61 protein-coding genes (2 of these 61 running past the window's edge) are annotated in these 54,500 nt (G+C 63.2%); 37 read left to right on the top strand and 24 right to left on the bottom strand.

Going from position 1 to position 54,500, the window contains the following annotated elements:
* Both C7I87_RS10475 and C7I87_RS10470 read left to right on the top strand, forming a co-directional pair.
* Nucleotides 1-387: the 3' portion of a cupin domain-containing protein gene (locus C7I87_RS10475; RefSeq protein WP_149904116.1), read on the top strand. The gene continues 222 nt to the left of window position 1, outside the view; 387 of the gene's 609 nt are visible here — the last part of the coding sequence; the start codon falls outside the window, past its left edge; the stop codon is at nt 385-387.
* The gene (locus tag C7I87_RS10470) at nt 377-1,462 is read left to right on the top strand and encodes an ABC transporter ATP-binding protein (protein WP_149904115.1); all 1,086 of its coding nucleotides are present in this window, start codon (nt 377-379) and stop codon (nt 1,460-1,462) included. Before C7I87_RS10475 ends, C7I87_RS10470 begins: the two co-directional genes overlap by 11 nt.
* 471 nt (nt 1,463-1,933) lie before the next feature.
* On the opposite strand, the gene C7I87_RS10460 is transcribed toward C7I87_RS10470, so the two are convergent.
* Entirely contained in the window at nt 1,934-2,638 is a 705-nt protein-coding gene (locus C7I87_RS10460; protein ID WP_149904113.1) for an SOS response-associated peptidase, read from the bottom strand.
* Nucleotides 2,639-2,804: 166 nt separating this feature from the next.
* Here C7I87_RS10460 and C7I87_RS10455 point away from each other — a divergent pair, with 166 nt between their 5' ends.
* Nucleotides 2,805-3,158, top strand: coding sequence for a nuclear transport factor 2 family protein (locus C7I87_RS10455; RefSeq protein WP_149904112.1), 354 nt, complete (start codon nt 2,805-2,807; stop codon nt 3,156-3,158).
* Nucleotides 3,159-3,275: 117 nt separating this feature from the next.
* Nucleotides 3,276-3,629 carry an ArsC family reductase gene (locus C7I87_RS10450; protein WP_149904111.1) on the top strand — a complete coding sequence of 118 codons (354 nt, stop codon included), beginning with the start codon at nt 3,276-3,278 and terminating at the stop codon, nt 3,627-3,629.
* Here the strand turns inward: C7I87_RS10450 and C7I87_RS10445 are convergent, their stop codons facing one another.
* The 3 genes from C7I87_RS10445 to C7I87_RS10435 are packed head-to-tail and all read right to left on the bottom strand — an operon-like array spanning nt 3,630 to nt 6,252.
* Entirely contained in the window at nt 3,630-3,986 is a 357-nt protein-coding gene (locus C7I87_RS10445; RefSeq protein WP_149904110.1) for a DUF488 domain-containing protein, read from the bottom strand.
* A 14-nt stretch (nt 3,987-4,000) separates the two neighbouring features.
* Nucleotides 4,001-5,266 carry an aminopeptidase gene (locus C7I87_RS10440; protein ID WP_149904109.1) on the bottom strand — a complete coding sequence of 422 codons (1,266 nt, stop codon included), beginning with the start codon at nt 5,264-5,266 and terminating at the stop codon, nt 4,001-4,003.
* On the bottom strand, nt 5,263-6,252 hold the full coding sequence (locus tag C7I87_RS10435) for a LysR substrate-binding domain-containing protein (RefSeq protein WP_149904108.1): 990 nt from the start codon (nt 6,250-6,252) through the stop codon (nt 5,263-5,265). Before C7I87_RS10435 ends, C7I87_RS10440 begins: the two co-directional genes overlap by 4 nt.
* A gap of 388 nt (nt 6,253-6,640) precedes the next feature.
* On the opposite strand from C7I87_RS10435, the gene C7I87_RS10425 reads away from it, so the two are divergent.
* Together C7I87_RS10425 and sbmA are read left to right on the top strand one after the other, a co-directional pair.
* Nucleotides 6,641-7,801, top strand: coding sequence for a YbfB/YjiJ family MFS transporter (locus tag C7I87_RS10425; protein WP_149904107.1), 1,161 nt, complete (start codon nt 6,641-6,643; stop codon nt 7,799-7,801).
* Between the two features lie 114 nt (nt 7,802-7,915).
* Nucleotides 7,916-9,178, top strand: coding sequence for a peptide antibiotic transporter SbmA (sbmA, locus tag C7I87_RS10420; protein ID WP_149904106.1), 1,263 nt, complete (start codon nt 7,916-7,918; stop codon nt 9,176-9,178).
* 26 nt (nt 9,179-9,204) lie between these two features.
* Here the strand turns inward: sbmA and C7I87_RS10415 are convergent, their stop codons facing one another.
* Complete coding sequence (locus tag C7I87_RS10415; protein ID WP_149904105.1) at nt 9,205-10,212, bottom strand: polysaccharide deacetylase family protein; 1,008 nt, start codon at nt 10,210-10,212, stop codon at nt 9,205-9,207.
* Nucleotides 10,213-10,404: 192 nt separating this feature from the next.
* Here C7I87_RS10415 and C7I87_RS10410 point away from each other — a divergent pair, with 192 nt between their 5' ends.
* Nucleotides 10,405-11,070: a tetratricopeptide repeat protein gene (locus tag C7I87_RS10410; protein ID WP_149904104.1), complete on the top strand. Its 666-nt coding sequence runs from the start codon at nt 10,405-10,407 to the stop codon at nt 11,068-11,070.
* On the top strand, nt 11,067-12,497 hold the full coding sequence (gene der / locus C7I87_RS10405; RefSeq protein ID WP_149904103.1) for a ribosome biogenesis GTPase Der: 1,431 nt from the start codon (nt 11,067-11,069) through the stop codon (nt 12,495-12,497). Before C7I87_RS10410 ends, der begins: the two co-directional genes overlap by 4 nt.
* 17 nt (nt 12,498-12,514) lie before the next feature.
* On the opposite strand, the gene C7I87_RS10400 is transcribed toward der, so the two are convergent.
* Nucleotides 12,515-13,435 carry a LysR substrate-binding domain-containing protein gene (locus tag C7I87_RS10400; RefSeq protein ID WP_149904102.1) on the bottom strand — a complete coding sequence of 307 codons (921 nt, stop codon included), beginning with the start codon at nt 13,433-13,435 and terminating at the stop codon, nt 12,515-12,517.
* A 116-nt stretch (nt 13,436-13,551) separates the two neighbouring features.
* Between C7I87_RS10400 and C7I87_RS10395 the strand changes: the two genes are divergently transcribed.
* From C7I87_RS10395 to C7I87_RS10365, 7 genes are all read left to right on the top strand, one after another.
* Nucleotides 13,552-14,838: an MFS transporter gene (locus C7I87_RS10395; RefSeq protein ID WP_149904101.1), complete on the top strand. Its 1,287-nt coding sequence runs from the start codon at nt 13,552-13,554 to the stop codon at nt 14,836-14,838.
* A gap of 144 nt (nt 14,839-14,982) precedes the next feature.
* Nucleotides 14,983-16,164 (top strand): cell wall hydrolase, encoded by a 1,182-nt coding sequence (locus tag C7I87_RS10390; protein ID WP_149904100.1) that lies wholly within the window; start codon nt 14,983-14,985, stop codon nt 16,162-16,164.
* 257 nt (nt 16,165-16,421) lie between these two features.
* Nucleotides 16,422-16,811: an AtpZ/AtpI family protein gene (locus tag C7I87_RS10385; RefSeq protein ID WP_149904099.1), complete on the top strand. Its 390-nt coding sequence runs from the start codon at nt 16,422-16,424 to the stop codon at nt 16,809-16,811.
* Nucleotides 16,812-16,880: 69 nt separating this feature from the next.
* The gene (locus tag C7I87_RS10380; protein ID WP_149904098.1) at nt 16,881-17,639 is read left to right on the top strand and encodes a F0F1 ATP synthase subunit A; all 759 of its coding nucleotides are present in this window, start codon (nt 16,881-16,883) and stop codon (nt 17,637-17,639) included.
* Between the two features lie 63 nt (nt 17,640-17,702).
* Nucleotides 17,703-17,927, top strand: a complete 225-nt coding sequence (locus tag C7I87_RS10375; protein WP_010914827.1) for a F0F1 ATP synthase subunit C — start codon at nt 17,703-17,705, stop codon at nt 17,925-17,927.
* A gap of 62 nt (nt 17,928-17,989) precedes the next feature.
* Entirely contained in the window at nt 17,990-18,571 is a 582-nt protein-coding gene (locus C7I87_RS10370) for a F0F1 ATP synthase subunit B (protein ID WP_149904097.1), read from the top strand.
* A 10-nt stretch (nt 18,572-18,581) separates the two neighbouring features.
* Nucleotides 18,582-19,073 carry a F0F1 ATP synthase subunit B gene (locus tag C7I87_RS10365; RefSeq protein ID WP_149904096.1) on the top strand — a complete coding sequence of 164 codons (492 nt, stop codon included), beginning with the start codon at nt 18,582-18,584 and terminating at the stop codon, nt 19,071-19,073.
* Nucleotides 19,074-19,200: 127 nt separating this feature from the next.
* Here the strand turns inward: C7I87_RS10365 and C7I87_RS10360 are convergent, their stop codons facing one another.
* On the bottom strand, nt 19,201-19,896 hold the full coding sequence (locus C7I87_RS10360; protein WP_149904095.1) for a ribonuclease HII: 696 nt from the start codon (nt 19,894-19,896) through the stop codon (nt 19,201-19,203).
* 151 nt (nt 19,897-20,047) lie between these two features.
* The gene (locus tag C7I87_RS10355) at nt 20,048-21,202 is read right to left on the bottom strand and encodes a PA0069 family radical SAM protein (RefSeq protein WP_149904215.1); all 1,155 of its coding nucleotides are present in this window, start codon (nt 21,200-21,202) and stop codon (nt 20,048-20,050) included.
* Nucleotides 21,203-21,352: 150 nt separating this feature from the next.
* Between C7I87_RS10355 and C7I87_RS10350 the strand changes: the two genes are divergently transcribed.
* Nucleotides 21,353-21,877 (top strand): glycosyltransferase, encoded by a 525-nt coding sequence (locus tag C7I87_RS10350; protein WP_149904214.1) that lies wholly within the window; start codon nt 21,353-21,355, stop codon nt 21,875-21,877.
* Nucleotides 21,878-21,965: 88 nt separating this feature from the next.
* Here the strand turns inward: C7I87_RS10350 and moaB are convergent, their stop codons facing one another.
* From moaB to C7I87_RS10320, 6 genes are all read right to left on the bottom strand, one after another.
* Nucleotides 21,966-22,520: a molybdenum cofactor biosynthesis protein B gene (gene moaB, locus C7I87_RS10345; protein ID WP_149904094.1), complete on the bottom strand. Its 555-nt coding sequence runs from the start codon at nt 22,518-22,520 to the stop codon at nt 21,966-21,968.
* A gap of 1 nt (nt 22,521) precedes the next feature.
* Complete coding sequence (locus C7I87_RS10340) at nt 22,522-23,409, bottom strand: 4-(cytidine 5'-diphospho)-2-C-methyl-D-erythritol kinase (RefSeq protein ID WP_373424663.1); 888 nt, start codon at nt 23,407-23,409, stop codon at nt 22,522-22,524.
* Between the two features lie 26 nt (nt 23,410-23,435).
* Nucleotides 23,436-23,618, bottom strand: a complete 183-nt coding sequence (locus C7I87_RS10335) for a hypothetical protein (protein WP_149904092.1) — start codon at nt 23,616-23,618, stop codon at nt 23,436-23,438.
* Between the two features lie 83 nt (nt 23,619-23,701).
* Entirely contained in the window at nt 23,702-24,565 is an 864-nt protein-coding gene (locus C7I87_RS10330) for a S49 family peptidase (RefSeq protein WP_149904213.1), read from the bottom strand.
* Nucleotides 24,566-24,642: 77 nt separating this feature from the next.
* Nucleotides 24,643-25,443, bottom strand: a complete 801-nt coding sequence (locus C7I87_RS10325) for a tRNA1(Val) (adenine(37)-N6)-methyltransferase (RefSeq protein WP_149904091.1) — start codon at nt 25,441-25,443, stop codon at nt 24,643-24,645.
* Nucleotides 25,443-25,667 carry a putative signal transducing protein gene (locus C7I87_RS10320; RefSeq protein WP_015318845.1) on the bottom strand — a complete coding sequence of 75 codons (225 nt, stop codon included), beginning with the start codon at nt 25,665-25,667 and terminating at the stop codon, nt 25,443-25,445. The genes C7I87_RS10325 and C7I87_RS10320 overlap by 1 nt, the downstream gene beginning before the upstream one ends.
* 187 nt (nt 25,668-25,854) lie before the next feature.
* Here C7I87_RS10320 and C7I87_RS10315 point away from each other — a divergent pair, with 187 nt between their 5' ends.
* The 5 genes from C7I87_RS10315 to C7I87_RS10295 all read left to right on the top strand — a co-directional run bounded on the left by C7I87_RS10315 (nt 25,855) and on the right by C7I87_RS10295 (nt 30,707).
* Nucleotides 25,855-26,871: a polyprenyl synthetase family protein gene (locus tag C7I87_RS10315; protein ID WP_149904090.1), complete on the top strand. Its 1,017-nt coding sequence runs from the start codon at nt 25,855-25,857 to the stop codon at nt 26,869-26,871.
* A gap of 102 nt (nt 26,872-26,973) precedes the next feature.
* Nucleotides 26,974-27,642, top strand: coding sequence for a GntR family transcriptional regulator (locus C7I87_RS10310; RefSeq protein ID WP_149904089.1), 669 nt, complete (start codon nt 26,974-26,976; stop codon nt 27,640-27,642).
* Nucleotides 27,643-27,749: 107 nt separating this feature from the next.
* The gene (locus tag C7I87_RS10305; RefSeq protein WP_149904088.1) at nt 27,750-28,331 is read left to right on the top strand and encodes a biotin transporter BioY; all 582 of its coding nucleotides are present in this window, start codon (nt 27,750-27,752) and stop codon (nt 28,329-28,331) included.
* Between the two features lie 8 nt (nt 28,332-28,339).
* Nucleotides 28,340-28,789, top strand: coding sequence for a DUF1284 domain-containing protein (locus tag C7I87_RS10300; protein WP_149904087.1), 450 nt, complete (start codon nt 28,340-28,342; stop codon nt 28,787-28,789).
* 142 nt (nt 28,790-28,931) lie between these two features.
* Complete coding sequence (locus C7I87_RS10295; RefSeq protein ID WP_149904212.1) at nt 28,932-30,707, top strand: tetratricopeptide repeat protein; 1,776 nt, start codon at nt 28,932-28,934, stop codon at nt 30,705-30,707.
* 95 nt (nt 30,708-30,802) lie between these two features.
* On the opposite strand, the gene C7I87_RS10290 is transcribed toward C7I87_RS10295, so the two are convergent.
* Nucleotides 30,803-31,264 (bottom strand): GNAT family N-acetyltransferase, encoded by a 462-nt coding sequence (locus C7I87_RS10290; protein WP_149904086.1) that lies wholly within the window; start codon nt 31,262-31,264, stop codon nt 30,803-30,805.
* 227 nt (nt 31,265-31,491) lie between these two features.
* On the opposite strand from C7I87_RS10290, the gene C7I87_RS10285 reads away from it, so the two are divergent.
* A complete protein-coding gene (locus tag C7I87_RS10285; RefSeq protein ID WP_188393802.1) occupies nt 31,492-32,412 on the top strand; it encodes a glycine--tRNA ligase subunit alpha in 921 nt (306 codons plus the stop codon).
* 3 nt (nt 32,413-32,415) lie between these two features.
* Here the strand turns inward: C7I87_RS10285 and C7I87_RS35180 are convergent, their stop codons facing one another.
* Nucleotides 32,416-32,592 carry a hypothetical protein gene (locus C7I87_RS35180; RefSeq protein WP_181178669.1) on the bottom strand — a complete coding sequence of 59 codons (177 nt, stop codon included), beginning with the start codon at nt 32,590-32,592 and terminating at the stop codon, nt 32,416-32,418.
* Between the two features lie 194 nt (nt 32,593-32,786).
* Here C7I87_RS35180 and glyS point away from each other — a divergent pair, with 194 nt between their 5' ends.
* Together glyS and C7I87_RS10275 are read left to right on the top strand one after the other, a co-directional pair.
* Nucleotides 32,787-34,943 carry a glycine--tRNA ligase subunit beta gene (gene glyS, locus C7I87_RS10280; RefSeq protein ID WP_149904084.1) on the top strand — a complete coding sequence of 719 codons (2,157 nt, stop codon included), beginning with the start codon at nt 32,787-32,789 and terminating at the stop codon, nt 34,941-34,943.
* Nucleotides 34,944-35,086: 143 nt separating this feature from the next.
* On the top strand, nt 35,087-35,377 hold the full coding sequence (locus C7I87_RS10275) for an ATPase (protein WP_149904083.1): 291 nt from the start codon (nt 35,087-35,089) through the stop codon (nt 35,375-35,377).
* Between the two features lie 80 nt (nt 35,378-35,457).
* On the opposite strand, the gene C7I87_RS10270 is transcribed toward C7I87_RS10275, so the two are convergent.
* Nucleotides 35,458-35,844 carry a hypothetical protein gene (locus C7I87_RS10270; RefSeq protein WP_149904082.1) on the bottom strand — a complete coding sequence of 129 codons (387 nt, stop codon included), beginning with the start codon at nt 35,842-35,844 and terminating at the stop codon, nt 35,458-35,460.
* A gap of 174 nt (nt 35,845-36,018) precedes the next feature.
* Nucleotides 36,019-36,477, bottom strand: a complete 459-nt coding sequence (locus C7I87_RS10265; RefSeq protein WP_246696242.1) for a hypothetical protein — start codon at nt 36,475-36,477, stop codon at nt 36,019-36,021.
* A gap of 153 nt (nt 36,478-36,630) precedes the next feature.
* Here C7I87_RS10265 and C7I87_RS10260 point away from each other — a divergent pair, with 153 nt between their 5' ends.
* The 3 genes from C7I87_RS10260 (at nt 36,631) to C7I87_RS10250 (ending at nt 39,796) form a co-directional block, all read left to right on the top strand.
* Complete coding sequence (locus C7I87_RS10260; protein WP_188393801.1) at nt 36,631-37,605, top strand: L-threonylcarbamoyladenylate synthase; 975 nt, start codon at nt 36,631-36,633, stop codon at nt 37,603-37,605.
* Between the two features lie 9 nt (nt 37,606-37,614).
* Entirely contained in the window at nt 37,615-39,045 is a 1,431-nt protein-coding gene (locus C7I87_RS10255) for an FAD-binding oxidoreductase (protein WP_149904079.1), read from the top strand.
* A gap of 184 nt (nt 39,046-39,229) precedes the next feature.
* The gene (locus C7I87_RS10250; protein WP_149904078.1) at nt 39,230-39,796 is read left to right on the top strand and encodes a DUF6101 family protein; all 567 of its coding nucleotides are present in this window, start codon (nt 39,230-39,232) and stop codon (nt 39,794-39,796) included.
* Between the two features lie 46 nt (nt 39,797-39,842).
* On the opposite strand, the gene ubiA is transcribed toward C7I87_RS10250, so the two are convergent.
* Nucleotides 39,843-40,826 carry a 4-hydroxybenzoate octaprenyltransferase gene (ubiA, locus tag C7I87_RS10245; protein ID WP_188393800.1) on the bottom strand — a complete coding sequence of 328 codons (984 nt, stop codon included), beginning with the start codon at nt 40,824-40,826 and terminating at the stop codon, nt 39,843-39,845.
* Between the two features lie 68 nt (nt 40,827-40,894).
* Entirely contained in the window at nt 40,895-41,806 is a 912-nt protein-coding gene (locus C7I87_RS10240) for a LysR family transcriptional regulator (protein ID WP_149904077.1), read from the bottom strand.
* 90 nt (nt 41,807-41,896) lie between these two features.
* Between C7I87_RS10240 and C7I87_RS10235 the strand changes: the two genes are divergently transcribed.
* Together C7I87_RS10235 and purD are read left to right on the top strand one after the other, a co-directional pair.
* Complete coding sequence (locus C7I87_RS10235) at nt 41,897-42,718, top strand: phytanoyl-CoA dioxygenase family protein (protein WP_149904076.1); 822 nt, start codon at nt 41,897-41,899, stop codon at nt 42,716-42,718.
* A gap of 154 nt (nt 42,719-42,872) precedes the next feature.
* Nucleotides 42,873-44,150, top strand: coding sequence for a phosphoribosylamine--glycine ligase (gene purD / locus C7I87_RS10230; RefSeq protein WP_149904075.1), 1,278 nt, complete (start codon nt 42,873-42,875; stop codon nt 44,148-44,150).
* 18 nt (nt 44,151-44,168) lie between these two features.
* On the opposite strand, the gene C7I87_RS10225 is transcribed toward purD, so the two are convergent.
* On the bottom strand, nt 44,169-45,278 hold the full coding sequence (locus C7I87_RS10225; protein WP_149904210.1) for a glycoside hydrolase family 25 protein: 1,110 nt from the start codon (nt 45,276-45,278) through the stop codon (nt 44,169-44,171).
* A gap of 140 nt (nt 45,279-45,418) precedes the next feature.
* On the bottom strand, nt 45,419-45,655 hold the full coding sequence (locus tag C7I87_RS10220) for a hypothetical protein (RefSeq protein WP_149904209.1): 237 nt from the start codon (nt 45,653-45,655) through the stop codon (nt 45,419-45,421).
* Nucleotides 45,656-45,863: 208 nt separating this feature from the next.
* Here C7I87_RS10220 and C7I87_RS10215 point away from each other — a divergent pair, with 208 nt between their 5' ends.
* The gene (locus C7I87_RS10215; RefSeq protein WP_149904074.1) at nt 45,864-47,633 is read left to right on the top strand and encodes an acyl-CoA dehydrogenase family protein; all 1,770 of its coding nucleotides are present in this window, start codon (nt 45,864-45,866) and stop codon (nt 47,631-47,633) included.
* A 19-nt stretch (nt 47,634-47,652) separates the two neighbouring features.
* Complete coding sequence (locus C7I87_RS10210) at nt 47,653-48,405, top strand: crotonase/enoyl-CoA hydratase family protein (RefSeq protein ID WP_149904073.1); 753 nt, start codon at nt 47,653-47,655, stop codon at nt 48,403-48,405.
* Between the two features lie 9 nt (nt 48,406-48,414).
* Here the strand turns inward: C7I87_RS10210 and pdxH are convergent, their stop codons facing one another.
* Nucleotides 48,415-49,032, bottom strand: coding sequence for a pyridoxamine 5'-phosphate oxidase (gene pdxH, locus C7I87_RS10205; RefSeq protein WP_149904072.1), 618 nt, complete (start codon nt 49,030-49,032; stop codon nt 48,415-48,417).
* 40 nt (nt 49,033-49,072) lie between these two features.
* Here pdxH and C7I87_RS10200 point away from each other — a divergent pair, with 40 nt between their 5' ends.
* The 4 genes from C7I87_RS10200 (at nt 49,073) to C7I87_RS10185 (ending at nt 52,127) form a co-directional block, all read left to right on the top strand.
* Entirely contained in the window at nt 49,073-49,534 is a 462-nt protein-coding gene (locus C7I87_RS10200) for an RT0821/Lpp0805 family surface protein (RefSeq protein WP_149904071.1), read from the top strand.
* 100 nt (nt 49,535-49,634) lie between these two features.
* Complete coding sequence (locus tag C7I87_RS10195) at nt 49,635-50,567, top strand: DnaJ C-terminal domain-containing protein (protein WP_149904070.1); 933 nt, start codon at nt 49,635-49,637, stop codon at nt 50,565-50,567.
* A gap of 104 nt (nt 50,568-50,671) precedes the next feature.
* A complete protein-coding gene (gene fabI / locus C7I87_RS10190; protein ID WP_015318818.1) occupies nt 50,672-51,490 on the top strand; it encodes an enoyl-ACP reductase FabI in 819 nt (272 codons plus the stop codon).
* Between the two features lie 49 nt (nt 51,491-51,539).
* A complete protein-coding gene (locus C7I87_RS10185; protein WP_149904069.1) occupies nt 51,540-52,127 on the top strand; it encodes a histidine phosphatase family protein in 588 nt (195 codons plus the stop codon).
* A gap of 22 nt (nt 52,128-52,149) precedes the next feature.
* Here the strand turns inward: C7I87_RS10185 and C7I87_RS10180 are convergent, their stop codons facing one another.
* Nucleotides 52,150-52,413, bottom strand: coding sequence for a DUF1344 domain-containing protein (locus C7I87_RS10180; RefSeq protein WP_149904068.1), 264 nt, complete (start codon nt 52,411-52,413; stop codon nt 52,150-52,152).
* Between the two features lie 184 nt (nt 52,414-52,597).
* Between C7I87_RS10180 and aroC the strand changes: the two genes are divergently transcribed.
* Together aroC and ribB are read left to right on the top strand one after the other, a co-directional pair.
* The gene (gene aroC, locus C7I87_RS10175) at nt 52,598-53,698 is read left to right on the top strand and encodes a chorismate synthase (protein ID WP_149904067.1); all 1,101 of its coding nucleotides are present in this window, start codon (nt 52,598-52,600) and stop codon (nt 53,696-53,698) included.
* Nucleotides 53,699-53,812: 114 nt separating this feature from the next.
* On the top strand, nt 53,813-54,500 hold the 5' portion of the coding sequence (gene ribB / locus C7I87_RS10170; RefSeq protein WP_149904066.1) for a 3,4-dihydroxy-2-butanone-4-phosphate synthase. It continues 413 nt past the right edge of the window; only the first 688 of its 1,101 coding nucleotides appear in the window; its start codon is at nt 53,813-53,815; its stop codon lies off the right edge, out of view.

Raw genomic sequence — 54,500 nt, 5'->3', positions numbered from 1 at the left:
TCCGCGCTGATCGCCGATGGCAGCGATGCCGGCAATGATCTCTATTGCGTGCGGGCCGACAAGCGGCGATCGATCCCCGTGAAGTCGGAAGGCATAGCCAAGGCGCTGCTGTCGCCGCCCGGCGCCACGCTGACCGGCATGCTGGTGACGGTGGAAGCCGGCGGCGGCACGGCGGAAGCCTATGCGCATGCCGGCCATGAGTTCGGCTTCGTGCTTTCGGGCGAGGTCGAACTGGTGGTGGATTCGACGAAATATTTGCTGAAGACCGGCGACAGTTTTGCCTTCAAAAGCACGTTTCTGCATGCCTTCCGCAATCCCGGCGGCGAGCAATGCCGGATCCTCTGGGTCAACACGACCAAGCCCTCCGAGGTTCGCGATGGCGCCTGATCCACTTGTGCGGCTGCAGGCGGTGTCGAAGATATTTCCGGGCGGCATCGTCGGGCTCGATGCCGTCGATCTCGATATCGTCGGTGGTGAGTTCCTGACCCTTCTGGGCCCGTCGGGCTGCGGCAAGACCACCAGCCTGCGCGTCATCGCCGGCTTCGAAAGCCCGTCAAGCGGCAAGGTGCTGCTCGACGGCCGCGACATCACCGCGCTGCGGCCCTTCGACCGGCCGGTCAACACCGTGTTCCAGGACTATGCGCTGTTTCCCCATATGAACGTCGCCGAAAATGTCGGCTTCGGCCTGTCGCTGCGCAAGCTGGCCGGCGGCGAACAGGCAAGACGTGTCGCCGAGGCCCTCGACATGGTCGGCCTTGCCGACAAGCTTCGCGCCCGCGTCTCCGAACTGTCGGGCGGCCAGCGCCAGCGTGTCGCGCTTGCGCGCGCCATCGTCTGCGAGCCGCGCGTGCTCTTGCTCGACGAGCCGCTGTCGGCGCTGGACGCGCATTTGCGCGAACAGATGCAGGTCGAATTGAAGCGGCTGCAGTCGCGGCTCGGCACTACCTTCGTCATGGTCACGCATGACCAGACTGAAGCGCTGTCGATCTCCGACCGCATCGTCGTCATGAACAAGGGCCGCATCGAGCAGACCGCACCGCCGGCGACACTTTACGACCGCCCCGCCACCAAGTTCGTGGCAAGTTTCATCGGCACCATGAACCTGCTGCAGTCGCGCTTTGTCGGCAGCGATGGCGATCGCCTGCGTTTCACCGCTGGCGCCTTGCCGCTGGAAGCTGTCCCGGACAGCGGCGATCGGCCTCGCGAAGGCGAGATGCGCACCTTAGGTGTGCGCCCGGAGGATTTGCTGGCGGTCGCCGAGGCCACGCCCGGCACGGCGCCGGCGCGGGTCAACAGCATCGTCTTCCATGGCCGCACGTTGCGGCTTCACGCGGAACTGGAGCAAGGCATGCCCGTTGTCGTAGACGCGCCGCGCCAGGCCGAGGGCCTTCAATTCAGCGCCGGCGACGTGGCGCATATCAGCCTTCGCCGTGGCGCCAATTGCCCTATGTTACCTGGGTAGTTGTTGGTCGCCGCTTTGGGCCGGATTCCTCACGGCAACCCGGTTCCATGTGGTCAACGCAGTGGAACAAAGAACATTGGAATTAAGTAGGAATTGACTCCTCAAGGAATGAATTCCTATTTTGGCGGATGCCCGAACCCAGCGGCCGGCCGCGCCGAAATGTGCAAACCCTTTGCTTGGCTCACGAAGTCGGGCAGCTGATTCGTGTCCGATGCAGGAACTGTAACATCACTCGGCACTATCTGCCGGGCGATCTGGCGAAGCTGGTCGGTGACATCCCCTTCTGGGACGTTGAACGGCACATGCGATGCGAGCGCTGCAAACTCCGCGAGCTTGACGCGGGCATCATTCTGCCAAGCGCGGCCGAACGTTTGAAAATTCGCATCAGGCGCCTTGTCGAGATCCGGATGGTTCGCCGAGTGATTTGGCGAGACGACGACTGAAGGAGCGGCAGACGAGGTAATCCTTGGCTTAGAAAAGAGACCCTTGGGCTGGCGTCTGCTGCGGGAACTTGATCTGTGTGGGTGGCTTCTCGACGATCACCAACGCGTCGTCGGGAGCGGTCCGCTGCAAATGCCGGGCTTCCGTCCACGGCGCTGTCAGCCAGGTCTCCGTCTCGTCCGGTGTGGTCAGGATCACAGGCATGGCCTTCTCATGGATCGGCGCGATAAGGGCGTTCGGCTTGGTTGTCATAAAGGCGTATAGTTCAAACTCGCCGGGGCCATCCTTGACTTTTCGCACGCCCTGCCAGCGGGTCCAGAAGCCAGCGAAGAAGAATAAAGATCGGCTTTCGTCACGGGCAAACCAGTAATTTCGCTGGATCCCTGTTTCTGGGTCCTTGTCGTTCGAGGTAGGGCTGGGTTCGGCAAAGCTGGTCACTGGCACGACACACCTGTGTTCGATGCCGACATACTGTTGCCAGTGCGAATATTGCGGATTGCGAACGTTCGTGGTGCCGTAATCGGCCTTACCTTTCATACGCTCTGGCGGTGTCGGCAAACCCCAAAGCAGTTTCGCTAGCTCCCGATTCCCCTCCGGCGTGTTGCGAACAACCGGACCGGGCTGATTGGGATAGATGTCCACTGAAGGCTCGAGATTGCCGATGACGTCGCGCAGTGTGCGTGTCCATTGGCGGACCGCCTCTTGCGTCGTGGTGATGTTGTAGAGGTTGCACATGCGCCTAGCATTGCGGAATCGGCTTATGTCCGCAACCGAAGTCGGTCCGCGATAGGATGGGCAGGCATCCATCCTGACAGCGCCATGTCAGCTATCGACCGGTCAGCCGATGGCAGGCCAGCGAGGTGTTTCCTACTTGGAATGGGTCAGAACAGGAGGAACACAAATGACTACAGCGGAAATAGCCAAGGATTTCACTGAGCTTCTCAAGCAGGGTGACAACGGAGGCGCTGCCGAGAAGTACAATGCTGATGATATCACCAGCTACGAAGCCATGGAGGGGCCAATGGCCGTCTGTCATGGCAAAGCGGCGCTCAAGGAGAAGAGCCAGTGGTGGCAAGAGAACAACGAAGTGCATGGCGGCTCGGTCGAGGGTCCCTATGTCAATGGCGATCAGTTCGCGGTGCGCTTCACCTTTGACATAACGCCCAAGGCCACCGGCCAGCGTGTCGCCATGGACGAGGTTGGCCTGTACACGGTCAAGAACGGCAAAATCACTGAAGAGCGTTTCTACTATTGAGCTACCGGGCCGGAACGATCGGCTTCCGGCCCACTTCGCGCCTACGATTTGCTGGCAAAGCGGGAAGGGTGGTTTTAGGCTGTGGGCGGATTCGACTGTCAGCCAGAGGACCACGCTTTGACGACCACCATGTACGGCATCACCACCTGCGATACGATCAAGAAGGCGCGCGTCTGGCTGGAGAGCCGTGACGTTCCCTATCGTTTCCACGACTATCGCGCCGAAGGAATCGAGGCAGACAGGTTGAATGGCTGGGTCGGCAAGGTCGGCTGGGAAAAGCTGCTCAACAAGGGCAGCACGACATTTCGCGAACTGCCGGAGGCGGAAAAGCAAGGCCTCGACGAGAAGAAAGCCAAGGCCCTGATGCTGGCCAGGCCGACGATGATCAAGCGGCCGGTGCTGGAAGTCGGCGACAGCATCCTCGTCGGGTTTAAACCGGATGTTTATGAGGGGGCGGTTGGCGGGAAGTAGTTACGCGTGGGCTCGCAAATACCCCGCCAGCGCCACGGCGTTGTTATGCGCTTCATCATGGGCGCCATAGAGCAGCGTCACCTTGCCCTCGCCGAGGAGGGCGCGCAGTTGCGCCACCGCCTTTTCATTCCCATCCAGTTCGCCGCGATAGCGCTTCTGAAACTCCGCCCAGCGCTCCGGCTCGTGCCCGAACCATTTGCGCAGTTCGTCGCTTGGCGCGATCTCCTTGAGCCACAGCGTCAGCGCCGCATCCTTCTTGGCGATGCCGCGCGGCCATATCCGATCCACCAGCACCCGCTGGCCATCGGCCTTCCCGGGTGCTTCGTAGACGCGCTTGACCGCGATATCGAGGGCCATCACACCCCTGCCGGCTAGAGCCCTTGGGCCCACTCGCCCTTGCGCATGACCGGCACGCGGCTGCCATCCTTGTTCACGCCGTCAATGTCGATCTTGTCCGACCCGATCATCCAGTCGATGTGGATGAAGCTCTTGTTGCCGCCGCGCGCCGCGATTTCGTCCTGGCTTAGCGAGGCGCCGTCGACGAAGCATTTCGAATAGCATTGGCCGAGTGCGATGTGGCAGGCGGCGTTTTCATCGAATAGCGTGTTGAAGAACAAGAGGCCGCTGGCCGAGATCGGCGAGGAATGCGGCACCAGCGCCACTTCGCCCAGCCGACGCGCGCCTTCGTCGGTGTCGAGCACTTTCTTCAGCACGTCCTCGCCTTTCGAAGCCTTGGCCTCGACGATCCTGCCGTCCTCGAAGCGCACCGAGATGTCGTCGATCAGCGTGCCCTGATAGGACAACGGCTTGGTCGACGACACGTGGCCCTCGACCCGCCTGGCATGCGGCGTGGTGAAGACCTCCTCGGTCGGGATGTTGGGGTTGCAGGTGACGCCGTTCTTGGCGGTCGAGGCGCCGCCCATCCACTCGTGGCCGTCCGCCAGCCCGACTGTCAGGTCCGTGCCTGGTCCAGTGAAATGCAGTGCATGGAAATTATGGCCGTTGAGCCATTCGGTGCGACCGCGCAACGCTGCATTGTGCGCCTTCCAGTTGCCGATCGGATCCTCCACATCCACCCGCGAGGCGGCGAAGATGGCATCGGCGAGCTTCGCCACCGCCATGTCGTCGGCATCGCCGGGGAAAACCTGCCTGGCCCAGGCCAGGTCCGGATAGGCGACGATGTTCCAGTTGATGTCGAATCCGGTGATCTTCTCCAGCGCCGGCCGGTAAGCCATCGAATTGGCCTTGTTGGCGCGCGCCACCTTCGCCGGATCCTGCGCCGACAACAGCGAGGGATCCTCGCCGCGCACGGCGAGCCTCGCCGCATTGTTGGAAAAGGCCTTCGCCATGCCTTCATAGAGCCAGCCGGCGGCGCGGTCGAAGCCGGCATCGGCGCCGAAGCGGTAGCGCGCCAGCGTCATCTCGTCATCGTTGAAGATCGGCGTCACCAATCCCGCGCCGGCCTTGTAGGCATGCTCGACGATGCGCCTGGTCAGCGGCAGCGCCGCGATCGAGGAGGTCAGCACCAGGTCCTGTCCGGGCTGCAATTGCAGCCCGACCTTGATGGCGACTTCCGCCAGCCTGTCGAGCTTCACCGGGTCGATCGTTGCGGAAACGCCGCGCGAATGTGTGGTCATGATCCTGCCTGTCGTAATGGGATATCTGATTGAACATAGACCGGTGCCGCGGTGCTTTCCACCGCGATCGCGCCGCCGGGCTCCGCGGCCAACGATCCGAACTGCGCCATCGTCGCCGCGATCTCTTCCTTGATCCAGGCCTTGAAGTCCCGAACCTTGCGGCTTTCGGCCTTGGTGGCGGAGGTCACCAGCCAGTAGCCGAGCCCGCTCTGGGCGCGGATTCCGAACGGCGCCACCAGCCGCCCATCGGCCAGCGCGTCGGCGGTCAGCAATTGCCAGCCCAGCATCACGCCATGGCCGGCGATCGCCGATTCCAGGCACAGCATCGGGTCGGTGAAGCGCGCGCCTTTCTGGAAGGTGACGGATTGAACGCCGGCTGCCGCGAACCAGCTCTCCCAATTGATCATCGCCCGCTCGTCGGTGATGGCGCAGGTCCGCGCAAGGTCGCCGATCGACGTCAGTTTTCTTGCAATGCCAGGCGCGCAGACCGGAAAGACTTCCTGCGCCAGAAGCAGTTCCGCCTTCCCCGGCCATTTGCCGTCCCCAAGCCGGATGGCAATGTCGATGTCGGAATGATCGAGATTGGCCAGCCGCACTGAGGCGTCGATACGCAGCAGCACGTTGGGGTGCCGGTCGAAGTGCCGCGACAGCCGTGGCAGCAGCCATTTGGAGGCAAAGGCAGGTGCCGCCGAAACGACCAATGTGCATTGGGTCGCCTCGTCGGCCAGTGCCACGGCTTGGGCAAGCTCGCGAAATCCAGCGCCAAGGCGGGCCGCGAAGATGGTGCCGAATTCGGTCGGCACGAGACCGCTTGTCGTGCGCTCGAACAGTGCCTGGCCGAGCTGTTTTTCGGTGCGGCTGATCTGCTGGCTGACGGCGCTGACGGAAACATTGAGTTCGCTGGCGGCGGTCGCGAGCGAGCCGAGACGGGCGACGGTTTCCACGGCGCGAAGGCCGTTGAGATGAACGCGGTTGAGCATGGCCATTTGAGATTTTCTAAACCGTTCCGGCCGAAATCTCAATTGAAAGAGATGGCGAAACGGCGGACTTTATCGATGGGAGCCAGACCCGCGGAGCCGGAAATGCTGAGCATGCTGTCGTCGCTGAAAGCCCTGTTCACCACTTCGTCGGATGACGCCCGCACCGACATAGAGACGCCGAGGTGGCTGACCGATCCGCTCGCGCATCCCGCGCTGGACGCGATGTCGGAGCGCGAACTCGGTGATGTGCCGTTCCGGTTGACGGCGCGCCGGACCGTGCATGAGACCGTTTCACTAAACGCCGGTTTCGGCGGCGCTGCTGAGCGCGCGATCCGGGCACTGGCCAACACAAGGCGGATTGTTTCACCCGCCAGCGCATTTATTGTGCACTGCAATGAACTCGGCCCCATCGACAGCGCTTCGCTGCGCCTTCGCCGGCATGATCGCCATGGCCGTCGCCATGGGCATCGGCCGCTTCGTCTACACGCCGATCCTGCCCGGCATGATGGAGGAACTGCATCTGTCGCCGGCGGATGCCGGCTGGATCGCCTCGGCCAACTATCTCGGCTACCTCGTCGGCGCGTTGGTGGCGGCGGGCAACTGGGCGCATGGACGCGAGCGTTTGCTGATGCTGGGCGCGCTTGCTGCCAGCGCCGTGCTGGCCGCCCTGATGGGGCTGACCGACGCCATGGGCGCCTTTCTCGCCATTCGTTTTCTGGCCGGCCTGGCCAGCGCCTTCGTCATGGTGTTCATGGCCAGCATCGTTTTCAGCTATATCGCGGCGGCCGGGCGCGGCGACCTGCAGGCATGGCATTTCGGCGGCGTCGGCCTCGGCATCGCGATATCGGCGGCGATGATGGCCGTGCTGGTTACCGAGCACGCCGGTTGGGCGCAGGGCTGGCTGTGGTCGGGTGCGATTTCGGCTTGCGGCTTCGTAGCCGTGGCGCTGCTGGCGAACCAGGGTCCGCTCACCAATGGCGAAGCCCGCCGTGAACCGGCGCTGCCGAAAGACCGGCCGCTGATGAAGGTGATCGTCGCCTATGGCCTGTTCGGTTTCGGCTATGTGGTGACGGCGACCTTCCTCGTCGCCATCGTCCGGCAAGGCGGCGGCAGCCGTGTCTTCGAGGCCGTGGTTTGGATGGTTGCCGGCCTTGCCGGTTTCCCTTCGGTCTGGCTGTGGCAGAAGATAGCGGCGCGGATCGGGCTCTATGCCGCCTATGCCTTGGGATGCTTCGTCGAAGTTGTCGGCGTTACCGCGAGCGTCGCCGCCGGCGGGCGTACGGGGCCGCTGCTTGGCGGCGTGCTGCTCGGCGGCACCTTCATTGCCATCACGGCACTTGGCCTGCAGGCCGCACGGCAGCAGGCGCCGAAGTCACCGCGGCGCGTCTTTGCCTTGATGACCGCTTCCTTCGGTCTTGGCCAGATCATCGGCCCGATCGCGGCCGGGCTTCTGGCCCAGGCGTCGGGCGATTTCTTCCTCGCCTCCATCGTCGCCGCCGCCGTCCTGGTCGTCTCCGGCGCCGTCACATGGTCGGCCGCGCCAAAATCGCCATGATTTGTGGTCTTGCTCTGCGCCTTAGATCGGGCAGGCATTTTCTTTCCCCCTAATGTGTGACCTTATGCCCGCCGAACCCACCTGATTTGCGCATAGATCGAGGAATTCGCCACAGTGTTCGTATCCTTCTTCCCGCAGCCGAAGCTCTTCTTCTCTTCGGCCGCCATCTGGAGCCTTGCGGCGATCCTGTTCTGGTTCTTTGGTGGCGAACAGATCGGCGCTTTTTTTGGGTTGCCACCCAATGCTCCTGATGTCGCGAAGATCGTGGGCGTGTCGGTTTTCTGGTCGAAGCCGTTTCTTTGGTTTTATGTGTATTTTTCCTTGGTGGTTATCGTTTTCTACGGATTTTGGGCCTGGTACCGGCCCCACCCGTGGCAGAATTGGTCCATTCTTGGGTCGTCTCTAATTCTTTTTGTGATTTATTATCAGGTTCAGGTAAGCGTCGCTTTCAACGATTGGTATGGCCCGTTCTATGATTTGATCCAAAAGGCGCTCGGTACCCCATTTTCTACGACTCCATGGGATTTCTACTCGCAGCTTCTCACGATTACGTGGATAGCGCTTTTGGCAGTTACGGTGGGGGTCCTCAATAGATTCTTCGTTAGTCATTGGATCTTCCGCTGGCGCACCGCAATGAATGATTACTACATGGCCAATTGGAGCAGGCTGCGCCATATCGAAGGTGCATCGCAACGCGTCCAGGATGACACGATGCGGTTTTCCAACATGATGGAGGGTCTGGGAGTTAGTCTGGTAAGTTCGATCATGACATTGATCGCATTCCTGCCGCTTCTGATGCGATTTTCTGCGGTTGTCACGGAACTCCCTCTTGTGGGTGAGGTGCCGCACTCACTTGTAGTGGTTGCGATACTGTGGTCGATTTTCGGCACTACTTTCCTTTGGCTGGTTGGCATTAAGTTGCCAGGGCTCGAGTTTCGGAATCAGCGTGTCGAGGCCGCTTACCGCAAGGAACTTGTTTATGGTGAGGACGATGCAAATCGTGCACAGCCGCAGACTGTCAGGGAGCTATTCGCTAGCGTTCGAAAGAATTATTTTAGGCTATATTTCAACTATGTATACTTTAACATCGCCAGAATATTTTATCTGCAGATCGACAATATATTTCCGTATATCGTCCTTGTTCCTACGATGGTGGCGGGGAAAATTAAGCTTGGAGCGCTTAATCAAATCCTTAACTCATTTGATCAGGTCCGTTCTTCGTTCCAATACCTCGTCAATTCTTGGAGCGAGATCGTCGTGCTGACGTCCATATATAAACGCTTGCGCGCTTTTGAAGCGACTTTGGATGGCGAGCCGCTTCCCAGCATAGATCGCCGCTTTATTGAACGTCACGCTCAGCAGTCCGACCCTGCTTAACAGAAGAGGGATCAGTGGTTGGCGGTTCAACCGCCAACTGTCGCCTGCTTCTGGCCGCCACCCCGCCGCGAAACATAGTCGCGAAAACTGATGCATTCGACATCTGATTTGACGCAGACCTCGCCGGCAAAGCGTTCCAGCGCGTTCCAGTAGGCGCCGTCATTCATCAGCGTGAAGTGGAAGCCGAGTTCCAGCGGAATGCGCTTGCCCTGATATTGTGCGTCGAAGGCAGCGCGAAACGCCTGATAGGTCCGGTCGGCGAACTCGCCGGCCTCGCTCGGCCGCTCGAAGCCGCCGGAATGCCTGATATAGAGATTGTAGTCCATGGCGATCACCGGCCGCGAGGTCGGCCCTTCCGGGATTTGCGGCAAGGAAAAGCGGGTGATGCCGCCGATGGTCGGCGGCAGGGCAGGGCCCTTTGAAACGCCGCTGGCGTCGAACTGATAGCCGGCCGCCGGCAGTGCCTCGTAGAGCGCCTTGCTTGTCGACAGATACGGCGCCCGGAATCCCACCACCGCATGCCGCGCGAAATCACGCCAGCCCTCGGGTTCGGGCGCGATGCCGTTGATTGCATAGGCATTCTCGAGAATGTGGTCGAAGGAGGCGAACTCTTGCAGCCAGTCGGCCTTGGTCCAGTCCTTGCCGTCGAAATGGCCGCAGGCGTGGCTGGCGATGTCGTGGCCCTCATGGGCGGCGAGGCCGATCTGTTCCAGCCGCTCGGCCACTTCCTGTCTGGAGGCGGCAAAGCCGATGTTGGATTTGCCCGCGCTCTTGCCAGGCGCGGTGTATTGGCCGCGTGTCTCGGGCGACAGCAGGAAGACGCATGACAGGAAATAAGTGAAATGCGCGCCGGTGCGCTGGGCCAGCGCCCTGCTGCGCTTCCACTGCGAGACGTCGCGCGCGCTGTCGAAGGAGATGATGACGACCTGCTTCGGCCTTGCCGGTGCTGGTGGCGCGGGCGGATCGGCCAGGGCCGCGCCGGCGGTGGCGAGCGAGGCAAGCGAGAACGCAACAACGCGGGACAAACAAGGCATCGGCAAATTCATGGGCTCCGGGTGGTCGGCAAGCCGGCTATCGCGCAAATGTGGCGCCGGTGCGATTGGTGTTTTCGTTGGTTTGGCCCGGGAACAGCCGATTTTCCGCTCGAACCCCTTCCATGCCGACAAAATTTCGCTAAAACGCGGGCTCAAGAACCGCCCCGGCCCGGGGCAGGAATGGTTTGATTGATGTCCGACGACAGTTTTATCCGTGAAGTCAATGACGAGATGCGTCGCGAACAGGCGCAGAAGCTGTGGGACCGTTTCGGCCCGGCCTTGCTTGTGGTTGCCGTCCTCGTGGTGCTCGGCACCGCCGCCGTCGTCGGCTATCGCTATTGGGACGAGACGCGCGCCAACCGCTCCGGCGATGCCTTCTCGCAGGCGCTAAAGCTTGCCAATGATGGCAAGAGCGATGACGCGCTGGCCGCGCTCGATCAACTCGAAAAGGATGGCTACGGCGCCTATCCGCTGCTCGCCCGCATGCGCGCCGCGACCGTCAAGGCCAACAAGGGCGACGTCGATGCCGCCGTCAAGGATTTCGACGATGTCGCCGCCGATACCGCCATTCCCCAGGGCCTGCGCGACATGGCGCGGCTGAGGGCGGCGCTCCTGCTCGTCGATCACGGCTCCTTCGCCGATGTGTCGAGCCGCGTCGAGGCGCTCACGTCGGACACCAATCCGTTGCGCCACAGCGCGCGCGAGGCGCTCGGGCTTGCGGCCTGGAAGGAAGGCAAGACTCAGGACGCGCTGAAACTGTTCGACCAGATCGCCTCCGATGACGGCGCCCCGCGCAACGCGCGCGAGCGGGCGACCTTGATGTCCGAACTGATCCGCGGGTCGGGCAGTGCATCGTGACCTTCAAAGTCGCCATCATCGGCAGACCTAACGTCGGCAAATCGACTCTTTTCAATCGGCTGGTGGGAAGGAAGCTGGCGCTTGTCGACGACACGCCGGGCGTCACCCGTGACCGCCGCGTCCATGCCGCCAAGCTTTACGATCTGCATTTCGATGTCATCGACACCGCGGGCTTTGAGGATGCCGGCGCTTCGACCTTGCCGGGCCGCATGCGCGCGCAGACCGAAATCGCCATCCGCGAGGCGGATTTGATCTTCTTCACGGTCGACGCCAAGTCCGGCCTGCTGCCCGATGACAGGACCTTTGCCGAGATCGTGCGCAAATCCGGCAAGCCTGTGGTGCTGGTCGCCAACAAGGCCGAGGCGCGCGGTGCGCAAGGTGGCATGCTGGAAGCATGGGAGCTCGGGCTTGGCGAGCCGATCCCGGTTTCGGCCGAGCACGGCCAGGGCATGCCCGACCTGCGCGACGCCGTGATCGAAGCGCTTGGCGAGGCGCGCGCTTTCGGTGAAGACCAAGACGGCGAAGACGAAGAAGCCGCCGCCGGCGAAGTGCTGATCGGCGAGGACATAGCCGATCCCGATGCCGAGCCGGCCTATGACGACACCAAGCCGATGCGCATTGCCGTCGTCGGACGGCCGAATGCCGGCAAATCGACGCTGATCAACGCCCTGATCGGCGAGGAACGGCTGCTGACCGGACCGGAAGCCGGCATCACCCGCGATTCCATTTCCGTCGACTGGGACTGGCGCGGCCGCCGGATAAAACTGTTCGACACGGCCGGCATGCGCCGCAAGGCCAGGATTCACGAGAAGCTGGAAGTGATGTCGGTGCAGGATGGCTTGCGCGCCATCCGCTTCGCCGAGATCGTCATCATCGTGCTCGACGCCACCATTCCCTTCGAGAAGCAGGATCTGCAGATTGCCGACCTGATCATCCGCGAGGGCCGGGCGCCGGTGATCGCCTTCAACAAATGGGACCTGATCGATAACCCGCAGGAGCTGTTGGCCGAACTGCGCGAGAAGACCGAGCGGCTCTTGCCGCAGGCGCGCGGCATCCAGGCCGTGCCGGTCTCGGCCGAGACCGGACGTGGCCTCGACAAGCTGATGGATGCGGTGCTGAAGACGCACAAGGTCTGGAACAGCCGTGTTTCGACCGGCAAGCTCAACCGCTGGCTCGAAGCCATACTGACGCATCATCCGCCGCCCGCCGTGGCGGGGCGGCGGCTGAAGGTCAAGTACGTCACCCAAGCCAAGACGCGGCCGCCGGGTTTCGTGGTCCAGTGTTCGCGGCCGGATGCGATGCCGCAAAGCTACGTCCGCTATCTCTCGAACAGCCTGCGCGAAGCCTTCGACATGCCGGGCGTGCCGATCCGCATCGCGTTGAGGACGTCCGATAACCCCTTTGCCGGTCGGGCGAAGAAGCGCTGAGGCTCGGGCGGCAACCCTTAAGCGACTTTCAGTAGGTTCTCTTTCGTCTCGGCGCCTTCAGGCAACGCCTCGAACGCCGATCGCAGCAGGATGTCGGCCAGCCGTGCCGCGACGGGATCGAGCTCGGCATCCTTCTGATGCAGGTGCAGCGCCATCTTCGGCAGCGGCGGCAGTCCGAGCACTCCGGGTGCGAGCGCCCTGACATTTGCGGGCAGGCCGATATCGGTGCGGATCGTCAGTCCGAGGCCTGCCGCCACCGCCGCCCATATGCCGCCAAGGCTGGGGCTGGAAAACGCCATGCGCCAGGGCCGCCCTGCACGATCCAGCGTCTCGGTCGCCACGGTGCGCAGCAGGCAAGGCGCCTCGAACACCACCAGTTGCAGTGCCTCGTCAGTGTGGGGGCCTGCCTCGATCGGTTTTGCCGGGCCGATCCAGCGCGCCTGCACGTCGGCGACATGCCGGCTGTATGGCGGCGTCGTGCCATCATGCCAGGCGAGCGCGATGTCGAGATTGCCGGAAAGGACACGCTCGGCCAATTCGTGGCTGCGCCCGATCCGTGCTTCGATCCGAACCTTGGGGTGGGCGCGGGCGAAGCGCCCGAGCACTTCGGGCAACACGGCCTCGCCGAAATCCTCCTGCAGGCCGAGCCGCACCCAGCCCTCCAGTTCGACGTCGCGGATGGCGAAGGCCGCCTCGTCATTGAGCTCGATCAGGCGCCGCGCATAGCCGAGCATCGTCTCGCCGGCTTCGGTCAGGGACAGGCCGCGCCCCGCCTTGCGGAAGATCGGCGTATCGGCTTGCTCCTGCAGTTTCTTCAGCTGTGCACTGACGGCGGAGGTCGAGCGGCCAAGCCGCTCGGCTGCCCTGGCGAAACTTCCCAGCTCCATGCCGGTGACGAAAGTCCTCAGCACGTCGAGATCGAATGTGACGCGTCGCATGGGATCGTCCTTATTTCCGGGATCATCGCTCAAAAACTTCCTGATTTTATGGATGAAGCTATGGCGCTACATCCGCCCCGTCAAGGCCGCTCGACCGGCGTCACGGGAATGGAATCATGTCTGCCACCGTCACTCGCAATGATTGCCAGCCATGCGGGCGAGGCACCGCCACCACCGCGGCTGGCCGGACCTTCGGCCCCAACCACCGCTGGAAGGTCCTGGGCGTCGGGGTTGCCGCGAATGCCGGTTTCTCGGCGACATTCTCGGGCATACCGACAACGGCGGTCGTGCTTCGCCAGAGCTATCATTTGAGCAATGCCGAACTTGGCCTGGCGCTTGGCTTGCTCGGGCTGGGGGTTGCCCTCAGCGAATTGCCATGGGGTCTGCTCACCGACCGCTGGGGGGATCGACGCGTGCTTCTGATCGGGCTTGGCGCGACGGCGGCGTGGCTGCTTGCGATGGCGATGCTTGTCGTGCCGAGAGGGTCAGCCATTCCCGATGTCATGCTGCTGGCGGCAAGCCTGCTCGTCACGGGACTGCTCGGCGGCAGTGTCAACGGCTCGAGCGGCCGCGCCATCATGGCCTGGTTCAGGGAGAATGAGCGCGGTTTTGCCATGAGCATCAGGCAGACGGCGGTGCCGCTTGGCGGCGGCCTCGGTGCGCTCGTCCTGCCGTCGCTTGCCCAGGCTTTCGGCTTCACCGCGGTGTTCGGGCTTCTGGCGGCGGCATCCGCTCTCTCCGCCTTGTTCGCCTGGCGTTGGCTGCACGAACCGCCGGCGGCGGGTGATGGGCACGTCGTTTCATCCGGTGGACCGGCGCCATTGCGCAGCGTCGAGGTCTGGCGCATCTCGACCGCGATCGGTCTGCTCTGCTTTCCACAAGTGGCGGTCCTCACTTTCGCGTCGGTGTTCCTGCACGACTTCGCCGGACTTGGCACAACGGCGACCAGCGGGAGCCTTGCCGCCGTACAGGTCGGCGCCATGGTCATGCGCGTCTGGAGCGGCCGCTATACCGACCGACATGGCAACCGCCGTCAGTTCCTGCGCTTGTGCTGTGCGCTGAGCGCGCTGGCCTTCATGATGCTTTGGCTGCTAGTTCTGGCCATTCCCGCAATGCCTGGCAGCCAATCCTTCCTGATCGCTGTGCTGCCCCTGGTTCTTGTCGCCGCCGGCATCTCGGTCTCCGCCTGGCACGGCGTTGCCTATACCGAGCTTGCCACGCTGGCCGGTGCCGGCCATGTCGGCACGGCACTCAGCCTTGCCAACAGCTTTGTCTTCGTCGGCTTCTTCCTGGTTCCCGTGGCCATTCCAGGGCTGCTGCACCTCTGGTCATGGCCCGGCGTCTGGCTGTCGGCCGCGGCCTGCGCCCTGGTCGCCTGGCCGATCTTCCTGAAACGCGCCTGAGCCTCCCGCCGCAAAATCGCCCGACTTCGAAACCACGACCTTGAGCCGACTGAGAAAACCCGACCGACCCCGTTAACGTCCCATCAAGGTTAATGCATCATTTTGCTCTCCAGTGGGGTCAGTTGCGTTCCTGGAGAGAGTTCCGTGCATCGACGTGTGTTGAAGCGGCTGATGGCCGCCGCCGGTGAGAAACGCAGCCTTGTGTCTCCGTTCATCATCGGTCTCGGCATCTGGATCGGCTTTCCGACCGTCGCCGCCTACCAGGACATGACAAGCCTTGTGTCCGGCCTCGAAGCGCCGACCGCGCGCTGGAACTCCTATGTCGAGAAATCCGTTGCCGGTTCGGTCCATGCGGCCGAGATGCCGTTCGTCGATTCCGACGTCACCGGCTCGATCTCGGGTTCCGGCGTTCGCCTTCCCGGTATCGGCTCCGTCTCGTTCCGTGGCAAGGGGGGCAAGGTCAGCGGGTCGCCCGACGAGGATCGCGTCGTACGCGCCGACAAGAAGGGCCGCATCGTCCAGGTCTCTCCGGTGGCACCGCCGAAGAACTTCAATGCCGGCTCGATCTTCCAGCGGACCTCCTCGCTGACGCGGCCGAGCATGGACAGCGAGCTGAAGATGGCCTTTGCCAAGCCTCGGATCAAAGGCAAGGAAATCCAGATCGCCGCGGCCTTCCATGCGCGTGAGGACAAGAAGCCGGATCCCGGCGTGCCGGCGATGCTTGCGGCCCTGGTCAACAACGACCATCCCGATGTGCTGGCGACCGCCTATGCGCAATCCGCGCCGGACTACGCCAAGGCCTCACCCTTTGAAGCCCTGCTTCAGGACGAGCAGCCCAACAGCGGCCGCTTCATTCCGCCGATGGCCAAGGGCGACCACGCCTGGATCCAGAATCCGCTTCCGGCCAGCGTCTTCTCCAAGCCGGAGCAGAAATGCCTGGCCAACGGCATCTATTTCGAGGCACGAGGCGAAACCGTGCGCGGCCAGGCCGCCGTTGCCCAGGTGATCCTCAACCGGGTCCGCAATCCCGCTTATCCCAATTCGATCTGCGGCGTCGTCTATCAGAACGACAGCTGGTTCAACCGCTGTCAGTTTTCATTCGCTTGCGACGGCAGGAAGAAGCGCATCGACAATCCTGTCGCCTACAAGACCGCGCAGGACATCGGCATGGCCGTCACCGCCGGCAAGATCTTCATTCCGGAGGTCGGGTCGTCGACCCATTACTATGCCAACTATGTCCATCCCGGCTGGGCGCGCACGATGCAGAAGATGACCAAGATCGGCCTGCATATTTTCTACCGGACTTATGGTGGCGGCTGGAGTTGAGCGAGCCGCCGGTCGCCGGACTTTTCAGGAGGTCGGGCGGTCGATCAGCGAGCCATTGCCGGGGGGATTCGCGCGATGCATCCCCATCATCACGGCGGGCACGATGTCGCACCTTGCTAATCGTTTGATTTCATTGTCTAAAATACATGACAATGAACTTCCGCCCGTGGCTTGACGGGCGCAAACCCTCTAACTATGTTGCCGGCGACTTTAGAAGCGGACGGACGGTGACGGTCTGACCGGGCAGGGGGGTTGCGATGGCCAATAAAAACAGGCCAGACGGAACCGGAGAAACCGGCCGCGGCAAGCAGCATGAAACCGACATCCGCGACGACGATCTTGAGCGCCGTCGGCGTGAACTTGAAGCATCGCTTGCGACAAGGATGCCGAGCCGGCTTGAGGGGAAAGACGACGCTAAAGCGAGGGCCGGATATGGTCAGGCGCTCAAGCTGTCCAGCGAATTCATCGCCGGGATAGTGGTGGGTGTGGGCCTTGGCTGGTTTTTGGATCACGTGGCGGGAACATCGCCATGGGGTCTGATCGTCGGTGTTATGCTGGGATTTGGTGCCGCCGTGCTCAATGTCCTGCGTTCGGCAGGTGTCGTGGCGGAATTCGGACAGCGCAAACCGCGCGATCCGAAAGAATGAATTGAGGCGCCGTCACAGGCGCGATGAACAGGACACGAGAGCCGCGTGCGGCTTTGACGGGGATGTAAAGTGGCTGCTGACAAGGTCGATCCGATCCACCAGTTCCATATCATCAAGCTGATTCCGATCAAGATCGGCAGCTATGATCTGTCCTTCACGAATTCGGCATTGTTCATGGTCCTGACCGTGTTGGTCGCGGCAGCTTTCCTCTATCTCACCACGTCGAGCCGCAGCCTTGTTCCCGGTCGGCTGCAGTCGGTCTCCGAAATGGCTTACGAGTTCGTCGGCAACATGTTGCGCGACGCCGCCGGCACGCAGGGCATGAAGTTCTTCCCGCTCGTGTTTTCGCTGTTCATGTTCGTGCTGGTTGCCAATCTGCTCGGCCTGATCCCCTATTTCTTCACCGTCACCAGCCATATCATCGTCACCTTCGGCCTTGCCATTCTGGTAATCGGAACCGTGATCGCCTACGGCTTCATGAAGCATGGTCTGGGCTTCCTCAAGCTGTTCGTGCCGCAAGGCGTACCGATTTACCTGATGCCGCTCGTCGTGGCGATCGAGGTGATTTCCTTCGTTTCGCGCCCGGTCAGCCTCTCGGTTCGTCTGTTCGCCAACATGTTGGCCGGCCACATCACACTGAAGGTGTTCTCGGGCTTTGTCGTCAGCCTAAGCGCTTTCGGCGCCATCGGCATTGCGGGCTCGGTGCTGCCGCTGGCCATGGCGGTTGCGCTGACGGCGCTGGAGCTGCTCGTCGCCTTCCTGCAAGCCTACGTCTTTGCGGTGTTGACCTGCATGTACCTCAACGACGCCCTGCACCCCAGTCACTAAATTTCACCGGCGCATGACGCCAACTACCAACTGCAACGACAACGGAACCACAAGGAGTTTGACATGGAAGTAAATGCAGCAGCTGCAATCGGCGCCGGCATCGCTTGCCTGGGCATGGGTGGCGCGGGCATTGGCCTCGGCAACATCTTCGGCAGCTATCTCTCGGGCGCGCTGCGCAATCCGTCGGCTGCCGATGGCCAGTTCGGCCGTCTGATCTTCGGCTTCGCCGTGACGGAAGCCCTGGGCATCTTCTCGCTCCTGATCGCGCTTCTCCTGGTGTTCAAGTAAGAACTACGGGCTGACGAAGGGGGGCGCATAGTGCGACCTTACCTTATGGACAGGGGAATGAGATGTTTGTGACATCTGCCTTTGCGCAAGAGACCGCGCCCGCCGCGACGGAAGGCGACACGCACTCCGGCACCGGCGTGCCTGCCGAAGCGCACGGCACGTTCCCGCCATTCGATCCGGCGACGTTTCCGTCGCAGCTTCTGTGGCTGGCGATCACTTTCGGGCTTTTCTACCTGTTCCTGAAGCGGGTGGCGATGCCGCGCCTCGGCGGCATCATCGATGTCCGCAACGATCGCATCAGCCAGGATCTCGACCAGGCAGCCAAGTTGAAGAGCGAGGCAGACGCCGCTGTTGCCGCTTACGAGCAGGAACTGGCGGAAGCCAAGAAGAACGCCAACTCGATCGGCCAGCAGGCTGCCGATGCGGCCAAGGCTGAAGCCGACACCGCACGCAAGAAGATCGAGGCAGCGCTTGACGAGAAGCTTGGCGAGGCCGAGGCGCGCATTTCTTCCATCAAGGCCAACGCCATGAAGGAAGTCGGCAGCATCGCCGAGGACACCGCTTCGGCGATCGTCGAGGCACTGGTTGGCGACAAGGCCGGCAAGGCCGAGATCGCGGCCGCGGTCAAATCCGTGGCCCGGTGAGGAGCGCATCATGGACGCTACATCTCTCGCAACGCTCTGGGCCACGATAGCCCTGATCATCTTCCTGGGCGTCGCCATCTATATCAAGGTGCCTGGTATGCTCGCCAAGGCGCTCGACGCGCGCGCCGCCCGGATCAGCAGCGAACTCGACGAGGCACGCAAGTTGCGCGACGAGGCCCAGCAACTGCTCGGCTTGTACAAAAAGAAGCGCAAGGAAGCCGAGCAGGAAGCTGCCGACATTGTCGCGGCCGCCAAGCGCGAAGCTGAAACACTCGCTGCCGACGCGCATAAGAAGACCGAGGACTACGTCGCCCGGCGCACCGCGCTTGCAGAGCAGAAGATCGGCCAGGCTGAGCGCGACGCCATCAGCGAAGTGCGCGCCAGCGCCGTCGACATCGCCGTCGAGGCAGCACGCGCGCTACTTGCCGCCAAGGTTGACGCCAAGGCCGGAGCCGACCTGTTCAAGTCCGCGCTGCAGGATGTGAAGGCCAAGTTGAACTGAGCTGACGGCATCAAGTAGATCAAAAGCCGCCCGGGAAACTTGGCGGCTTTTTTGTTGTGCGCTGTGTCAACGCTGCCAATCTCCCCCACGAAGAGGGAGATCGGCTGTAGTCGGCGCCGCTTTCGCCTTAATCCAGCCCGGCCAAGCTCTCTTCCTCAACCACCTCGACACCACCCAGCCGAAACGGCGCGAAAGAGACGCGGTGCAGCCGCGCCACCGGCCCATGTGCCTCGATCGCCGTGCGATGGCGGACCGTGGCATAGCCCATGTGAACCTCGAAGCCGTAGCGGTCATGGTGGCTGCCGCAGCCGCACATCATGCGGTCGCGCATGACCTTGGCCACGATCGAGGCGGCGGCGATCGACTGCGAGCGCTGGTCGCCCTTGATCAGCGCGCGCCCCTCGCAGGGGAGTCCCGGCGGCACGTCGCGCCCGTCGGCTAGCGCGAGCTTCGGCCGAACCGACAGCCCGGCCAGAGCCCGGCGCATCGCTTCGAGGCTCGCCTTGAGGATGTTGCTGCCGTCTATGCCCTCGGCGCTGATCGAGGCCATGGAGACCGCTTGCGCGGAGCCAAGAATGCGCAGGAACAGCGCTTCGCGCTGCAGGTGGCTAAGCCGCTTGGAATCGTCGAGCCCTTCGGGAATGTTGGCGGGATCGAGAACCACTGCCGCGGCGACCACCGGACCCGCCAGCGGGCCGCGCCCGGCTTCGTCCATCCCCGCGACCGGCCACAACCCATCGGCCATCGCCTTCGTCTCGAAGGAGAAATCTGGTTTCTCGACGATTTCGAAGAGAAGCGGAGAATCAGAACGCGCGCGAGCCATGTTGCGGCGAGGTTCGCATCGGCTCCGATTCTCCGCAAGTCCCTCCGGGTCGGGTGGGGCGCCGGACCGGGAGGGCACCGTCTGCAGGCCGGGGCAGGCCGGACGGGATTCTTTGCCACGGCGGCAATCAACAGCCGTGGGGATTTCAGTTTCAGAGCAGCATCAACTGCTCCTGATCCTTACCCGCGGCGACGAATTGGTCGGTCCGCAGCGTGCGCCGTTCGGCATTGAGGCCGAGCCGCTTGGCGGTGATCTCGAAGCGCCGGCCGATCTGCCATGCATAGGGTCCGGCGCCCTTCATGCGCTTGCCCCATTCCGAATCGTAGTCCTTGCCGTCGCGCATCGAACGGATCAGCGACATGACGTGGCGATAGCGGTCGGGATAGTGGCGCAGCAGCCAGTCTTTGAAGATTGGGCTGACCTCCAGCGGCAGGCGCAGCACCACATAGCCGGCCTCGCGCGCACCGGCATGGTGTGCCGAGTCGAGGATGCGCTCCATCTCTTGGTCGGTCAGACCCGGAACGATTGGCGCCACCATCACCGAAGCCGGGATACCGGCATCTGAAAGCTGCCTGATCGCCTCCAGCCGCTTGGTCGGCGTCGAGGCGCGGGGTTCCATCGTTCTCGCCAGCATGCGGTCGAGCGTCGTCACCGACAACGCCACCTTGGCGAGCCCGCGCTCGGCCATGCGCGACAGGATGTCGATGTCGCGCACCACCAGGGCCGATTTGGTGACGATGCCGACCGGATGGCCGCGCGCCTCCAGCACTTCGAGGATTTCGCGCATGATCCGGTACTGCTTCTCGATCGGCTGGTAGGGATCGGTGTTGGTGCCGATGGCGATGGTACGCGGCTGATAGCCGTCCTTCGACAATTCCTTGTCGAGCAGGCGTGCCGCGTCCGGCTTTGCGAACAGCTTGGATTCGAAATCCAGGCCCGGAGACAGCCCCATGAACGAGTGCGTCGGCCGTGCGAAGCAATAGACGCAACCGTGCTCACAGCCGCGATAGGGATTGATCGACCGGTCGAAGGAGATGTCGGGCGATTCGTTGCGAGTGATGATGGTGCGCGGCTTCTCCACCTGCACCTCGGTCTTGAACGGGGGCAGTTCCTCCAGCGAACTCCAGCCGTCATCGAAGACATGCCGGCTGACAGGTTCGAACCGGCCGGACGGATTGATGCCTGCCGACCGGCCACGGTTGCGGTCCGGACTGACCCGCATGCCACTCTGCTCGATCATCGCGTTGGCCATTTCGGCTCGTCCTGCTCCGAAGGCTGCAATGTCGGCGCGCATGATCGGTTCCATCTTCGCCCGCTCCCAGGGGCTGTCCATGTTGTGTCGAATCGCTCTGCTCATGAAATTATTCCTATTTTGTTGACGAGAACAAAGCAAGAACTTTCTATAGTGCGCTGCAAAAACTGGCGTCGGTCAATGCTTTCCGCTATTCGGCTAATGATGCTCAGTGTTCTCATCGAAACGCATAATGACGAGGAGGGCCTTGCCCGCACGCTGGCGACGCTGATTGGCGGCGCGGTCGAGGGCGTGGTGCGTGAGGTCGTCGTCTGCGACACCGGCTCCACCGACCAGACGCATCGCATCGCCGAGCATGCCGGCTGCCAGTATGTAACGAGCGGTGTCGCCGCCGGCATCCGCCAGGCCAAGGGCGACTGGCTGCTGTTTCTCGAACCGGGTGCGAGGCTGGTAGAGGGCTGGATCGACCCGGTCGTCGCTCATACGGCCAGGCAGGCCATGGCCGCTCGATTCTCCCGGGCGCGGGGCAGCCGTCCGCCTTTCCTGGCCCGGGTCTTCTCCGCAAACCGCGCTCTCGCCGACGGACTGGTGATCAGCAAGCGGCAGGCGGCATCTCTGTCCAGGAACGCTGGCAGCGCCGAGGCGTTGGCGCGCGGCTTGGCGACAAAGAAGCTCGACGCCGAGATCTGGGTGGCGCCACCGAGGCAGCAGCACCGCTCTCCGAGGTGATTTTGCCACTGCTCTGTTTTGTTGTGCATGGCACAACAACTGACGCAGTGTCTGGCAAACGCAGCTTAAGCCGGCACTTTGCCCAGGCTTACGGAGCCGACTTCCCGCGCCGCAAATGTTCGTCCAGGCGTGGCATGATCTCGACGAAGTTGCAGGGCATGTGCCGGTAGTCGAGCTGTGCCTCGATGATGCCGTCCCAGGCGTCCTTGCAGGCGCCGGGCGAGCCCGGCAGCACGAAGACGAAGGTGGCGTTGACGACGCCACCGGTCGCCCGGCTCTGGATCGTCGAGGTGCCGATCTTGTCGTAGGAGATGCGGTGGAACACTTCCGAAAAGCCGTCCATGCGCTTTTCGAAGATCGGCTCCAGCGCCTCGGGCGTCACATCGCGGCCGGTAAACCCGGTTCCGCCGGTGGTGATCACGACGTCGACGGCCTTGTCCCGCGACCACGCCAGAACGGTGTCGCGGATTTTTTCGCGATCGTCGGAGACGATATCGCGGCCGGCCAGGATGTGACCGGCCGCGGTGATGCGATCGGCCAGCGTCTGGCCGGATTTGTCGTCGGCGAGGCTGCGTGTGTCGGAAACCGTCAGCACCGCGATGCGCACTGGAATGAAGGCACGGCTCTCGTCAATCCTGGCCATCTCACTCAGCCTCCGATGCCATGCTGCGCGTTGCCGCGACGAACCAGTCGGGCTGGCGGCTGCGGATCTCGGCAGCCGCGCGCTTGGCGACATTGCCCGTCTCGAACAGACCGAAGCATGTCGCGCCAGATCCGGACATTCGTGAAAAACCCGATCCGGCCTTATCAAGCCACGACAGCGCCCTGCCTATGGCGGGCCGCATCGCAAGGGCCGCCGGTTCGAGATCGTTGCGGGTCACCTCCAGCCAGTTGCGCAGGCTGTGAAACTCGATGCTGCGCGGCAGCGGCGGCAACGGCTCATTGTCGCGGCGGGACAGTGAAGCGAAGATTTCCGCCGACAAGACCGGCGTGCCCGGATTGACCAGCACCAGACCCAGCGCCGAAAAATCCGGCACCATCGACAGCTCCTCGCCGATGCCGCGCGCCACCAGTGGCTTCGCCGCCAGGCACATCGGCACATCGGCGCCGAGTGAAAGGCCGATCCGAGCCAGCTCGGCGCTATCGATATCCAGGCCCCAGCTGTCTGCCAGCCCGCGCAGCACGGCCGCCGCGTCGCTAGACCCTCCGCCCATGCCGGACGCGACCGGAAGGTTCTTTTCGAGCCTGATCGTCACGGGCGGCGTGCTCCGAATACCGGCGGCATGCCGTAGCGCATCGCGTGCCTTCAGCACCAGATTGCCGCCATCGAGCGGAACGTCCGGCGCGTAGCGGCCGGAGACACTGAAATCGTCGGCGTCGGCCGGCGCGATCTCGATCCTGTCGCCAAAGCGCGTGAACACAGCCAGGCTTTCGATGAAATGGTAGCCGTCGGAGCGCCTGCCGGTGACGTGCAAGGCAAGGTTTATCTTGGCGGGTGCTGCCCATGTCCGGACACGCGGACCGGATCCCACAGTCTCGATTGCGAGTGAAATGAGGGTCAGTCCTTGGCCAGCCGGTATTCGCCGGTGTTGGGATCCTTGACCAGCGTTCCCATCGCGCCGTTGGCCGCCTGTTTCTCGGTGCGCCGCACCTTGGCCGTCACGCGCTCGGCCTCCCGGACAAAGGTGCGGTAGCCGAAATAGGCGGCAACGCCGACGACGGCGAAGAAAATGAGCGGCATGTCAAAACTCCTACCACGCTGGGCCGGTAAGGGCGGCCGGTCGGGTCTTTCGGGCAACCATGCTAGACGCTTTCATGGCTTTTTCAAAGCCCGAAGCGCGCCCACAATGCGCGCTCTTCCGCCGCATCGATGACGCCGCTGGCGGCCGCGGCGGCGATATCGGGCGCCGAAAAGCCCTTGCTCGAGCCGAACAGGCCGAAGCGGCCGAACAAACCGCGCGGCGCCGCCACCAGCTTGAGCTGGGTCTTCGGCCCGAAGCGGGTCTTCAGCACCGTGCGTATATCACCAAGCGCATCGACAAGCCCGAGCTCCAGGCCTCGCTTGCCGGTCCAGAACAGCCCGGTGAACAGGTCCGGATCGTCCGCCAGCTTCGTGCCGCGCCGCTCCTTGACCAGATCGATGAAAGTCTCGTGCACTTCGAGCTGCAGCACCTTCAGCCGTTCGACGTCTTCCTTCTTCTCGGGCTTGAACGGATCGAGCACCGCTTTGTTCTGGCCGGCGGTGTGGACACGGCGCTCGATGCCGATCTTCTTCATCAGTTCGGGGAAGCCGAACGAGGCCGACACCACGCCGATCGAACCTACGATGGAGGAGGGATCGGCGAAGATCTCGTCGCCGGCGACCGCGATCATGTAGCCGCCCGAGGCGGCGACATCCTCGACGAAGACAAGAACCTTTTTATTCTTCTCGACCGCAAGATCGCGGATGCGCTTGAAGATCAGCCGCGACTGCACCGGGGAGCCGCCCGGCGAATTGATCGACATCGCCACCGCAGGCGCGTCGAAGGAAAACGCCTTTTCAATCAGTCCGGCGGTGGAGGCAAGCGACAGGCTCGGCCGAAACTGGCCGCCGCCGGCCATGATGGTGCCGTGCAGCCGGATAACCGGAATGGTGACGACGGTGGAGCGCCAGGACTTCGGCAGCAGACGGTTGAAAAGACGTTTCACGATGACGTGGTCTCCGGCGATGGTTGCAGGCATGTAGGGATTTCCCGGCCAACGGCAATGTGCAGGCCGCGAACAGCTCAGTCTCCGAACAGCGAGGCGAGCCCGTTGGTGATCATTTCGCTGCGCTCGTCGGGGCCGTTGCCCGATCGCGCGTGAAGCATCAGCGGCGGACGAATGGCGAGCTTTCCTCGTGCTCCAAGTGCGGCTCGCACGACAATGCGGATTGCCGCCGCGTCCGGGCGAGGGTGCACGGCGAGCATCTCGGCTTCGCCGAAGCGGCCTGAAATCGCATCGAGAATGGCGCCGAGCTGTTCGGGCCGGGCGATGACGGCAAGCCCGCCGCGCGGCCTGACAACCGCCGCCGCACTGCGGATCCAGCTTTCGAACAGCCCATCCTCCATGACATGCGCCTCTTTTCGCAGGCGCTCCGATGTGGCGCGGTCCCGTGCGGCGTTGAAAGGCGGGTTCATGATGACGAAGTCGAAATCGTTGTCGGCAAGGCCGGCGGCGGCCCGGGCCCGGCCCGAAACGGTGACATCGGCGACGAGCACGGCCGCGCGATCGCTGAGATGCGCATTACCGGGATGGGCAAGCGTGGCCGCCGCGAAGGCCGCCATCTCGGGCGCGCGTTCGACCAGCACAGCCTGGGCGCCCGGGCAGCGCGACAGCACCGCCAGACCGGCGGCACCGGCGCCTGCGCCGAAATCGGCGAGCCGGCCGCGAAAGGTGGATGGCACGGATGCGGCCAGCATCATCGCATCCATTCCGGCGCGATGGCCGCCATGCTTGGGCTGTACGAGCCAGAACCGGCCGCGGTGGAAGGCATCGACCGTGTGGGCTGGCGTATCCGTGGCGAGGGCGGCTGGCGCGGCCGACATTATTTTCCCCGGATTTCGTTGGCGATGCCGGCGTCGGTCAGGATGCGTCGCGCAGCGTCGGCCTGGTCGGCATCGACCATCACGCGTCGCGGCAGGATGCCGAGCGAGCCGTCGAGCACGCTCATGTTCTGATCGGCGACGAAGCAGCCGATGCCGGCATCGCGCATCAGCGATTCGACAAAGGAGATGATGACGGCGTCGTTGGTGCGGATGAGCTCTATCATCGGGCGAAATTCGCAGGTTGCGGCTTGCATGTAAACGTGCGGCCGCATTCCAGCATTTCCCGGCGTTGACACTATCGCCGCCGCCGCGCCAATTCGCCTCTTGCCGTGCCCGTATCCGCCGCCCTAGAGTCCATGCCGGGACTATGGGTGCCGTCGCACGCGTTATACCAAGACGGGAGTGATTGTCGTGGGTGTCGTTCTCAACATCGAAAACGGGAAGCGGGAACCCGCCTCCATCAAGGATTTGATCGATCTGACGGCGGCCGATATGGGGCGCGTCAACGAACTGATCCTGTCCAAGGCCGGCTCCGACGTTGAGATGATTCCCGAGGTCGCAAACCATCTGATCTCGTCCGGCGGCAAGCGGCTGAGGCCAATGCTGACGCTGGCTGCGGCGCAAATGTTCGGCTATGCCGGCGAAGGCCACGTCAAGCTCGCCACTTCGGTCGAGTTCATGCATACGGCCACGCTCCTGCATGACGACGTCGTCGATGAAAGCGGCATGCGGCGCGGCAAGAAGACAGCCCGCATGATCTGGGGCAACCAGGCCAGCGTCCTTGTCGGTGACTTCCTGCTCGGCCAGGCCTTCCGCATGATGGTCGATGTCGGCTCGCTCGAAGCGCTCGACATCCTGTCGAGCGCCGCCTCGATTATCGCCGAGGGCGAGGTGATGCAGCTTGCCGCGGCCAAGAACCTCGAAACCACCGAGGACGAGCACTTCGCAGTCATCAAGGCCAAGACCGCCGCGCTGTTTTCGGCGGCCGCCGAGGTTGGCCCGGTCATCGCCCTGGCGACCCGCAACGATCGCGCGGCGCTGCGCTCCTACGGCATGAACCTAGGCCTTGCCTTCCAGCTCATCGACGACGCGCTGGACTATGGCGGCACCAGCAAGGATCTCGGCAAGAATGTCGGCGACGATTTCCGCGAGGGCAAGGTGACCTTGCCGGTCATCCTCGCCTACCGGCGCGGCAGCAAGGCCGAACGCACCTTCTGGAAGCGTGCCATCGAGGACAATGTCGTCGATGACGCCGGGCTGGAAAAGGCGATCGGCCTGATGACCCGCCACGGCGCCATTGCCGACACGATCGGGCGTGCCCGCCATTTCGGCGAGATCGCCCGCGACGCGCTGGCGCCGCTGGAAGAGACGCCGCAGAAATCGGCGCTGATCGACGTCATCGATTTCTGCATCAGCCGGGTGAACTGAGAGGCCGGCTTTCACCGGGCTTCTCGGGCGCCAGTGGAAGACGTCTGTGAATTCGCCCCCGCCGTCTCGACAAGCCGCCTTGCCGTAAATTATCTATAAATCATGGCAAAGGGCACGGACGACACCATAGCGGTGCGCATCAGCAAGGCGCTGGCCGATCGCATCATCTCCGGCGCGATCGAGCCGGGGGCGAGGCTGCGGCAGGATCATGTCGCCGAGGAATTCAACACCAGCCATGTTCCCGTGCGCGAGGCCTTCCGCCGTCTCGAGGCGCAGGGGCTCGCCGTCAGTGAGCCGCGCCGCGGCGTGCGCGTCGCTGCCTTCGATCTGGGTGAGGTCAAGGAGGTCGCCGAAATGCGAGCCGCGCTCGAAGTGCTGGCGCTGCGCCACGCCGCGCCGCATCTGACTTCGGCCATTCTCGACCAGGCCGAGGAGGCGACCAAGGCCGGCGACAAATCCCGCGACGTCAGGTCGTGGGAGGAGGCCAATCGCGCCTTTCACCAGCTGATCCTGGCGCCATGCGGCATGCCGCGCCTGCTTGCCACGATCGACGACCTGCATGCTGCAAGCGCGCGCTTCCTGTTCGCGGCATGGCGTTCGGAGTGGGAGACGCGCACCGATCAGGACCACCGGGCGATCCTCACCGCCTTGCGGCAGGGAAACACCGAATCGGCCGCGGCAACATTGGGACGGCATGTCCAATGGATTGGCCGCAAGCCGGTCAGGACAGCGTCCGGCGCCACGCGCGAAGCCTTCGCGATCGTGGGCTAAGCGGCCTTTTCCCGAGCCCGGGCTTGCTATCGATCCAAAAATGTGGATTCGATAATAGATCGAACGCGGAAATTATCTATAATTTTGGATCGACCAAAGGGAAGCTCATGACCAACCTCGCATTCTCGTCCGCCAGACCGTCCTTCAGCCCGCTACGCCTCCAGCAGCGATCGCTCGGCTGGCAGGCCGGCGCCGTCGTGCTCGGCACGCTGTTCCTGGCGCTGTCCTCCTACATCGAGGTGCCGATGGTACCGGTTCCGGTGACCATGCAGACCTTCGCGGTGACGCTTATCGGTGCGCTCTATGGCTGGCGGCTGGGGGCGGTGACGATCGCCGCATGGCTGGTCGAAGGCGCGGCCGGCTTCCCGGTCCTAGCCGGCGGCGCTGCAGGCATACAGCATTTCGTCGGCCCGACGGGCGGCTATCTCTTTGCCTTCCCCATCACCGGTGCGCTTGTCGGCTGGCTGGCAGAGCGCGGCTGGAACGGCAACAGGGTTTTGCTCGCCTTCGCCGCCATGCTGCTCGGCAACCTTGCCTGCCTGGCTCTCGGCACGGCCTGGCTTGCCGTCATGATCGGCACCGAGAAGGCCATCACCTTCGGCTTCGTGCCGTTCATCGTCGGCGGATTGCTCAAGTCGGCGCTTGGCGCGGCGACGCTGATAGCGCTCCCGCGCGGCAAGATGAACTAGCCGAAGCCGTGACGATCACGCTTCGCGCCCATCATCTCCTTTGCCTGCTCACCTATGTGGGCAAGGGATACAGCCCCGCTTTCACCGCCAACTATGACGGGATCGCGGAGCGCTTGAGCCGGGGCGAGGACATCCTCCTCGTTTCCGGCCCGGACGACATCTGCGCCCCGTTGCTTGGCGAGCCGGAACCCCACTGCTTGCGCGACAGCGCGGCCAGGCGGGACCGGCAGGCCGCGGATGACGTGGAAGCGCTGCTGGCTCGGCCGATCCGTGACGGCGTCCGCCTCGATCTCGATGCCGCGATCCTTATACGCCTACGGCAGGCCTTCTCGGCCGGCCAGGTGCGCAAGGCATGTGGGGGCTGCGAATGGAGCGGGCTGTGCAGCGCGGTGGCAAGCGGCGGCTATCGCGATACGCGGCTGCAACGGCCTGTTGACGCGCAAAACCGTCCCATTTAGCCATGGTTTATTAATCGGGTGACCCGATTGTGAATTTCAGGCAGATTGAAGCGCGACCCCAAAAAGGCCATGCTTTGCCCGAAAGATCGAGTCTGGGTCGATCCCGCTGACGCGGAGATGGCGCCTGGCTGAAAGGGATATGATGCAGCAAGGACGTACGCGCTGGCTGACAAGGCTGGCAATTGTGACGGGCATGGCGATCTCGGCTTTGCCGGCCTATGCCAAGCAATCCACCGAACCGGTCAAGATATCGTCGTTCTCGGGCGCCTATCTGGCCGCCCGGATCGCCGAAGGCGACAACGACCTCGACAGCGCCATCGCGTATTACAAGCAAGCCTTGGCTTTCAATCCGAGCGACACCGCACTGCAGCAGAGCCTGATGCTGTCGCTGATCGCGCAAGGGCGCTTCGACGAATCGCTGGTCTATGCCGACAAGCTCAAGGAAGTGCCCGATGTCGAGCGCTTCTCGCGCCTGGCGCTGGCAGTCGATTCTTTCCACAAGAAGGATTTCACCAAGGCGCAGTACTGGCTCAAGCTGTCGCTGGAATCCGATCTCGACCGGCTGATCTCCGGCGTCATGTCCGGCTGGGCCGAGCAAGGTGCCGGCCAGGCCAACGAAGCGATGGCTTCGATCGACAAGCTGCAAGGGCCGGACTGGTTCGGCCTGTTCAAATCCTTCCATCGCGCCCTGATCGCCGATGCCGCCAACATGCCCGAAAAGGCCGAGGCGATCTACGCCGCGACTCTGCAGGATACTGCCGCGGGCGGCGCGGCGCCTGAAACCTGGATGCGCAACGCGCAGGCCTATGCCTCGTTCCTGGCCCGCAAGGGCGACAAGGCCAAGGCGATCTCGGTGCTCGACCAGGCCGAGGCGTTTTCGCCCGGCAAGCTGGAAATCGTCGCCTTGCGCGCAAGGATCAGCAGGGGCGACAAGATCGCGCCCTTCGTTTCCGGCCCGTCCGACGGTGCTTCCGAAATCCTGCTCGATCTCGCCACCGCGCTCAACCGTGGCGGCGGCGAGCCGTTCGTGCGCCTCTATCTGCAATATGCATTGGCCCTGAAGCCCGACAGCGACGCGGCCCTCGTGCAGCTCGCCGCCGTCGCCGAACAGCTGAAGGACGGCGAGGGCGCCATCGCGCTCTACCGGCGCATCCCCGACTCTTCGCCGCTGAAGGAGATTTCGGACCTGCAGCTTGGCCTCAACCTTGCCGATCTCGATCGACATGACGAGGCGATCACCCATCTGAAGGCCTTCGTCGAAGCCCATCCCGACGACATGCGCGCCTATCTGGCGCTCGGCGGTGTCTACTCCTCGAAGGATGATTTCCGCTCCGCCGCCAATCTCTACGACAAGGCCGTCGAGGTGCTGAAGACACCGACTGCCGCCAACTGGAACATCTTCTATCAGCGCGGCATCGCCTATGAGCGGCTGAAGGAATGGCCGAAAGCCGAGCCGAATTTCCGCAAGGCGCTGGAATTGCAGCCAGACCAGCCGCAGGTGCTGAACTATCTCGGCTATTCCTGGGTCGACATGAACACGAACCTGAAGGAAGGCCTGGAGATGATCCAGAAGGCCGTCGATCTCAGGCCGAGTGACGGCTACATCGTCGATTCCCTGGGGTGGGCCTATTTCCGCCTAGGCCGGTTCGATGACGCCGTGCGCGAGATGGAACGCGCGGTCTCGCTGAAGCCGGAAGATCCGGTTCTGAACGACCATCTCGGCGATGCCTATTGGCGTGTCGGCCGCAAGCTGGAAGCCACCTTCCAGTGGAACCAGGCCCGCGACCTGAAGCCCGATCCCGACGTACTGGCCACCTTGCAGCAGAAGCTGATGAAGGGCCTGCCGCCGATCGAGTCCAACACGGCGCAGGAGACCCCGAAGGTCAAGCCAGAGCCGGTTCCCGCCCCGAAGGGCTGAAATCGCTTTTTTGGAATGCGAACGGGGCTCTCAGAGCCCCGTTTTCGTTTTGATATCTCGTCCGCTAAATGCCTGCCGACGCGCAGGAAACGTCCTCAAAACATCTTTCGATAGACGACGAAGCCCGAGCGTTCGCCGACTTTGTCATAGAGCTTCATCGCCGTGTGGTTGGTTTCATGCGTCAGCCAGTACACCCGGCCGGAACCGGCCGCCTGGGCGCGCTCATAGACGCCTTCGATAAGCGCGCGGCCGATGCCCTTCCCACGCGAGGCCTCTGTTGTGAAGAGATCCTGCAGATAGCAGTTCGGCGAGATCGCCGTGGTGCTGCGGTGGAACAGGTAGTGGACGAGGCCAAGAAGCTGTCCCCCGCTCTCGGCGACCAGCGCATGGACCGGCTCGTAGGCGTCGAAGAAGCGTAACCATGTCATCGCGGTGATCTCGCTTGCCAGCGCCGTCTCGCCCGAACGGCCATAGAACGCATTGTAGCCGTCCCACAGAGGCAGCCACCGGTCGAAATCCTGGCGTGTGACGGGGCGGATGGTGATCGGGTTGGACATGGCTGAACCTGCTGTGATTGACGCGGACGCTTTGTCGAATTGGATCGCGGACCCTGGCGGCGGGCAATGGGCCAGTCGCTGGCAAAGGGTTCAACATCGCCAGGCATGCTCACGGCGGCCCGTATCGAACGCGCCTTGCTTGACGCTTCGCCGCCGTGTCTCTAGGACGTGGCCGCAAGCTAGCCCGTGTCGCCGAGGCCACCGTGACGATTGAATTATCAGCTCATATGCACCCCAGCCGCTCGTTCCAGGGGCTGATCCTGACCTTGCACAATTACTGGGCGGCATATGGCTGCGTCATCCTCCAGCCCTATGACATGGAGGTCGGCGCCGGCACGTTTCATCCCGCAACGACGCTGCGCGCACTCGGCCCCAGGCGCTGGAACGCCGCCTACGTCCAGCCTTCGCGTCGTCCCAAGGATGGCCGTTACGGCGAGAACCCCAACCGGCTGCAGCACTACTACCAATACCAGGTGATCCTGAAACCCAATCCGCCGAACCTGCAGGAGCTTTACCTCGGCTCGCTCGCGGCGATCGGCGTCGATCCCCTGCTGCACGACATCCGCTTCGTCGAGGACGACTGGGAAAGCCCGACGCTGGGCGCCTGGGGCCTCGGCTGGGAATGCTGGTGCGACGGCATGGAAGTGTCGCAGTTCACCTATTTCCAGCAAGTCTGCGGCATCGAATGCGCGCCGGTGGCGGGCGAACTCACTTACGGTCTGGAACGCCTGGCCATGTATGTGCAGGGCGTCGACAATGTCTACGACCTCAACTTCAACGGCCGCGACGGCGCCGACAAGGTCACCTATGGCGACGTCTTCCTGCAGGCCGAGCAGGAATATTCGCGCCACAATTTCGAACACGCCAACACCGCGATGCTGCTCAGGCATTTCGAGGATGCCGAGACCGAGTGCAAGGCGCTGCTCGATGCCGGTGCGCCGGCATCGAACGACAATCTGCCGATGCACCGCATGGTCTTTCCAGCCTACGACCAGTGCATCAAGGCGAGCCATGTCTTCAACCTGCTCGATGCGCGCGGCGTGATCTCGGTCACCGAGCGGCAGAGCTACATTCTGCGCGTGCGCAATCTGGCGAAAGCCTGCGGCGAGGCGTTCTTGAAGACGCAGGCCGGTGGATTGGCGGCCTGAGCCTCAAGCGCCGTTGATCATTTCGAGGGAAGCGTTGATCGGCGGCAGGATCTGGCCGCTCGGACCAGACATCGTCCGCAGCGCCTGCCGCACGCCCGGCATCGAGAAGGCGCCGTGGGCCTGCGCGGTGAAGCAGGCGCTGAGCGCGAGGATCTGAAGAAGTCTGGATGCGGTTTTCATGATCGTTCAGCCAATAGTTGCCTGCCTGAGCGTGGGTCGCTTCAGCGCTGCGTTCGGTTCATGGAAATCTTTGATCCAAGGACGGGCGGGATCGCCTCATCCCGACAGCAGGGTCAAAATTTCCGGAAAGGGTGACAGCGGCCAGCCGAGTTGCTATGCCCCGCGCGGACCATTTTGCCGCGTGAGCCCCAACCATGCCTGACCTGCTTCTAGAACTTCGCTCGGAAGAGATTCCCGCTCGCATGCAGCGCAAGGCGGCGGGCGATCTGAGAAAGATGCTGACCGACGGTCTGGTCGAGGCGGGTCTGACCTACGAGGCTGCGCGTGAATATTGGACGCCGCGGCGCCTCACCCTCGATATCCGTGGCCTCAACGCACGCTCGAAGGATATTCACGAGGATATCAAGGGGCCGTCGACATCAGCGCCTGAACAGGCTGTCCAGGGCTTCCTGCGCAAGGCCGGGCTGTCTTCGATTGCCGAAGCGCATGTCCATTCCGACCCGAAGAAGGGCGACTTCTACGTCGCGCACATTTCGAAGCCGGGCAGGGCGGCTGAAGAGATCATCGCCGGACTGGTGCCTGATCTCATCCGCAATTTCCCCTGGCCAAAGTCGATGCGCTGGGGGCCGGCCTCGGCCAAGCCGGGCTCGCTGCGCTGGGTACGCCCGCTGCAATCCATCCTGTGCACCTTCGGCCCGGAGACCGAGGAGCCGGTCGTGGTCAATTTCGAGATCGACGGCATCCGTTCGGGCAACATCACCTACGGCCACCGTTTCCTCGCGCCTGGCGAAATCACCGTGCGCCGCTTCGACGATTATGTGAGCAAACTGGAAGCGGCCAAGGTGGTGCTCGACGCTGACAGGCGCAAGGAGATCATCCTTGCCGACGCCCGCAACCTCGCCTTCGCCAACGGGCTCGACCTTGTCGAGGATGAGGGCTTGCTTGAAGAAGTGTCAGGGCTGGTCGAATGGCCAGTCGTGCTGATGGGCGAGTTCGAGCAGGCTTTCCTCGCCATTCCGGCGGAAGTGATCCGCCTGACCATCCGCGCCAACCAGAAGTGCTTTGTGACGCGGCCGCAGGGGGAAAGCGACACGCTCTCCAACCGCTTCATCCTCACCGCCAACATCGAAGCCAGGGACGGCGGCAAGGAAATCGCCCACGGCAACGGCAAGGTGGTGCGCGCGCGCTTGTCCGACGCGCTCTATTTCTGGACGACCGACCAGGGCGATCTGCCTGATCTCGAGCAACTCCGGGCATCTGCGGAAAAATTCGGCCTCGATCTGAAGAAGCCGCTCGACCAGCGCATGGCCCGGCTCGACCACCTCAACGTGACCTTTCACGCCAAGCTCGGCACGCAAGGCGAGCGGGTGGAGCGGATTGCCGAGTTCGCTGAAGAACTGGCGCCGATTGTCGGCGCCGATCCCGCGCTGGCGCGTCGTGCCGCTGTCCTGGCCAAGGCCGATCTCACCACTGAAGTGGTCGGCGAATTCCCCGAATTGCAAGGCGCCATGGGCCGCAAATATGCGTTGCTGCAGGGCGAGCATCCTTCTGTCGCGACGGCGGCGGAGGAGCACTACAAGCCACAAGGGCCGTCCGATTATGTGCCGGGCGATCCCGTTTCAGTGGCAGTGGCGCTTGCCGACAAGCTCGACACTCTGAGTGGCTTCTGGGCCATCGATGAAAAGCCGACAGGGTCGAAGGATCCCTATGCGCTGCGTCGGGCGGCGCTGGGAGTGGTGAGGATTTTGGTCGAAACCCGAATTCGACTACGGCTGGCTTCCCTCTTTACGAGCGCTGGCGCACGTTATACAGGGAGTGGCGCTGAGCAGGTAAGAGACCTCCTCGCGTTCTTCCACGACCGTCTGAAAGTCTACCTCCGCGACCAGGGCGCGCGCCATGACCTGATCGATGCGGTCATCACGCCGGAATCCGACGACCTCCTGCAAATCGTGCGCCGCGTCGAAGCATTGGGCTCCTTCCTCGACACCGAGGACGGCAAAAACCTGCTCGCTGGTACCAAGCGTGCTGCCAACATCCTGACCGCCGAGGAGAAGAAGAAAACGGTGGTCGCCGAAACCGTTGAGCCGGCGTTGTTCCGCCAAGATGCGGAGAAGTCGCTGTTTGCGGCGGTGAATCAGGCCGAGAAGCAAGCCGGCGAAGCAATTCAAAACCAAGACTTTTCCGCTGCCATGCTGGCGCTTAGCGTGTTGCGTGAACCCGTTGATTCATTCTTTGAGCATGTTCTCGTGAATGATGAGGACCAGGCTGTGCGTGCCAACCGTCTGGCGCTGCTCAATCGCATTCGGACGGCTACGGGCCAAGTCGCGGATTTCTCGAAAATCGCCGGCTGAGAAGCGGATCGCACCGGAATAAAGCGGGCCGCGGGCATCGGGAAAAATATCTCCCAGCCGGTCGTTCGAGCCGGCTTACAGTCATATGACGATGATCTCTCCGTGGCAAAAGGGACATGTTCCCCAACCCAACGGAGGCTTCCATGAATTCCGATCACGAAATCGAAGTGACTGAAGAAACCTCGGCTCCTGCCGAGGCGCTTGAATCCGCTTCCGAAACCGCCCTCGATCATGCCGCCGCCGCCACGGTCGAAGCCGCCGATCTGTCTGACGAAGACGAAGATGGCGATGACGAAGAAGGCGACGACGAAGACGGCGAAGAGTCCGACGAAGACGACGCCGACGTGAAAGCCGAAGGCGACGACGCCGACGGCGAAGAAGAATCCGAGGACGACGAGTCGGAAGAAGACGACGACAAGGAAGAAGCAGCCTGAGGTTTCAGTTCGGTTCTGTCGAGAAAAGGGGCGGCGCATGGGCGCCGCCCCTTTTTTAGGTCTTTCCAAACACTGACTTTTCAGTTCTCCAGAATGCTGACGCGCACGCTGTTTTCGTAGACGTCGACCTGGATCAGCGGCTCGCCATTGATTATGGCGTGCTTGGTCGAGGAACTCATCGCGCCGGGGCGCTCCAGCATGCGCTGCAGATCGGCGCGCTGATCGTTGGTCGTGAACCACTCGTCGCCTTGGTCGTCTCTGTCGCGGCGATGGAATTTGTGCCAGTTGGCGCGGTCCTGCCGCACCATCTGCGCGGCTCCGTCCAGCGCATAGCCGTCGCTCGCCCGGTGATCGCGATCGGAAATGCGCGCGACATAGGACCCCAGCATGTCGTCCGCATGGGCCGCGCCGCCAATCAATGACGCCAGCAGAAGCCCTGCCACGGTAACGGTCTTCGATTTTTTCATGAGCAGCCCCCTTGCCTTGAACAATGCAATCCCCTCTGCCGAAGCCGCTTGGCAATTCAGGCTACGGCGCCGACCAGCGAGGTACGCCGGCCGAAATTCGCCGCACGATGGTGGACGGGGCGCCAGACCGTCGTCAAGCCGTTGAGCATTTTGGCCGACCAATTTGGCAGGTTGCTATTTGACCTTGCCGGTTCCTGAAGCAGGCTGGTGGGCTGCCGGTGGTGGCGCGGCTGCCGCCGGGGCCGCCGCTTTCCCTTGCGCTGCCGGCGCGGGGGCTGCGGAGGCGGTCGCCGTGGCGGGGGCGGTTGCCGTGGCTGGCGCCTTGGCTTGCACTGGTGTCGAGAAGGCGCCGCCGATGATGCCGCCGCGAATGATCATCGGGCTCTGCTGGAAGCCGTGCTTTGCCTCGGCCTTGTCCGGGATTGCCGCAACCTTTTCATAGGTGACGTCGGGCTCGCCGAGCGCAACGACGGACACCACGTCGCTCGCCTTGCCGTCGGTCGCCTTCAGCGTAAGGACGGAGGGCGTCGAGGTCGGCACGCCGGGAAAGACCAGCGACGAGGCCTGAGCCCCGCCGGCCATCGCAGCCAGACTGATAGCAAGCGTTCCCCATATACGCACAGACACTGACATAGCTCCCATTGCCCAGAAGCCGCACGATAGTGCTCGGCGATTGATGCCGGCTTTCATGGAAGCATGGCATTTTAGGAATTGATGAATCGCCAATGCCCGCTTGCCCCGGCGACGCCGTCGTACTACGCACCCGGCATCCGCGAGGTGACGAGAGTGGCTGAAATACTTGCCGTCGGCGAGGCGATGGAACCGGCGCTGGCACTGCTTGAGGGCGGCGATATCGTCGCCATTCCGACCGAGACCGTCTATGGACTGGCCGGCGACGCCACCAATGGCATTGGCGTGGCGCGCATTTTCGAAGCCAAGGGTCGGCCGCGTTTCAATCCGCTTATCGCCCATGTCGCCGACATGGCGATGGCCGAGCGCATCGCTCAGTTCGATCCGCTGTCGAAGAAACTCGCGCTTGCCTTCTGGCCGGGTCCGCTGACTCTGGTGCTGCCGCAGCGCCCCGGCAACGGCATTCATCCGCTGGTCACCGCCGGGCTCGACACGATCGCCTTGCGCATGCCGAGAGGTTTCGGCGGCGACTTGATCGCCAGGCTTGGCCGGCCGCTTGCTGCACCCAGCGCCAATTCATCCGGCAAGATCAGCGCGACGACGGCGCAAGCGGTGGCGGCGGATTTAGGCGCGCGCATCAAGCTGGTGGTCGATGGCGGTGCCACACCGGTCGGGCTGGAATCGACCATCGTCAAGGCCGAGGGCGAAAGATTGCGGCTGCTGAGGCCCGGCGGTATTGCCGCCGAAGAGATCGAGGCCGCCATCGGCATGGACCTGCTGCGCGGCGGCATTGCCGGCGTCGAAGCGCCGGGCATGCTTGCCTCGCACTACGCGCCGGGCGCCGCGGTGCGGCTCAATGCGCGAGCGATCGGCGAGGGCGAAGCGCTGCTCGCCTTTGGCAGCGAGAGAGCGGAAGGCTGGCGCGGCGCAACCGCTTTCCTCAACCTGTCGGTTTCAGGTGACCTGCGTGAAGCGGCAAGCAATCTCTTCACCTACATGCAGGAACTCGACCGCAGCGGCGCGCGTACCATCGCGGTCGAGAAGATTCCCTTTGACGGGCTCGGCGAGGCAATCAACGACCGGCTCTCCCGTGCTGCCGCTCCTCGTGACAACACAGAGCCCACAACGTAGTTTTCCCAGATGACCGAAACTGCAAAGACACTCGATCCCGCTCTCATCGATCGTTTCGCGGCGATCGTCGGCGACAAATATGCGCTGCGCGACCAGCAGGATATCGCGCCTTATCTGATCGAGCGACGCGGGCTCTGGCATGGCGCGACGTCGCTGGTGCTGCGCCCGGGCAGCGTCGACGAGGTCAGCCGGATCATGCGGCTGGCGACGGAGACCGGAACGCCAGTCGTGCCGCAAAGCGGCAACACCGGGCTGGTCGGCGCCCAGGTGCCGGACAGATCCGGTCACGAGATCGTCCTGTCGCTGTCGCGGCTGAACCGCATACGCGAGATCGATGTCCTCTCCAACACGGTCACAGCAGAGGCAGGCGTCATCCTGCAGACCTTGCAGGAAGCGGCCGACGCCGCCGACCGGCTGTTCCCGCTGTCGCTCGCCGCGCAAGGCTCCTGCCAGATCGGCGGCAACCTTTCGTCCAATGCCGGCGGCACCGGCGTGCTGGCCTATGGCAATGCGCGCGAGCTCTGCCTCGGCGTCGAGGTGGTGCTGCCTACCGGTGAGGTGTTCGATGATTTGCGCAAGCTGAAGAAGGACAACACCGGCTACGACCTGAAGAACCTGTTCGTCGGCGCCGAAGGCACGCTCGGCGTCATCACCGCCGCCGTTCTCAAACTGTTTCCGAAGCCCAAGGGGCGTGACGTCGCCTTCGTCGGCCTGTCGTCGCCCGAGGCCGCTCTTTCCCTGTTCAGCCTGGCCATGGAACGCGCCGGGGCAGCGCTCACCGCCTTCGAACTGATCGGCGAGCGGCCATACGATTTCACGCTGGCGCACGCCCAGGGCGTGACGCGGCCGCTGATGGAGGATTGGCCCTGGTATGTGCTGATGCAGATATCGTCCGGCCGCTCGTCGGAGGATTCGCGGGCGCTGATCGAGGATGTGCTTTCAGCAGGCCTCGAGCAGGAATTCGTCGGCGACGCCGTCATCGCCGCCAGCCTCGGGCAGGGCGACGCCTTCTGGAATTTCCGCGAGCTGTTGCCCGAGGCCCAGAAGCCGGAAGGCGCCTCGATCAAGCACGACATTTCGGTGCCGATCGCATCGATACCGCGCTTCATCGCGGAGGCCGCCGGCGCAGTCGCGTCAGTGAGCGCGGGCGCCCGCGTGGTCTGCTTCGGCCACATGGGCGACGGCAATCTCCACTATAACATCTCGCGGCCCGTCGACGGCGGCGACGAGGCGTTTCTGGCCCTCTACCATCGGATGAACAAAGCCGTGCATGACGTGGTGCGCAGCCTGCACGGTTCGATCTCGGCCGAGCACGGCATCGGCCAGTTGAAGCGCGACGAGCTGATCGCCACCGCGCCGCCCATGGCCATCGATCTGATGCGCAGGATGAAAACCGCCTTCGATCCGGCCGGCATCATGAATCCTGGTAAGGTTATCTGATCCTTACAACATCTTGTGGCTGGTGGCATTCCGATAACCATCCCTGAGATCAGCAAAATTTAACCGACTTTCTTAAGCGCGGCGGTAAGGAGCCCACGCTACTGTTTTCACATAACGAGGCCGGGAAAACTGGCCCGGAGAGAACCGGACACCGGCTCTCAGGAGACAGACAGGAAGGCACTCTATGAACACTGGACTGAAGCCAGTCTGGGCGGGACGCAACATGCGCCTCGACCCATTCCGCCTGCCGCAGGTGGTGAGCTACGCGACGCGTGACGATTATGGCGACGTAACCTTCACCATCGACCAGCGTGGCGCCGTGATCCGCCGCCTGCTCGAGATGAGCGGCCTGCCGGCGATCATCGTGCTGCCCGCCAATGCATTTCGCGGCGTCGCCGCCCGTGCGATGGAGGATCCGGAAGGCAATGTCACGGTGACCCTGGAACTCCTGCACAATGATCCGATGCTGTCGGTGCCGCTGCTGGTCGCCGACGATCTCGAAGACGTCGCCGCCGACTGGCGTGCCTGGGCTGATGCCTACCGTTTGCCGATGCTGCTCATCGAATCCGACGGCGTCGCCCGCACCTTGGAAGAATCGCTCGGCGCCGCCATAAAGACGCTGCCGCCGCAGGACCGCCGCAAGGGCCGTGTTTCGACCATGCGCCGCCCGCGCTTCCTTGCCCGCCGCAGGGCCGGTGACCTCGGCCTCAGGCTGGTCATCGACGGCCAGGAAATCATTGCGCGCGAGTGAGACCGGACTCGCCTTCTCTCCGCAAAACGGGGAGAAGGAAAAGCCGCTAAACCAGCGGCTTCAGCGCCACCCATAGCGCGCCGCCGATGAGGCCGAGGAAGATCAGCCAGCCGACCTGGTTGTTCGACCGGAACAGCCGCAGGCACTGGTCCGGATCGTTTATATCCAGCACCGCGATCTGCCGGGCCATATGGGCGCCGGCGGCGATCAGTCCGGCGAGCGCCACCACTGGGGCCTGCGCCGAGGCGAAGGCGATGGCGAAGCAGATCAGCGTACCGCCATAAAGCCCTGCGAGCCACGCCTTGGTGTTGTCGCCGAACAGCCGTGCCGTCGAACGCACGCCGACGATGGCGTCGTCTTCCTTATCCTGGTGCGCATAGATCGTGTCGTAGCCGATCACCCACAGGATCGAACCGATATAGAGCATGATGGCGGGACCATCGAGATCGCCGAATTCGACCGCCCATCCCATCAGCGCGCCCCAGGAAAAGGCAAAGCCGAGAAACAGTTGCGGCCAGTTGGTTATCCGCTTCATGAATGGATAGACAGCCACGATCGCCAGCGAGCAGACGCCGAGCAGGATGGCGAAGCTGTTGAACTGCAGGAGCACCGCCAGGCCGACCAGGGCCTGCAGCACAAGAAACAGCCAGGCCCGCCGGCGCGTGGTTTGGCCGGACGGCAGCGGGCGTGAGCGGGTGCGTTCGACCTGGTTGTCGATGTTCTCGTCGACAATGTCGTTATAGGTGCAGCCGGCGCCACGCATGGCGATGGCGCCAATCAGGAACAGCACGAGGTAGAGTGGCGCCGGCAGCAGCGAAAGCAGCGGGTCGCCAGGCCGCGGATAGGCGCTCGCCGCGAGCGCGGCCGACCACCAGCACGGCCACAAAAGCAGCTGCCAGCCGATCGGCCTGTCCCACCGCGCAAGCTGTGCATAGGGCCAGATCGCGCGCGGCAGCACGCGGTAGACCCAATGGCCGTTCGGCGCATCGGCGACGCGGCCCTGGGACGCTTTCGACTGGACAGGTTCCATTGATATGGAGTGGCAGCAGCGGCGGAAACCGTCAAGCGGCAAGCAGGCCAGCAGCATCCGTCAACCCGTCAGGAGGTGAAGATGTCGCGTCTGGAAAACCAGACTTTCGCCGCCTCGATGAAAGCCAGCGCCGCATTCGACACGCGCTGGTGTGTATCGTGGGTGAGGATGATGCGCTGCATGGGCAGCGGATCCGACAGCGGTTTGCAGACGAGGCGCAGGCCGTCATAGCTGTGGTCGCCATGCGGTCGGGTATAGCTGACCGCGACGCCGAAGCCGTTCGCCACCATGCTGCGCTGGAGTTCGAACGAGCTGGTACGCATGTAGGCGACGGGCGTCAGGCCACGGCTGCGGAACAGGTCAAGCATATGCTGCCAGCTATGCGGCTGGTCGGTCGTGATCAGCGGGTAGGCGGCCAGATCAGCCAGGCTGACCTCGGGGTGGTCCGCCAGCGCATGGCCCGCCGGCAACAGCGCATGCGGTCGCAACTCGTGTAGCAGGATGCGGGCGAAATGCGACGGCAGGCCGAGATCGTAGCTGAGGCCGAGATCGACGGCGGCGTCCGCCAGGCGTCGCCCGAGCGTCTCGAACGTCTCGTCGCGAACGACGACCGCGACGCTTGGATGGCGTTCGGAAAAGGCGCGGATGAGGCCCGGCGCGAAATAAGGCGCCAGATCCTCGAAGCATCCGAGCACCAGCTCGCCGCGGACCGCCGAGTTGACCTTTCCCAGACCCAGGAGTTCATCCGTTTCGGCAAGTACCTGTCTTGCCTTTGCCACGGCCACACGGCCGAAGGATGTTAGCGAAACACCGCTTCCCCGCTGGCGCACGAACAGTTTCTGGCCGAAATCCCTTTCGATGGCGTCGATGGCCACTGAAATCGACGGCTGCGAAATGTTGAGCGCCCTCGCTGCGCCCGTGACGCTGCCATGGCGGGCGACGGCGATGAGATAGCGCAATTGCGCGAGCGTCACACTCATAGTCAAAGCCTATGTGTCAGATGAGAAGTTATTATTTTACTGAATAAGCAGCCATTGCGATAGTCGCTTCGATCCTGAAAGGAGGACAATATGGTTTCCCAAACCGCTGCCCGCGCGATCGACGCCGAAATCATCGATGCGCAGACAATCGCCGACTACCAGCGTGACGGCGCGGTCTACATCCGAGGCGCCTTCAAGGGCTGGGTCGACACGATCGCCGCCGGCATCGAGCGCAACATGCAAAACCGCAGCGCCACAGCGTCCGACATCGCCAATGGCCGCGGCAGTTTCTTCGACGACTATTGCAACTGGGAGCGCATCCCCGAATTCGTCAAGGTGGTGCGCGAATCGCCGGCGGCGCGACTGGCAGCTGCGGTGATGCAGTCGCGCACCGCGCAGTTCTTTCACGACCACGTCCTGGTCAAGGAACCTGGTACGCAGAAGCCCACACCGTGGCATCAGGACATCCCCTATTATTTTGTCGACGGCCAGCAGACGGTGAGCTTCTGGATCCCCATCGATCCGGTGAAGGAGGCGACGCTGCGCCTGATCGCCGGCTCGCACAAATGGGACAAGATGATCCTGCCGGTACGCTGGCTGGACGACGGCAATTTCTACGCCGCCGAGGGCGATTATCGCCCGGTGCCCGATCCCGACAACGATCCATCGATGAAAGTTATCGAATGGGAAATGGAACCGGGCGACGCCATCCTGTTCGACTTCAGGACGGCGCACGGCGCGCGCGGCAACATGACCGCGGCACGGCGCCGGGCGCTGTCGCTGCGCTGGGTCGGCGACGATGCCCACTATGTCGAGCGGCCGGGCCGCACCTCGCCGCCCTATCATGGCCATGGCATGCAGCCGGGCCAGAAGCTGCGCGAGGACTGGTTCCCGATCGTCCACCAGGGCTGAACGAGAGCCAGAATAGGGGCGCGGGTGGCCGGCGTCTCTATTCCGCAGGGGTAACGTTCCCGTGCGCAATTCCCATCTATCCACCCTGATGCCTTGACCCGTCGTCCAGAGAGCAATAGCGGGTTGTTCTCTCTATCGGCATCAAGAGGTGGCCATGAACGTTCTTCTTCTCGGCTCCGGCGGCCGTGAACATGCGCTGGCCTGGAAGATCGCCGCTTCGCCGCTGCTGACCAAGCTCTACGCGGCGCCTGGCAATCCAGGCATCGGCAGCGAGGCTGAACTGGTGAAGCTTGATATCACCGATCATGCCGCCGTCGCTGCCTTCTGTCGCGAGAAGAAAATCGATCTCGTCGTGGTCGGTCCGGAAGGGCCACTCGTCGCCGGCATTGCCGATGACCTGCGCGCCGAAAACATCCGCGTTTTCGGGCCTTCAAAGGCCGCCGCCCGGCTGGAAGGCTCAAAGGGTTTCACCAAGGACCTCTGTGCTCGCTACAACATCCCGACCGCCGCCTATGGCCGGTTCGGCGATCTGGCCTCCGCCAAGGCCTATGTCGAGAAGACAGGTGCGCCGATCGTCATCAAGGCCGACGGGCTCGCGGCCGGCAAGGGCGTCACCGTCGCGATGACGATGGCTGAAGCACAGGCGGCACTCGCTTCCTGCTTCGACGGGTCTTTCGGCGCTGCCGGCGCGGAGGTGGTGATCGAGGAATTCATGACCGGCGAGGAGGCGAGTTTCTTCTGTCTCTGCGACGGCACCACGGCACTTCCCTTCGGCACCGCGCAAGATCACAAGCGCGTCGGCGACGGCGATGTAGGCCCCAATACCGGCGGCATGGGCGCCTATTCGCCGGCGCCAATGATGACGCCTGATATGATCGAGCGCACCATGCGCGAGATCATCGAGCCGACCATGCGCGGCATGGCCGAACTCGGCGCGCCTTTCGCCGGCATTCTGTTCGCCGGGCTGATGATCACGGAAACCGGGCCGAAGCTGATCGAATACAACACCCGTTTCGGCGATCCGGAATGCCAGGTGCTGATGATGCGGCTGAAGGACGATCTCCTGGTGCTGCTCAATGCCGCCACCGACGGTCAGCTCGCGCATATGTCGGTGCGTTGGCGCGATGAGGCGGCGCTGACCGTTGTGATGGCGGCGAGGGGCTATCCCGGCACACCGGAGAAAGGCTCGGTCATCCGCGGCGTCGAGAACGCTGTCGGCGAAGGCGTCCAGATTTTCCATGCCGGTACCGCCATCAATGGCGGCGCGCTGGTTGCCAATGGCGGCCGCGTGCTCAACGTCACGGCGACTGGCGCCACGGTCGGCGAGGCGCAGGCGCGGGCCTATGCCGCGCTCGACCGCATCGACTGGCCGGATGGGTTCTGCCGCCGCGACATAGGCTGGCAGGCTGTGGCGCGCGAGAAGGCAGGCTGAAGCTGCGACCGGTGGCGGCTACCGCTGGCCGCGATCGAGTTCGGTCGAGGCCGTGCTCAGCGGATCGGCCGCCGCGAAGGCGGCGTCAAGCTGTTCGGGTGACCGCTGCCCGGCCCGCTTCCAGACGACATATTGCACAATGCCGAAGCCCGGCCGTCGCGACACCGTCTTCACGACAGGCATGCGGAACCCGTCGCGGAAGCGCGACCAGCGCGAACCGAGCACCGCGGCCATTTCCTCGAAAGTCGGCGGCGTCGCCACATCGGCGTAGATGATGGTCGCCTTCCCGGCCAGCGCGGCTTCCCGCGAGAGTGGCACCGGCACGCTGGCAAGATAGTCGGACGGCACGTCGATCAGCCCGCCAAAAGGCCATTGCTGGCGCAGCGTGGCGGCATCCGTGGGTGCTACGTTGACATCGATGTTGTCGGGCGTTCCGGCAACCCGGTAGGGGCAACGGAAGCGCCCGCAATTGGCCTGCGCCGAAAACTGCCAGAGCGCGTAGCCCTGCCAGTTGCCCATCGGAAAATGCACGTCGATGTCAGGCTTGTAGCGCGCGTACCACAGCGGGAGCCGCGACAGGAGCCGGTACTTGTAGCGGTTGTCGGCAATGTGCTGGGCAGTCCTGCCGTTGGTGTAGATCACCGGGAAGCGGCCGACACGCCGATGCACCTGGCGCACGAATTCCTCGGCATCGTCGAGCGACATCCATTGCGTGGGGTCGATGCCCTCGATGTCGAGAGCCATGAGATCGTCCGGAGCGGGATCGGCGAAATCGAGGAAATTGTTGGCCTGCTCGACGGGATTGCCGGGGCGGGCGAGGTGATAGGCGCCCCATTTCATGCCAAGCGCCTTGGCTACGACCCTGCGCGTTTGAAACAGCTCACGCGTTACCGCGTGGCGTTTCCACAGCGCCTTGCACAGCTTCACCTCGGTGTCGCTGCCGAAACAGAAATAGGGCGGCGGCATGCCGTCGGACGCCTTGTTGATGAAGGCGGCGATGCGCTTGTCGGTGGCGAGTTGTGCCCAGTCGATGGAATTGTATTCGTAGGCGTCGATGACGAGCGCGCGGTCAGCGCTCTTCCACGGCTCGGAGAAATCCGAAGCTTTTGCCGCCATCGACAGCGCCATGGTCGCCGCAAGAGCGAGAAGCGCTGTGCGGCGAAGGAAACACGCCGTCCTTTTCAAACAGGGAATCCCCGTTGGTCAAAGGCAAATCCTGAACCGTCATGGTTAAGGAAATGCTTCTCAGGGGGCGGGTGCCGGCGAAATCAGCGCCGGCTGAAGGGCTGCACTTCGAATGGATCGGGTGCCGGCTGCTGTTGCAGCGTCCCTTCGGCGGCGCGTTTGCGGTGGTGGGCAAGCGAGCATTGCGGCGAGCACAATATGCCGCGATCCGACCAGTAGGCGGCGCCGTTTGCCAGTTCGCCGTGATAATAGGAAAATCCGGCTGCCCGATAGGGCAATCCGCATTCAATACAGCGATAGGCGTCAGGTCTGGCAAGCATGGAATGTTCCGGTCGGCTGGTTTTTTCGCCGGTCGATCTGATCCGGCATTGGTCGAATTTAGTACAGGCCTGCCCGATTGCAAAATCCGCGTGACAAAATTTGACGTTTACGTAAAAAGAAGATGGCAGACCGCCCAAAGGCGGATGGTTTTGCGGCGGCGCTGGCTCTAGGGTCGGCGAGGCTGGCGCATCAGGAGGATCGAGCGGCATGTATCGGGCACCGGTCGAGGATATCGCGTTCACCCTGAAGCACGTGGCCGGCATGAAATCGGCCATCGATGCCGGAGCGTTCGGCGATCTCGGCGAGGATCTGGTCGATGCCGTTCTTGGCGAGGCAGGCCGTTTCGCCACCGAGGAGGTGGCACCGCTTTACAAGATCGGCGACGAACATGGCGCGGTGCTGAAGGATGCGGCCGTCACCACGCCGCCTGGCTGGAAGGAGCTTTATCGTCGCTGGATCGATGGCGGCTGGAATGCGCTCTCCGGTCCCGAAGACTACGGCGGCCAGGCGTTGCCGACCATGCTCGGCGTCGCCGCGCTCGAAATGTGGAATTCGGCCGCCATGGCATTCGGCATCGGCCCGACGCTGACCATGGGCGCGGTCGAAGCGCTGGACAAGCACGCCTCGGAGGAACTCAAGGCCAAATATCTGGCAAAGCTCGTCTCCGGCGAATGGATGGGCACGATGAACCTGACCGAGCCGCAGGCCGGATCGGACCTCGCTGCCCTGCGTAGCCGCGCCGAGCCAGCCGGCGACGGCACCTACCGCATCTTCGGCCAGAAGATCTTCATCACTTACGGCGAGCACGATTTCACCGACAACATCATCCATCTGGTGCTGGCGCGGCTTCCCGATGCGCCTGCCGGCACGCGCGGCATCTCGCTGTTCCTGGTGCCGAAGTTCCTGGTCGGCGATGACGGCTCGCTCGGCGCGCGCAACGACCTCTTCTGTTCCGGCCTTGAGCACAAGCTCGGCATCCATGCCTCGCCGACCTGCACCATGATCTATGGCGACGGCTTTCAGGGCGCCCAGCCGGGTGCGATCGGCTGGCTGATCGGCGAGGAGAACAAAGGCCTCGCCTGCATGTTCACCATGATGAATAATGCGCGGCTTTGCGTCGGCATGCAGGGCGTCGCGGTGGCGGAAGCCGCGACCCAGAAGGCGACCGCCTATGCCAATGAGCGCCGCCAGGGCAAGGCGGCGAGCTTTGATGGCGCCGGCATGGCACCGATCGTCCATCACCCGGACGTGCAGCGCAATCTCCTGACCATGAAGGCGCTGACACAGATTGCGCGGGCGATCAGCTATTCCTGTGCGCACGCCATCGATCTCGCGCGCGTGTCGTCTGGTGACGAGGCGGTGCATTGGCGCGACCGTGCCAACCTGTTGACGCCGCTGGCCAAGGCCTTTTCCACCGATATCGGCGTCGAGGTCGCTTCGCTCGGCGTCCAGGTGCATGGCGGCATGGGCTTCATCGAGGAGACGGGCGCGGCGGCGCTCTACCGCGACGCCCGCATCGCGCCGATCTACGAGGGCACCAACGGCATCCAGGCGATCGATCTGGTGATGCGCAAGCTGCCGCTCGGTGGCGGCGAGCATGTGTATGGTTTCATCGATGAACTCGCCGCGGTAGCAAACGTGGTGCGCACTTCAAATCTGGAGGGCTTCGGCCGCACCGCCGATGCCATCGGCACGGCACTTGACGATCTGACACAGGCGACGCGCTTCCTGCAAAAGCTGTCGGCCGACGGCCGGACGGAGGAGGCGCTGGCGGGTGCGACGCCTTATCTCAGGCTGATCTCGCTTGCCGCCGGCGGCGCCTATCTGGCGCGGGCCGCTCTTGCCGACCAGGGCCGCATCGCGCTTTGCCGCTTCTTCGCCGAAAACCTGCTCGGCGAAGTCAGGGCTTTGAAGGAGCGCGTCATCGACGGCGCCGGAAGCCTGGCCGCTGCCGGCAAGGCGCTGATTTCTGCCTGACCTTCACAAGGAAAAGACCGTGACAGACCACATCCTCGTCGAGCGCCAGGGCGCCATCCAGATCATCCGCATGAACCGCCCGGACAAGAAGAACGCGCTGACGCGCGCCATGTATGCCAAGATGTCGGCGGCCCTTGCCGAAGGCGACGCCGATCCGGCGGTCCGCGTCCATGTCTTTCTCGGCGTGCCAGGTGCCTTCTCCTCCGGCAACGACCTTGCCGACTTCATGGTCGTGGCCACCGGCGGCGATGGTGGCACGGAGGTCTGGGATTTCCTGCTGGCGCTGGCGGGGGTCGAAAAGCCGATCGTCTCAGGCGTCGACGGCATCGCGGTCGGCATCGGCACCACGATCAACCTGCATTGCGACCTGACCTTCGCCACGCCACGCACCGTGTTCAGGACACCTTTCGTCGATCTCGGCCTGGTGCCCGAGGCGGGATCGAGCCTTTTGGCGCCGCGCATCCTGGGCCAGCAGGGCGCTTTCGCCCTTCTCGGTCTTGGTGAAGGCTTTTCGGCCGAGCGAGCGAAGGCTGCCGGACTGATCTACGAGGTGGTCGAGGAGGGCGCTCTGGAGGCATCGGTTCTCTCGTCGGCCGGCCAGATCGCGGCCAAGCCCCCGCAGGCACTTAGAATCGCGCGAGACCTGATGCGTGGCTCACGCGACGATCTGGTCGCCCGCATTGGAGTTGAGAGCGAGCATTTCCGCGAGCGGCTGAAATCCGATGAGGCGCGCGCGGCCCTCACGGCATTCATGACCAGGAAAAAGGGCTGAGGCTCCTTTTCAGGGATAGAGTCTGGCCTTGTCCCAGCCGCCTGCCGCATTGCGGGAAAATACCATCCGGTCATGTAGCCGGAACGGCCTGTCATGCCAGAATTCGATCGTCTTCGGCACGATGCGAAAGCCCGACCAATGTTTCGGTCGCGGGATCTCGCCGATGGCATAGCGCGCCGTGTATTCGGCAACTGCCTTTTCCAACGCGAAGCGGCTTTCCAGCGGTCGCGATTGCTTCGAGGCCCAGGCGCCGATGCGGCTGCCGCGCGGCCGCGTCGCGTAATAGGCATCGGCTTCGGCATCGCCGACGATCTCCACGGGTCCGCGCACCCGTACCTGACGGCGCAGCGATTTCCAGTGGAAACACATCGCCGCCTTCATGCTGCCTAGAATCTCCTGGCCCTTGGCGCTCTCGAAATTCGTGTAGAACACAAAGCCGCTTTCATCGAACCCCTTGAGCAGCACCATCCGCACATCCGGCATGCCTTCTGCATCGACGGTCGCCAATGCCACGCCATTGGCGTCATTGATTTCGCTCTTGGTGGCGTCGTCCAGCCATGCGGCAAAGAGGCGAAACGGCTCGGCCGCTTCGGTAAAGTCACTGGTTGTTAACTCTGTGTCACTCATAGTTTTTCTCAAATTGTCACGAGATCAGGGAGGTTGCCGATTGTCGCGTATCGCGCAAGCTTTTGACAGCAGGCAATGGGGCGTTATCGCTTCAGCCAGCGCGAAAGCGGCGATCGTGGCAATCGTTCTGCCGCTTGCTGGCTGCGGCGCGGGTGGTTTCAGCCTGGAGAAGGCCGAAGTCGACCGCTCGATCCTGACCAGCAGCACATCGGCATCAGCCAAGCCGGCCGATTCGGATCGCGACTCCGACCAGACGACGATCGGCAATGCGGTGTCCTCCGCCGACATCGAACAACTCGGTGGCCAGGCCGTGCCGTGGGCGAATGCCGGCACCGGGTCGCGCGGCTCCATCACCGAACTGGCGGAATTGAAGGATAGCGGTCAGACGTGCCGCCGCTTCAAGGCTTCGCGCGAGAGCTTTGACGGCGTTGCCATGTTCGAGGGCGAACTCTGCCTTGCCAGTGCCGGCGGCTGGCGCATGCAGGGCTTCAAGGCACTCTGATTTTCTGCCTTTGATATGACGGTCCGCTACTGGAATTTCTTCCTATGCGAGCGCATATAGGGAGCAAGTATGAACTCACTCCTACTCCAGGGCAGAACGCATGCGCGACCCGTATGAGGTGCTGGGCGTTGCAAAGAACGCATCGGCCAAGGACATAAAATCGGCGTACCGGAAACTCGCCAAGAAGCATCATCCGGACCAGAATCCGAATGATCCGAAGGCGAAGGATCGTTTTGCCGCGGCCAATCAGGCCTATGAGGTCATAGGCGACGAGAAGAACCGTGCCGCTTTCGATCGTGGCGAGATCGACGCCGACGGCAAGCCGCGTTTCCAGGGCTTTGAGGGTGCGGCCGGCGGCGGCGACCCCTTTGCCGGGTTTCGCCGCCAGCAACAGGGAGCCGGCGGCTCGCGCTTCGAGTTCCGCTCGGGCCGTCCCGGCGGTGATCCGTTCGACGGCAATAGCGATATCTTCAGCCAGATTTTCGGCGACGCCTTCTCCGGCGCGCGCGGCCCAGGCCAGGGCGACCGACGCCAGCCTGCGACAGCAGCCGATCTGAACGTCACGCTCGACGTCACCATCGAGGAGGCGGCGAACGCCGAAAAGGTCACGGCGATGTTCCCTGACGGGCGCAAGGTGGCGGTCAAGTTGCCGGCCTATGTCGAGGATGGCCAGACCATCCGGCTGAAGGGGCAGGGCGAGCAGGGGCCGGGCCAGCCCGGCGACGCATTGGTCAAGATCCACATCCGCCGGCATCCGCGCTACCGCATCGAGGGCCGTGACCTGCATGCCGATCTGCCGGTGTCGCTGGCGGATGCGGTGCTGGGCGCCAAGGTGCCGGTGGAGACGCCGACCGGCAGGCTCGCGGTCAACGTGCCCGCCTGGTCGAGTTCGGACAAGGTCCTGCGGCTCAAGGGCAGGGGCCTGCCGGAAAAGGCCGGCGGCCATGGTGATCTCTATGCCCATGTCCGCATCATGCTGCCGGAAGGCGGCGACAGCGCGCTCGAATCGCTGTTGCGCGGCCAAAAAGGCTGATCGAGAGCTTTGTCCCCCGAACTGTCCGGTTTGAACGCTTGAAGGGGCTGTGTGCCTGTGCGATAGGCACTCCACAAAGCAGAAACCTTGCGGAGAGCGCTGACATGGCGGGTGGACAGGGCCTAATGGCCGGCAAGCGCGGCCTTATTCTTGGCGTCGCCAATAACAGGTCGATCGCCTATGGCATTGCTAAGGCCTGCGTCGATCACGGCGCCGAGATCGCACTGACCTATCAGGGCGAAGCCTTCAAGAAGCGGGTCGAGCCGCTCGCGGCGGAGCTGGGCGCCTTTGTCGCCGGCCATTGCGACGTCACCGATCCGGCGAGCCTGGACGAGGTTTTCGCCAATGTCGCCAAGCATTGGGGTAAGCTCGACTTCCTCGTCCACGCCATCGCTTTTTCCGACAAGGACGAGCTGACGGGCCGCTATGTCGAGACGACGCGCGACAATTTCCTGCGCACCATGGACATTTCGGTCTATTCCTTCACCACCATCGCCAAGCGCGCCGAAGCGCTGATGACCGAGGGCGGTTCGCTGCTGACGCTGACCTATTACGGCGCCGAGAAGGTGATGCCGCACTATAACGTCATGGGCGTCGCCAAGGCGGCACTGGAGGCCAGCGTGCGTTATCTGGCGGTTGATCTCGGCGCCAAGAAGATCCGCGTCAACGCCATTTCCGCCGGCCCGATCAAGACGCTGGCAGCCTCCGGCATCGGCGATTTCCGCTACATCCTGAAGTGGAACGAATATAATTCGCCGCTGAAACAGACGGTCACGCAGGAAGAAGTCGGCGATTCCGGCGTCTATTTCCTATCCGACCTGTCGCGTGGCGTCACTGGCGAGGTGCACCATGTCGATTCCGGCTATCATGTCGTCGGCATGAAGGCGGTCGACGCGCCTGATATTTCGACGGTCAAGGATTAGTTCTCTCCTATCCTCCGTCCAGGCCCTGGCCCGATCTCCGGAAGAGCTGATGTACCCGCTGGTTTATATCGTGCGCCACGGCCAGACCGCGTGGAACGCCGAGTTCCGGCTTCAGGGCCAGGCCGACACCGATCTCAATGCTCTCGGCCGCGAACAGGCGACCGGAAACGGCCATCGGCTGGCTGAACTCGTCGGCGATCCCAAGGAATTCGACTTCGTCGCCAGCCCAATGAGGCGGACGCGCGAGACGATGGAACGCATTCGCGCCGTCATGAAACTCGATCCGCTCGCCTATCGAACCGATATCAGGCTCGTTGAAGTCAATTTCGGTGATTGGCAGGGTTTTACCTTTGCCGAGCTCGAGACGCGGTCTCCGGGGGCAAGCAGGACGCGTGCTCGCGACAAATGGAATTTTCAGCCGCCGGGTGAAGGTGCCGAGAGTTATCAGATGCTGCTCGAACGGGTGAAGCCCTGCTTCGACGAGATCGACCGCAAGACCATCTGTGTCACGCATGGCGGTGTCATGCGCACCCTGTTTCGCTTCGTGCTTGATATGCCGGAGGACGAGGCCGCGAATCTGGAGATACCGCAGGATCGCGTGCTCAAACTTGAAGGTCAGAGCCTGGAGTGGCTCTAGGACGCCTAGTGGAGGCCAACTCCTAGTTCGTGTCGCTGTCTCCCGGCAACTGCATGTCGGTAACGACGTTTTCGCCATCGGTCACATCGTAAGCGATGACGATGTCCATGCCCGGCTTCAGCGCGTCGAGATCGGTCTCGGCATTCAGCTTGTAGGATTTTCCATCGTCAAGCGTCAGCGTCAACGCGTCCTTGTCGATCTTCTTGATCAGGCCTTCGGTCTGGCCGGCGAACGCGGCGGTGGTAAGCAAGAGTGTGGCGGCAACAGCGCCAATCAGGGTACGCATTATCGTCCTCTTTGGTCATTGCGCCGGCTCTGTGGCGGCGGATCCTCAACGGCGGATGGAAGAAAGCAGAAACCAGCCGAATGTGTCAAAACTTAAACGGTTGGGATGACAGTTTGACCACCGCAAAAAACGCCAATAGAAGGCAAGCTTCACCCGGCTCCGCTGCCGGGCAGGGCGCTTTTCCATGTCTCACAACACGTTCGGCCATCTTTTCCGCGTCACCACCTGGGGCGAAAGCCATGGCGCGGCACTTGGCTGCGTGGTCGACGGCTGTCCACCAGGTATCCACTTCACGCGCGATGAGATCCAGGCCGAACTTGACAAGCGCCGGCCGGGCCAGTCGCGCTTCGTCACCCAGCGCCGCGAGCCGGACGAAGTAAAGGTGCTGTCGGGCTTCGTGCTCGACGAGGACGGCGAGACGATGATCACCACCGGCACGCCGGTCTCGATGCTGATCGAAAATGTCGACCAGCGCTCGAAGGACTATGGCGAGATCGCCCGCCAGTACCGGCCGGGCCATGCCGACTACACCTATGACATCAAATACGGCATACGCGACTATCGCGGCGGCGGCCGCTCCTCGGCCCGCGAAACAGCGGCGCGGGTGGCGGCAGGTGCCTTGGCGCGCAAGGTAGTGCCGGGCATGGTGGTCCGCGGCGCGCTGGTGTCGATGGGCGAGAAGTCCATCGACCGCGCCAACTGGAACTGGAATTTCATCGGCGATGCCGAGAACCCGTTCTTCACCCCGGATCCGGCTTCCGTTCCCGTCTTCACGCAGTATCTCGACGGCATCCGCAAGGCCGGCTCATCGGTCGGCGCGGTGATCGAGATCGTCGCTGACGGCGTTCCGGCGGGCCTGGGTGCGCCGATCTATGCCAAGCTCGACCAGGACATCGCATCCGGCTTGATGTCGATCAACGCCGTCAAAGGCGTCGAGATCGGCAACGGCTTCGAGGCGGCCCGCATCACCGGCGAACAGAATGCCGACGAGATGCGGATGGGCAATGACGGCAAGCCGGTGTTCCTGTCGAACAATGCCGGCGGCATCCTTGGCGGCATCTCGACCGGCCAGGCGATCGTTGCCCGTTTCGCCGTCAAGCCGACCTCGTCGATTCTGACGCCGCGAAAGTCGATCGACAGGGACGGCAACGACGTCGAGGTTATGACCAAGGGCCGCCACGACCCATGCGTCGGCATCCGCGCCGTGCCGATCGGCGAGGCGATGGTTGCCTGCGCCATTGCCGATCATTATCTGCGTCATCGAGGACAGACGGGGAGGGCGTAGGGGAGTAAGGCAGTAGGGGAGTATGTTAAGCTACCGCAACAGCCAGAAATTTTCTTTTCCCTACTCCCGTATTGCCCTATTCCCCTACTCCCTTGCGAGTGAAACGAGCACTTCATGCCTTACGACCAGAAGAAGATCGTCGAAGCAATCCGTGCCTTCGAACGCGGCGAGATCGTCGTCGTCATGGATGATGACGGGCGCGAGAACGAGGGCGACCTGATCGTCGCCGCCGTCCACTGCACGCCGGAGAAAATGGCCTTCATCGTGCGCAACACGTCGGGCATCGTCTGCACGCCGATGCCGCGCGAGGAAGCCAAGCGGCTCAATCTGCAGCCGATGGTGGCCGACAATGATTCGGCCCACACCACCGCCTTTACCGTCAGCGTTGATTTCAAGCATGGCACGACGACAGGCATTTCGGCCGACGACCGCACGCTGACCGTGCGCAACCTTGCCAACGGCAATGTCGGCGCTTCGGATTTCGTCCGCCCCGGCCATATCTTCCCGCTCATTGCGCGCGAAGGCGGCGTCTTGATGCGCTCGGGCCATACCGAGGCCGCGGTCGACCTCTGCAAACTTGCCGGCCTACCGCCGATCGGCGTGATCTCGGAACTGGTCAACGACGACGGCACCGTCAAGCGCGGCCCGCAGGTCGCTGCCTTTGCCGAGGAGCATGGTCTCAAGCAAGTCTCGGTCGCCGATCTCATCGCCTATCGGCAACGCAAGGAAACGCTGGTCGAACGCGTGGCGTGCTCGGAGATCGACACGCTTGGCGGCAAGGCGCAGGTCTTCACCTACACGC

Origin of the sequence: Mesorhizobium sp. SARCC-RB16n (genome assembly GCF_008520305.1) — a bacterium.
Lineage (GTDB): Bacteria > Pseudomonadota > Alphaproteobacteria > Rhizobiales > Rhizobiaceae > Mesorhizobium.
Note: the sequence above shows the minus strand (reverse complement) of the source record. Positions and strands in the feature narration are given on the sequence as shown.

Excerpts from the sequence above, each read along its gene's own strand:
- C7I87_RS10425 (WP_149904107.1), top strand. The coding sequence starts at position 6,641 with ATGAACTCGGCCCCATCGACAGCGCTTCGCTGCGCCTTCGCCGGCATG.
- pdxH (WP_149904072.1), bottom strand. The coding sequence starts at position 49,032 with ATGAGTGACACAGAGTTAACAACCAGTGACTTTACCGAAGCGGCCGAG.
- C7I87_RS10325 (WP_149904091.1), bottom strand. The coding sequence starts at position 25,443 with ATGTCGGCCGCGCCAGCCGCCCTCGCCACGGATACGCCAGCCCACACG.
- moaB (WP_149904094.1), bottom strand. The coding sequence starts at position 22,520 with ATGGCCAGGATTGACGAGAGCCGTGCCTTCATTCCAGTGCGCATCGCG.
- C7I87_RS10235 (WP_149904076.1), top strand. The coding sequence starts at position 41,897 with ATGGTTTCCCAAACCGCTGCCCGCGCGATCGACGCCGAAATCATCGAT.
- C7I87_RS10415 (WP_149904105.1), bottom strand. The coding sequence starts at position 10,212 with ATGCCTTGTTTGTCCCGCGTTGTTGCGTTCTCGCTTGCCTCGCTCGCC.
- C7I87_RS10195 (WP_149904070.1), top strand. The coding sequence starts at position 49,635 with ATGCGCGACCCGTATGAGGTGCTGGGCGTTGCAAAGAACGCATCGGCC.
- C7I87_RS10180 (WP_149904068.1), bottom strand. The coding sequence starts at position 52,413 with ATGCGTACCCTGATTGGCGCTGTTGCCGCCACACTCTTGCTTACCACC.
- C7I87_RS10385 (WP_149904099.1), top strand. The coding sequence starts at position 16,422 with ATGGCCAATAAAAACAGGCCAGACGGAACCGGAGAAACCGGCCGCGGC.
- C7I87_RS10400 (WP_149904102.1), bottom strand. The coding sequence starts at position 13,435 with ATGCGACGCGTCACATTCGATCTCGACGTGCTGAGGACTTTCGTCACC.
- fabI (WP_015318818.1), top strand. The coding sequence starts at position 50,672 with ATGGCGGGTGGACAGGGCCTAATGGCCGGCAAGCGCGGCCTTATTCTT.
- C7I87_RS10440 (WP_149904109.1), bottom strand. The coding sequence starts at position 5,266 with ATGACCACACATTCGCGCGGCGTTTCCGCAACGATCGACCCGGTGAAG.
- C7I87_RS10295 (WP_149904212.1), top strand. The coding sequence starts at position 28,932 with ATGCAGCAAGGACGTACGCGCTGGCTGACAAGGCTGGCAATTGTGACG.
- C7I87_RS10335 (WP_149904092.1), bottom strand. The coding sequence starts at position 23,618 with ATGCCGCTCATTTTCTTCGCCGTCGTCGGCGTTGCCGCCTATTTCGGC.
- C7I87_RS10240 (WP_149904077.1), bottom strand. The coding sequence starts at position 41,806 with ATGAGTGTGACGCTCGCGCAATTGCGCTATCTCATCGCCGTCGCCCGC.
- ubiA (WP_188393800.1), bottom strand. The coding sequence starts at position 40,826 with ATGGAACCTGTCCAGTCGAAAGCGTCCCAGGGCCGCGTCGCCGATGCG.
- C7I87_RS10305 (WP_149904088.1), top strand. The coding sequence starts at position 27,750 with ATGACCAACCTCGCATTCTCGTCCGCCAGACCGTCCTTCAGCCCGCTA.
- C7I87_RS10185 (WP_149904069.1), top strand. The coding sequence starts at position 51,540 with ATGTACCCGCTGGTTTATATCGTGCGCCACGGCCAGACCGCGTGGAAC.
- C7I87_RS10360 (WP_149904095.1), bottom strand. The coding sequence starts at position 19,896 with ATGGCTCGCGCGCGTTCTGATTCTCCGCTTCTCTTCGAAATCGTCGAG.
- C7I87_RS10435 (WP_149904108.1), bottom strand. The coding sequence starts at position 6,252 with ATGGCCATGCTCAACCGCGTTCATCTCAACGGCCTTCGCGCCGTGGAA.
- purD (WP_149904075.1), top strand. The coding sequence starts at position 42,873 with ATGAACGTTCTTCTTCTCGGCTCCGGCGGCCGTGAACATGCGCTGGCC.
- C7I87_RS10375 (WP_010914827.1), top strand. The coding sequence starts at position 17,703 with ATGGAAGTAAATGCAGCAGCTGCAATCGGCGCCGGCATCGCTTGCCTG.
- C7I87_RS10395 (WP_149904101.1), top strand. The coding sequence starts at position 13,552 with ATGTCTGCCACCGTCACTCGCAATGATTGCCAGCCATGCGGGCGAGGC.
- C7I87_RS35180 (WP_181178669.1), bottom strand. The coding sequence starts at position 32,592 with ATGAAAACCGCATCCAGACTTCTTCAGATCCTCGCGCTCAGCGCCTGC.
- glyS (WP_149904084.1), top strand. The coding sequence starts at position 32,787 with ATGCCTGACCTGCTTCTAGAACTTCGCTCGGAAGAGATTCCCGCTCGC.
- C7I87_RS10290 (WP_149904086.1), bottom strand. The coding sequence starts at position 31,264 with ATGTCCAACCCGATCACCATCCGCCCCGTCACACGCCAGGATTTCGAC.
- C7I87_RS10215 (WP_149904074.1), top strand. The coding sequence starts at position 45,864 with ATGTATCGGGCACCGGTCGAGGATATCGCGTTCACCCTGAAGCACGTG.
- C7I87_RS10410 (WP_149904104.1), top strand. The coding sequence starts at position 10,405 with ATGTCCGACGACAGTTTTATCCGTGAAGTCAATGACGAGATGCGTCGC.
- C7I87_RS10265 (WP_246696242.1), bottom strand. The coding sequence starts at position 36,477 with ATGTCAGTGTCTGTGCGTATATGGGGAACGCTTGCTATCAGTCTGGCT.
- C7I87_RS10285 (WP_188393802.1), top strand. The coding sequence starts at position 31,492 with ATGCACCCCAGCCGCTCGTTCCAGGGGCTGATCCTGACCTTGCACAAT.
- C7I87_RS10365 (WP_149904096.1), top strand. The coding sequence starts at position 18,582 with ATGGACGCTACATCTCTCGCAACGCTCTGGGCCACGATAGCCCTGATC.
- C7I87_RS10370 (WP_149904097.1), top strand. The coding sequence starts at position 17,990 with ATGTTTGTGACATCTGCCTTTGCGCAAGAGACCGCGCCCGCCGCGACG.
- C7I87_RS10220 (WP_149904209.1), bottom strand. The coding sequence starts at position 45,655 with ATGCTTGCCAGACCTGACGCCTATCGCTGTATTGAATGCGGATTGCCC.
- C7I87_RS10255 (WP_149904079.1), top strand. The coding sequence starts at position 37,615 with ATGACCGAAACTGCAAAGACACTCGATCCCGCTCTCATCGATCGTTTC.
- aroC (WP_149904067.1), top strand. The coding sequence starts at position 52,598 with ATGTCTCACAACACGTTCGGCCATCTTTTCCGCGTCACCACCTGGGGC.
- C7I87_RS10275 (WP_149904083.1), top strand. The coding sequence starts at position 35,087 with ATGAATTCCGATCACGAAATCGAAGTGACTGAAGAAACCTCGGCTCCT.
- C7I87_RS10320 (WP_015318845.1), bottom strand. The coding sequence starts at position 25,667 with ATGATAGAGCTCATCCGCACCAACGACGCCGTCATCATCTCCTTTGTC.
- C7I87_RS10355 (WP_149904215.1), bottom strand. The coding sequence starts at position 21,202 with ATGGAACCGATCATGCGCGCCGACATTGCAGCCTTCGGAGCAGGACGA.
- C7I87_RS10270 (WP_149904082.1), bottom strand. The coding sequence starts at position 35,844 with ATGAAAAAATCGAAGACCGTTACCGTGGCAGGGCTTCTGCTGGCGTCA.
- C7I87_RS10225 (WP_149904210.1), bottom strand. The coding sequence starts at position 45,278 with ATGGCGCTGTCGATGGCGGCAAAAGCTTCGGATTTCTCCGAGCCGTGG.
- C7I87_RS10250 (WP_149904078.1), top strand. The coding sequence starts at position 39,230 with ATGAACACTGGACTGAAGCCAGTCTGGGCGGGACGCAACATGCGCCTC.
- C7I87_RS10350 (WP_149904214.1), top strand. The coding sequence starts at position 21,353 with ATGCTCAGTGTTCTCATCGAAACGCATAATGACGAGGAGGGCCTTGCC.
- C7I87_RS10445 (WP_149904110.1), bottom strand. The coding sequence starts at position 3,986 with ATGGCCCTCGATATCGCGGTCAAGCGCGTCTACGAAGCACCCGGGAAG.
- C7I87_RS10310 (WP_149904089.1), top strand. The coding sequence starts at position 26,974 with ATGGCAAAGGGCACGGACGACACCATAGCGGTGCGCATCAGCAAGGCG.
- C7I87_RS10470 (WP_149904115.1), top strand. The coding sequence starts at position 377 with ATGGCGCCTGATCCACTTGTGCGGCTGCAGGCGGTGTCGAAGATATTT.
- C7I87_RS10460 (WP_149904113.1), bottom strand. The coding sequence starts at position 2,638 with ATGTGCAACCTCTACAACATCACCACGACGCAAGAGGCGGTCCGCCAA.
- C7I87_RS10455 (WP_149904112.1), top strand. The coding sequence starts at position 2,805 with ATGACTACAGCGGAAATAGCCAAGGATTTCACTGAGCTTCTCAAGCAG.